The organism is Burkholderia sp. AW33-5, from assembly GCF_053427615.1.
The window spans coordinates 115,344-173,014 of record NZ_JBSAXA010000007.1 but is presented as its reverse complement, the minus strand read 5'-3'; the positions used below and the strand labels follow the sequence as shown (position 1 = coordinate 173,014).

The 57,671-nt window shown below is 63.1% G+C and carries 46 protein-coding genes, 1 tRNA gene and 1 riboswitch (1 of these 48 only partly in view); of the genes, 16 read left to right on the top strand and 31 right to left on the bottom strand.

What is annotated here, in order from left to right; genetic code table 11:
- Window positions 1–29 carry the 3' portion of a DUF3318 domain-containing protein gene (locus ACV22V_RS14790; protein WP_448014354.1) on the top strand. The gene continues 415 nt to the left of window position 1, outside the view, so 29 of the gene's 444 nt are visible here — the last part of the coding sequence; its start codon lies beyond the left edge, outside the window; it ends in the stop codon at window positions 27–29.
- Window positions 30–86: 57 nt separating this feature from the next.
- Here ACV22V_RS14790 and ACV22V_RS14785 read toward each other — a convergent pair whose 3' ends face one another.
- The 7 genes from ACV22V_RS14785 to glyA form a co-directional block, all read right to left on the bottom strand.
- Entirely contained in the window at window positions 87–539 is a 453-nt protein-coding gene (locus tag ACV22V_RS14785) for a type IV pilin protein (protein WP_448014352.1), read from the bottom strand.
- Window positions 536–1,084 (bottom strand): hypothetical protein, encoded by a 549-nt coding sequence (locus ACV22V_RS14780; RefSeq protein ID WP_448014351.1) that lies wholly within the window; start codon window positions 1,082–1,084, stop codon window positions 536–538. Before ACV22V_RS14780 ends, ACV22V_RS14785 begins: the two co-directional genes overlap by 4 nt.
- A gap of 111 nt (window positions 1,085–1,195) precedes the next feature.
- Entirely contained in the window at window positions 1,196–2,035 is an 840-nt protein-coding gene (locus ACV22V_RS14775) for a PilW family protein (RefSeq protein WP_448014349.1), read from the bottom strand.
- Window positions 2,019–2,441, bottom strand: a complete 423-nt coding sequence (locus tag ACV22V_RS14770; protein WP_059530577.1) for a PulJ/GspJ family protein — start codon at window positions 2,439–2,441, stop codon at window positions 2,019–2,021. The genes ACV22V_RS14775 and ACV22V_RS14770 overlap by 17 nt, the downstream gene beginning before the upstream one ends.
- A complete protein-coding gene (locus tag ACV22V_RS14765) occupies window positions 2,438–2,998 on the bottom strand; it encodes a GspH/FimT family pseudopilin (protein ID WP_448014347.1) in 561 nt (186 codons plus the stop codon). Before ACV22V_RS14765 ends, ACV22V_RS14770 begins: the two co-directional genes overlap by 4 nt.
- 153 nt (window positions 2,999–3,151) lie before the next feature.
- A complete protein-coding gene (gene nrdR, locus ACV22V_RS14760) occupies window positions 3,152–3,631 on the bottom strand; it encodes a transcriptional regulator NrdR (RefSeq protein WP_006760615.1) in 480 nt (159 codons plus the stop codon).
- Window positions 3,632–3,637: 6 nt separating this feature from the next.
- Window positions 3,638–4,885, bottom strand: coding sequence for a serine hydroxymethyltransferase (glyA, locus tag ACV22V_RS14755; protein WP_448014345.1), 1,248 nt, complete (start codon window positions 4,883–4,885; stop codon window positions 3,638–3,640).
- Between the two features lie 137 nt (window positions 4,886–5,022).
- Window positions 5,023–5,123: riboswitch (ZMP/ZTP riboswitch) on the bottom strand.
- A gap of 180 nt (window positions 5,124–5,303) precedes the next feature.
- On the opposite strand from glyA, the gene ACV22V_RS14750 reads away from it, so the two are divergent.
- The 9 genes from ACV22V_RS14750 (at window position 5,304) to ACV22V_RS14710 (ending at window position 11,810) form a co-directional block, all read left to right on the top strand.
- A complete protein-coding gene (locus tag ACV22V_RS14750) occupies window positions 5,304–6,050 on the top strand; it encodes an SDR family NAD(P)-dependent oxidoreductase (protein ID WP_059535494.1) in 747 nt (248 codons plus the stop codon).
- A gap of 108 nt (window positions 6,051–6,158) precedes the next feature.
- Window positions 6,159–6,644 carry a tol-pal system-associated acyl-CoA thioesterase gene (gene ybgC, locus ACV22V_RS14745; RefSeq protein WP_223963280.1) on the top strand — a complete coding sequence of 162 codons (486 nt, stop codon included), beginning with the start codon at window positions 6,159–6,161 and terminating at the stop codon, window positions 6,642–6,644.
- Window positions 6,645–6,788: 144 nt separating this feature from the next.
- On the top strand, window positions 6,789–7,466 hold the full coding sequence (gene tolQ / locus ACV22V_RS14740; protein WP_010091489.1) for a protein TolQ: 678 nt from the start codon (window positions 6,789–6,791) through the stop codon (window positions 7,464–7,466).
- Between the two features lie 10 nt (window positions 7,467–7,476).
- Window positions 7,477–7,926, top strand: a complete 450-nt coding sequence (gene tolR / locus ACV22V_RS14735; protein ID WP_059535490.1) for a protein TolR — start codon at window positions 7,477–7,479, stop codon at window positions 7,924–7,926.
- Window positions 7,923–8,975 (top strand): cell envelope integrity protein TolA, encoded by a 1,053-nt coding sequence (tolA, locus tag ACV22V_RS14730; protein ID WP_448014341.1) that lies wholly within the window; start codon window positions 7,923–7,925, stop codon window positions 8,973–8,975. Before tolR ends, tolA begins: the two co-directional genes overlap by 4 nt.
- A gap of 109 nt (window positions 8,976–9,084) precedes the next feature.
- Window positions 9,085–10,380, top strand: coding sequence for a Tol-Pal system beta propeller repeat protein TolB (gene tolB, locus ACV22V_RS14725; protein WP_448014340.1), 1,296 nt, complete (start codon window positions 9,085–9,087; stop codon window positions 10,378–10,380).
- A 17-nt stretch (window positions 10,381–10,397) separates the two neighbouring features.
- Window positions 10,398–10,907 carry a peptidoglycan-associated lipoprotein Pal gene (gene pal / locus ACV22V_RS14720; RefSeq protein WP_059535484.1) on the top strand — a complete coding sequence of 170 codons (510 nt, stop codon included), beginning with the start codon at window positions 10,398–10,400 and terminating at the stop codon, window positions 10,905–10,907.
- 19 nt (window positions 10,908–10,926) lie between these two features.
- Entirely contained in the window at window positions 10,927–11,676 is a 750-nt protein-coding gene (ybgF, locus tag ACV22V_RS14715; RefSeq protein WP_059535482.1) for a tol-pal system protein YbgF, read from the top strand.
- A gap of 58 nt (window positions 11,677–11,734) precedes the next feature.
- Window positions 11,735–11,810: transfer RNA gene (locus ACV22V_RS14710), tRNA-Lys, on the top strand.
- Window positions 11,811–11,964: 154 nt separating this feature from the next.
- On the opposite strand, the gene ACV22V_RS14705 is transcribed toward ACV22V_RS14710, so the two are convergent.
- Window positions 11,965–12,912, bottom strand: a complete 948-nt coding sequence (locus ACV22V_RS14705; protein ID WP_448014338.1) for a cupin domain-containing protein — start codon at window positions 12,910–12,912, stop codon at window positions 11,965–11,967.
- A gap of 130 nt (window positions 12,913–13,042) precedes the next feature.
- Here ACV22V_RS14705 and ACV22V_RS14700 point away from each other — a divergent pair, with 130 nt between their 5' ends.
- The 6 genes from ACV22V_RS14700 (at window position 13,043) to rfbD (ending at window position 18,377) form a co-directional block, all read left to right on the top strand.
- Window positions 13,043–13,372: a carboxymuconolactone decarboxylase family protein gene (locus tag ACV22V_RS14700; RefSeq protein WP_059474721.1), complete on the top strand. Its 330-nt coding sequence runs from the start codon at window positions 13,043–13,045 to the stop codon at window positions 13,370–13,372.
- Between the two features lie 160 nt (window positions 13,373–13,532).
- On the top strand, window positions 13,533–14,366 hold the full coding sequence (locus tag ACV22V_RS14695) for a class II glutamine amidotransferase (RefSeq protein WP_059689014.1): 834 nt from the start codon (window positions 13,533–13,535) through the stop codon (window positions 14,364–14,366).
- Between the two features lie 579 nt (window positions 14,367–14,945).
- Window positions 14,946–16,007 (top strand): dTDP-glucose 4,6-dehydratase, encoded by a 1,062-nt coding sequence (rfbB, locus tag ACV22V_RS14690; protein ID WP_059700648.1) that lies wholly within the window; start codon window positions 14,946–14,948, stop codon window positions 16,005–16,007.
- Window positions 16,008–16,018: 11 nt separating this feature from the next.
- Window positions 16,019–16,912, top strand: coding sequence for a glucose-1-phosphate thymidylyltransferase RfbA (rfbA, locus tag ACV22V_RS14685; protein ID WP_448014337.1), 894 nt, complete (start codon window positions 16,019–16,021; stop codon window positions 16,910–16,912).
- Window positions 16,897–17,448, top strand: coding sequence for a dTDP-4-dehydrorhamnose 3,5-epimerase (gene rfbC / locus ACV22V_RS14680; protein WP_059689017.1), 552 nt, complete (start codon window positions 16,897–16,899; stop codon window positions 17,446–17,448). The genes rfbA and rfbC overlap by 16 nt, the downstream gene beginning before the upstream one ends.
- 8 nt (window positions 17,449–17,456) lie before the next feature.
- The gene (rfbD, locus tag ACV22V_RS14675; RefSeq protein WP_448014426.1) at window positions 17,457–18,377 is read left to right on the top strand and encodes a dTDP-4-dehydrorhamnose reductase; all 921 of its coding nucleotides are present in this window, start codon (window positions 17,457–17,459) and stop codon (window positions 18,375–18,377) included.
- 9 nt (window positions 18,378–18,386) lie between these two features.
- Here rfbD and ACV22V_RS14670 read toward each other — a convergent pair whose 3' ends face one another.
- The 23 genes from ACV22V_RS14670 to ACV22V_RS14560 all read right to left on the bottom strand — a co-directional run bounded on the left by ACV22V_RS14670 (window position 18,387) and on the right by ACV22V_RS14560 (window position 57,478).
- Window positions 18,387–19,064, bottom strand: a complete 678-nt coding sequence (locus ACV22V_RS14670) for a GNAT family N-acetyltransferase (protein WP_448014425.1) — start codon at window positions 19,062–19,064, stop codon at window positions 18,387–18,389.
- The gene (locus ACV22V_RS14665; protein ID WP_223963294.1) at window positions 19,064–20,392 is read right to left on the bottom strand and encodes an aminotransferase class I/II-fold pyridoxal phosphate-dependent enzyme; all 1,329 of its coding nucleotides are present in this window, start codon (window positions 20,390–20,392) and stop codon (window positions 19,064–19,066) included. Before ACV22V_RS14665 ends, ACV22V_RS14670 begins: the two co-directional genes overlap by 1 nt.
- A 45-nt stretch (window positions 20,393–20,437) precedes the next feature.
- Window positions 20,438–21,352, bottom strand: a complete 915-nt coding sequence (locus ACV22V_RS14660) for a UDP-3-O-acyl N-acetylglycosamine deacetylase (protein ID WP_448014424.1) — start codon at window positions 21,350–21,352, stop codon at window positions 20,438–20,440.
- Window positions 21,349–28,968, bottom strand: a complete 7,620-nt coding sequence (locus ACV22V_RS14655; RefSeq protein ID WP_448014336.1) for an SDR family NAD(P)-dependent oxidoreductase — start codon at window positions 28,966–28,968, stop codon at window positions 21,349–21,351. The genes ACV22V_RS14660 and ACV22V_RS14655 overlap by 4 nt, the downstream gene beginning before the upstream one ends.
- A 2-nt stretch (window positions 28,969–28,970) precedes the next feature.
- Window positions 28,971–30,503, bottom strand: a complete 1,533-nt coding sequence (locus ACV22V_RS14650) for an LTA synthase family protein (RefSeq protein ID WP_448014334.1) — start codon at window positions 30,501–30,503, stop codon at window positions 28,971–28,973.
- 1 nt (window position 30,504) lies between these two features.
- Window positions 30,505–31,326, bottom strand: a complete 822-nt coding sequence (locus ACV22V_RS14645; protein WP_373558348.1) for an SDR family NAD(P)-dependent oxidoreductase — start codon at window positions 31,324–31,326, stop codon at window positions 30,505–30,507.
- Window positions 31,327–32,402: 1,076 nt separating this feature from the next.
- Window positions 32,403–33,878: a glycosyltransferase gene (locus ACV22V_RS14640; protein WP_448014422.1), complete on the bottom strand. Its 1,476-nt coding sequence runs from the start codon at window positions 33,876–33,878 to the stop codon at window positions 32,403–32,405.
- A 15-nt stretch (window positions 33,879–33,893) separates the two neighbouring features.
- On the bottom strand, window positions 33,894–34,946 hold the full coding sequence (locus ACV22V_RS14635; RefSeq protein ID WP_448014332.1) for a CgeB family protein: 1,053 nt from the start codon (window positions 34,944–34,946) through the stop codon (window positions 33,894–33,896).
- Window positions 34,947–34,979: 33 nt separating this feature from the next.
- Window positions 34,980–36,299, bottom strand: a complete 1,320-nt coding sequence (locus ACV22V_RS14630) for a glycosyltransferase (RefSeq protein WP_448014331.1) — start codon at window positions 36,297–36,299, stop codon at window positions 34,980–34,982.
- A complete protein-coding gene (locus ACV22V_RS14625) occupies window positions 36,296–37,270 on the bottom strand; it encodes a polysaccharide deacetylase (protein WP_448014329.1) in 975 nt (324 codons plus the stop codon). The genes ACV22V_RS14630 and ACV22V_RS14625 overlap by 4 nt, the downstream gene beginning before the upstream one ends.
- 2 nt (window positions 37,271–37,272) lie before the next feature.
- Window positions 37,273–37,779, bottom strand: a complete 507-nt coding sequence (locus ACV22V_RS14620; protein ID WP_059700658.1) for a hypothetical protein — start codon at window positions 37,777–37,779, stop codon at window positions 37,273–37,275.
- A gap of 41 nt (window positions 37,780–37,820) precedes the next feature.
- Complete coding sequence (locus ACV22V_RS14615) at window positions 37,821–38,933, bottom strand: glycosyltransferase (RefSeq protein WP_448014327.1); 1,113 nt, start codon at window positions 38,931–38,933, stop codon at window positions 37,821–37,823.
- On the bottom strand, window positions 38,930–40,099 hold the full coding sequence (locus tag ACV22V_RS14610; RefSeq protein ID WP_059689028.1) for a nucleotide sugar dehydrogenase: 1,170 nt from the start codon (window positions 40,097–40,099) through the stop codon (window positions 38,930–38,932). Before ACV22V_RS14610 ends, ACV22V_RS14615 begins: the two co-directional genes overlap by 4 nt.
- Window positions 40,100–40,256: 157 nt before the next feature.
- A complete protein-coding gene (locus tag ACV22V_RS14605) occupies window positions 40,257–41,645 on the bottom strand; it encodes a BNR repeat-containing protein (RefSeq protein WP_448014325.1) in 1,389 nt (462 codons plus the stop codon).
- 105 nt (window positions 41,646–41,750) lie between these two features.
- Complete coding sequence (locus ACV22V_RS14600; RefSeq protein WP_448014324.1) at window positions 41,751–47,156, bottom strand: glycoside hydrolase family 99-like domain-containing protein; 5,406 nt, start codon at window positions 47,154–47,156, stop codon at window positions 41,751–41,753.
- 17 nt (window positions 47,157–47,173) lie between these two features.
- Window positions 47,174–49,021 carry a BNR-4 repeat-containing protein gene (locus tag ACV22V_RS14595; RefSeq protein ID WP_448014322.1) on the bottom strand — a complete coding sequence of 616 codons (1,848 nt, stop codon included), beginning with the start codon at window positions 49,019–49,021 and terminating at the stop codon, window positions 47,174–47,176.
- A complete protein-coding gene (locus ACV22V_RS14590; RefSeq protein WP_448014321.1) occupies window positions 49,018–51,267 on the bottom strand; it encodes a hypothetical protein in 2,250 nt (749 codons plus the stop codon). Before ACV22V_RS14590 ends, ACV22V_RS14595 begins: the two co-directional genes overlap by 4 nt.
- The gene (wecC, locus tag ACV22V_RS14585; RefSeq protein ID WP_059689034.1) at window positions 51,264–52,532 is read right to left on the bottom strand and encodes a UDP-N-acetyl-D-mannosamine dehydrogenase; all 1,269 of its coding nucleotides are present in this window, start codon (window positions 52,530–52,532) and stop codon (window positions 51,264–51,266) included. Before wecC ends, ACV22V_RS14590 begins: the two co-directional genes overlap by 4 nt.
- The gene (gene wecB, locus ACV22V_RS14580; protein WP_448014319.1) at window positions 52,529–53,647 is read right to left on the bottom strand and encodes a non-hydrolyzing UDP-N-acetylglucosamine 2-epimerase; all 1,119 of its coding nucleotides are present in this window, start codon (window positions 53,645–53,647) and stop codon (window positions 52,529–52,531) included. The genes wecC and wecB overlap by 4 nt, the downstream gene beginning before the upstream one ends.
- A 14-nt stretch (window positions 53,648–53,661) precedes the next feature.
- The gene (locus ACV22V_RS14575) at window positions 53,662–54,834 is read right to left on the bottom strand and encodes a chain-length determining protein (RefSeq protein ID WP_223963331.1); all 1,173 of its coding nucleotides are present in this window, start codon (window positions 54,832–54,834) and stop codon (window positions 53,662–53,664) included.
- On the bottom strand, window positions 54,831–55,493 hold the full coding sequence (locus ACV22V_RS14570) for an ABC transporter ATP-binding protein (protein WP_059689036.1): 663 nt from the start codon (window positions 55,491–55,493) through the stop codon (window positions 54,831–54,833). The genes ACV22V_RS14575 and ACV22V_RS14570 overlap by 4 nt, the downstream gene beginning before the upstream one ends.
- Complete coding sequence (locus ACV22V_RS14565) at window positions 55,490–56,305, bottom strand: ABC transporter permease (protein WP_448014317.1); 816 nt, start codon at window positions 56,303–56,305, stop codon at window positions 55,490–55,492. The genes ACV22V_RS14570 and ACV22V_RS14565 overlap by 4 nt, the downstream gene beginning before the upstream one ends.
- A 6-nt stretch (window positions 56,306–56,311) precedes the next feature.
- Window positions 56,312–57,478: a polysaccharide biosynthesis/export family protein gene (locus ACV22V_RS14560; RefSeq protein ID WP_059689038.1), complete on the bottom strand. Its 1,167-nt coding sequence runs from the start codon at window positions 57,476–57,478 to the stop codon at window positions 56,312–56,314.
- Between the last annotated feature and the right edge of the window lie 193 nt (window positions 57,479–57,671).

The window sequence follows — 57,671 nt, the reverse complement described above, 5'->3', positions numbered from 1 at the left end:
AGCGCGAACCTGCCGCGAGCGACGACTGACACCCAGGCGCGCACGCACCCGGCGCCGTTGTGTGTTTTGCGTGCGCGATCGCATGATCAACGCACGCCCCAGCATGTCCGCTCCCGCGAGTCCGCCTCTGCGTCGTTCGATCCCGCGTTGCCTTTGGTCCCGTCCGCGCGCAGCATGAACGCACCGCATGCGTCGTCGCGCATCGGGCCCGCATCGAGCGGGCGCGCAACGAGTTCGTAGGCCACCGGCACATCGTCGCCCGCTGTTCGCCGCAGCGCCACTTCGTAGACCGCCCGCCCGTCCGGGGGCGCCTGCGAATATGCATCTGGCAGCGTTCGTGGCTGCGCGCCGTCGAGTGTTTCGAGATACTGAGCTGCGCGATAAAGCGCAGCGACCGCGGATGCGCGATGCACGCGCGCGACATGTTCGCGATATGACGGAATACCCCACCCGGCCAGCGCGGCAACGATCGCGAGCACGATCATCAGTTCGAGCAACGTGAACGCCGCCGATCGGTGCAGCAATCGAGGCTGTTTCATCGATGAACCGCCGCGACGCGCCGCCAGCGCTGTGTAACGATGCGTCCGTCTCGCAGCGCGATCTGGCTCTGCAGCCAGACCACGCTCGACGCATGGCCGCCGACACCACGCGCGGTGACGAGGTAAGCGCGACTCCCTTGCGGACCGACACCTCGCCAGGCTTCGATCAGGCATCGCGGCGGCTGGGCCGCCATCGGCCAGGAAGCGAATGGGGCAAACGCGTCGGCGACGCCCAGCGCGGGCGCACGCCGCCATGCGTCCGGCTCGACGGGTGACGCCGGTTCGTCGATGTATGGCGCCCCGCCTCGGAGCAATCGCGCTGTGCAGGCTGCCAGCGCTGCATCGGCTGCGTGAAATGCGATCAGACGGTCCGACAATGCACGCGTGCGGCGCGATTCCGTCAACGCGGATTCGAACCATGTGCCGGTCAGCGCGGCGACCGCCGCGCCGACCGCGATCACGGCCGGCAGTGCAAGGCCCGCGTCGCGACGCCAGCCGCCGCTGGTGGACGGAAAGCGTGTGCGTGATGTTGTTCCGCTCAGCATGGGGCCCTCATCGCGCCGCATGTCGCCTGTCGCGGCACGCCACCGCGCGCTGCGTTGCGCGACCTGCTGCGATTCGCATCGCGAGCTCGTCGACGAATCGGTTTGCGTAGATCATCGCAACACCCCATGATCCTGCGCCGCATCACCCACGGGATCGGCGGATGCGACCGCGGCATTGCGCAACGCGACGATTCGATGCAGCACCAGATGCGCGCGACCATCCGGCGAAACGGCCGTGCGGCCGTCGCAATCGACATGACGCGCAGGCCCGTGCATCGGTTCGCCACGTGCGCGCACGCACACATGCACGGCAACGACATCGCGCCAGTCGCCGCTACCCATCGCCCCTGCGTCGACGAACTGCGCGGCTTCGCGCCGAAGGTAACGCACGCGCAGTTGGTCGATGCCGGACACGACGGGTTGCGGCGTACCGGGGCGCCCGCTTCCCTCGCAGTACAACTCGGGCTCGCCCGTCGACGGACTGACATGCGCGTCGAAACGGTTTTCCACGAGCGGCCGTGCACCAGGAGCGCCAACGCCCTGCCCGAGACAATCCGACACCTGTGCCCCATTCGTCGGCCACGTCGACACGGCATCGCCGACATACCGAACCAGCAATGCGTCCGACGCTGCGCGCACGGTTTCGCAGCGCACCTGCGCTCCATTGCCTCGCACGCGCCCCGCGGAACAGCCGAACATCGGCGGCAACGATGGCGCCCCTTCGACATCGAGCGGGCGAAACCCGGTCATCTGGATCTGCTCGCCGATCAGCATCAGTGCGGTCGCGGCCGCATCGCGCATCCGGAAGCCGTCTTCCGCTCGCCGCTGCGCGACGCGTTGGGCGTGGTACAGCGCACCGGCAGCAGCAAGCACCAGCAGACCGACCGTCATCGCGATCAGCACTTCGAGCAGCGTATGCGCGCGGCTGCGGCGCTCACCGTTCATCGACATCGACCTCGGCCTCCCGAAACGGCATCCGCACGCACGATGGCGGCCCGACCGCTGCCCGCGCACTTTCGCAGCGCGCCGATGTCGGCGCGGAGGCCTGAGCGTCACGCCAGCCGACCGTCACGTAGCGGACACCCGCCGGCCCATCGTCGAGCGCCGTCGTGCCGCCGGGCAACGACGCGGACGCGAGCGCTGCGATGCCGTCGTCGGCACCCGCCACTGCGCGCCGGCTCTCAATGCGGGCATCGGCCAGCCATAGCGCGCGCTCACGCCAGATCGTCGCCCGCTGCGCGCGCGTCATCGCAAGCTGGCTGCCGGCCACCGCCAGCATCACCGTTGCAAGCAGCGCAACGGCCAGCACCGCTTCGAGCAGCGACGTGCCGTGCATGGACTTGCGCGCGCGCTTCATGCCGCTTCGCATCGACCGGCAACGACGCGCGCCCGGCCGCCTGCCGCGATCCGAATGCAGCGCGACACGCGTGTGTCGTCACCGGACAGCGTGCGCCATGGACGCAACTCGAAACGCCTGATTCCGCCAAGCACCTGGCCCGCCGGCGGAGCAAATGCCAGATCGTGCGCCGCCCCCGCGACGGCAATGTCGGCATCGCGCGGATAGCGCCGCAGCACGCGCGACCGTCCGTCGAACTGCCCGCGGACGATCCAGCCGCATGACCATCCCGCCAGGTCACACCGCTCGCCGGAATGCGCGCAATCGCCGTTGCGCCCGGCCCTGCACAGCGTGACGCGCACGCCGAGACGTGTCGCCTCGGTGCGCGCGAACGACAGCGCGCCGAGCAGCGCACGCGAGCGTGCATCCACACGTTCACGCGTGTGCCACTGATCGAATGCAGGTGCTGCGTATAGTCCGATCGCGGCTGCCAGCGCGATTGCGACCATCAGCTCGACGAGCGTAAAGCCGCCGCCGCATCGCATGCGTTGTTCGACGCCCTGTCGGTGCAGTCCCATCACCATCGCCCTCCGTCAACGTGATGCGACGACTGTAGCGACGCAAGCACACACGCGCCATTAGCCGAACGGCCGACTGGCGACATGCGATCGCGGCCGACACAATCGGCGCGAACTGAACCCACGGAGAAGACGATGAACGGACGCAGCGCGTCAGCGCTTACGCGGAGGTTTGGAGGGGGACGCGCGACGGAACTCTTCGATCACGTCGGCAAATTCGGAAACATCCTCGAACCGGCGGTATACCGATGCGAAACGGACATAGGCGATCGTATCGAGGCCGCGCAACTCGTTCATCACGAGTTCGCCAAGCTTCTCGCTACGCACTTCGCGCTCGCCGGTTGCGAGCAGTTGATATTCGATGCGGGCGACCGCCGCGTCGATCGCGTCAGCCGCAACCGGCCGCTTGCGCAGCGCGAGTTGCATGCTGGCGACGATCTTGCGACGGTCGAATTCCGTGCGGCTGCCGTCCTTCTTCACGACGGCCGGCAAGTTCAGCTCGACCCGCTCGTACGTCGTGAAGCGCTTGTCGCAAGCCGAACAACGACGGCGCCGACGAATCGCGGCGCCATCTTCGGACACACGCGAGTCGACGACCTGCGTGTCCTCATGCCGGCAGAACGGGCAGCGCATGCCGGATCAGCGATAAACCGGGAAACGCTTGGTCAGCTCGGCTACTTGCGCGCGCACACGCTCGATCGTCGCTGCGTCTTCCGGGTTCTCGAGCACGTCGGCGATCAGGTTACCGACCTGCTCGGCTTCCGCCGCGCCGAAGCCGCGCGTCGTCATCGCCGGCGAGCCCAGACGGATCCCGCTCGTCACGAACGGCTTTTCCGGATCGTTCGGAATCGCGTTCTTGTTCACCGTGATGTGTGCCGCGCCCAGCGCCGCTTCCGCTGCCTTGCCCGTGATGTTCTTCGCGCGCAGGTCCACCAGCATCACGTGGCTTTCCGTACGGCCCGACACGATCCGCAGCCCGCGCTTGACCAGCGTTTCAGCCAGCACGCGCGCGTTCTCGACCACCTTCTCCTGGTACGCCTTGAATTCCGGCGACAGCGCTTCCTTGAACGCCACCGCCTTCGCCGCGATCACGTGCATCAGCGGGCCGCCCTGGATGCCCGGGAAGATCGCCGAATTGATCTGCTTCTCGTATTCCGACTTCATCAGGATCACGCCGCCGCGCGGGCCGCGCAGGCTCTTGTGCGTCGTCGTCGTCACGAAGTCCGCGTGCGGCACCGGGTTCGGATACACGCCCGCCGCGATCAGGCCGGCGTAGTGCGCCATGTCGACCATCAGGTACGCGCCGACCGACTTCGCGATCTTCGCCAGACGCTCGAAGTCGATCTTCAGCGCGAATGCCGACGCGCCCGCGACGATCAGCTTCGGCTTGTGTTCGTTCGCCAGCTTCTCGGCGGCGTCGTAGTCGATGTCTTCGTTTTCGTTCAGGCCGTAGCTCACGACGTTGAACCACTTGCCCGACATGTTCACCGGCGAGCCGTGCGTCAGGTGACCGCCGTGCGCGAGGCTCATACCCATGATCGTGTCGCCCGGCTTGAGCATCGCGAAGAACACGCCCTGGTTCGCCTGCGAACCCGAGTTCGGCTGCACGTTCGCGGCTTCCGCGCCGAACAGCTGCTTCACGCGGTCGATCGCCAGCTGCTCGACCACGTCGACGTATTCACAGCCGCCGTAGTAACGCTTGCCCGGATACCCTTCCGCGTACTTGTTCGTGAGCTGCGAGCCCTGTGCGGCCATCACGGCCGGGCTCGTGTAGTTTTCCGACGCGATCAGCTCGATGTGCTCTTCCTGGCGGCGGTTTTCCTGCTCGATCGCAGCAAAGATTTCGGGATCGACGTTCGCGATGGTGCTTTGGGCTCTGTCAAACATACGGTTTCCGTTAAGTGTGTACAGGTTGACCGGAGTGGCCGAGTACATTGCGCTGCTGGCGGAACCAGCCCGACGTGGCGGAAGAATCCGTATGACGCGAGGCAGGACAGCCACCGGCGATGCACGCGACGGCGCACAACGGCTGCCCAGGCGAACGGCAAAAACGGCGCCCCGCGCTTCACGGTGGGATGCTCCACCTTGAACCCGAAGGGTTCTATCGCCAGTCACGCAGGGGTGATGAGCGCGTTAGTGTATTGGATGCGTCATGAATAGGCAACCGCGCGGCAGTCGCCCGGAAATAATAGGGGCCAGACTTTACGCGCCCGTGCCGACGCGCTTTGGCGCCTTGCCGCGGTGCCGCAATCTCAGTAGGCTTGCGGGATACCATCCGCTACTTTGTTACCGACCAGGAGCAGCAATGATCGTGTTCGTCACAGGCGCGTCCGCCGGCTTCGGCGCCGCCATCGCCCGTGCCTTCGTCAAGGGCGGCCACCGTGTCGTCGCAACCGCGCGCCGCAAGGATCGTCTCGATGCGCTCGCGGCCGAACTCGGCGACGCACTGCTGCCGTTCGAGCTCGACGTGCGCGACCGCGCCGCCGTCGAAGCCGTGCCGGCCGCCCTTCCCGCCGAATTCGCGGCGCTCGACGTGCTCGTCAACAACGCCGGTCTCGCGCTCGGCGTCGAGCCTGCGCACAAGGCCAGCCTCGACGAGTGGCAGACCATGATCGACACGAACTGCTCGGGCCTCGTGACCGTCACCCATGCGTTGCTGCCCGGCATGATCGAGCGCGGGCGCGGTCACATCTTCAACCTGGGTTCGGTGGCCGGCACCTATCCGTATCCGGGCGGGAACGTATACGGTGCGACCAAGGCTTTCGTCCGACAATTCAGCCTGAACCTGCGCGCCGACCTGATCGGCACGCCGTTGCGCGTCACCGATATCGAGCCGGGCCTGTGCGGCGGCACGGAATTCTCGAACGTCCGCTTCCGCGGCGACGATGCGAAAGCGGCGAACGTCTACCAGAACGTCCAGCCGCTCACGGCCGAGGACATCGCCGACACGATCTACTGGATCGCGACGCGCCCCGCGCACGTCAACATCAATACGATCGAAATGATGCCGGTCGCCCAAGCCCCGGCCGGCCTCGCGATCCATCGCGGCTGACACGGCGAGCGCAGCAGCGGGCCCGGTTCCGGCCGGCCCGCTGTGTGCTGCGACGTACTACATTCCGTTACGAATCGGTTACGAATCGGGCCTCGGCCTTCCGGTAAAATGCGCGCCATGACTCAGCCTACCCGCTCCCCGGACGCGCACTCCGGCTTCACCTGGCCGGTACGCGTGTACTACGAGGACACCGACGCAGGCGGCATCGTCTTCTATGCCAACTACCTGAAATTCTTCGAGCGCGCCCGCACCGAATGGCTGCGCGCGTGCGGCATCGACCAGCGTCGGCTCGCCGACGACACGGGCGCGATCTTCATCGTCCGCAGTACCTCGCTCGACTACCGCGCGCCGGCGCGACTCGACGACGCGCTGACGATCACGAGCCGGCCCGGACGCATCGGCCGCGCATCCGTGGAATTCACGCAGGAAGCCTGGCGTGGCGACACGCTGCTCGTCGCCGGACACATCCGCCTCGGCTGCGTCGACCGAACCGGCATCCGGCCCGCGGCAATCCCGCCGGTCGTGCTCGACGCGCTGCAACGCGGGCCCGTCATCGACACCGGGCAGACTGTATTGTCAACGAAGCTCGGATGAGCACCGTTTAGACAAAACCTATGAACTTGCCTTCCTGAATCGATACTAAGCAAGGTTCGGCGCCAGGCCAGGCCGGCGCGCCGCGCCACACGCATACCGTGCCCCCTCGCCGGACACCCCCGAAGGGACGTTACTCAAACCTCTATGAACACTTCTCAAGACCTGTCGATCATTTCCCTCGTCCTCAACGCGAGCGTGCTGGCCCAGGCCGTGATGGGGCTGCTGCTGCTTCTGTCGCTGATGTCGTGGACCTTCATCTTCCGCAAGTGGTTCGCGATCCGCCGCGCACGCGCGCAGACCGAACGCTTCGAAAGGGATTTCTGGTCGGGCGGTGACCTGCAGGCGCTGTATCAGAGCGCGGCCAACAATCGCCACACGATCGGCGCGCTCGAGCGGATTTTCGAATCGGGGATGCGTGAGTTTCTGAAGGCGAAGGAAAAGCGCATCAGCGACCCGGGCCTCGTGCTCGACGGCGCGCGCCGTGCGATGCGCGCGTCGTTCCAGCGTGAAATGGACGTGCTCGAAGCGAACCTCGCGTTCCTCGCGTCAGTCGGCTCGGTCAGTCCGTACATCGGTCTGTTCGGCACCGTCTGGGGGATCATGAACTCGTTCCGCGGCCTGGCGAACGTGCAGCAGGCGACGCTCGCGAACGTCGCACCGGGCATTGCCGAGGCGCTCGTCGCCACCGCGATCGGCCTGTTCGCCGCGATTCCGGCGGTGGTTGCGTACAACCGCTACGCGCACGACATCGACCGCCTCGCGATCCGCTTCGAGACCTTCATCGAAGAGTTCTCGAACATCCTGCAGCGTCAGGCCCAGTAAGGAGCGCGCCATGGCAGGAAGTCCCATTCGATCCAGCATGCGCGGCGGCCGCTCGCGCCGCGCGATGGCCGACATCAACGTCGTGCCGTACATCGACGTGATGCTGGTGCTGCTCGTGATCTTCATGGTCACGGCACCGCTCGTCGCCCCGTCGATCATCAATCTGCCGACCGTCGGCAATGCCGCACCCCAGGAACAGACGCCGCCGGTCGTCGTCAACATCAAGGCCGACCGCACGATGAGCGTCAAGTACAAGGGCGACTCCGGCGCGACGCAGGAAGACACGATGACCAAGGCCGAGCTCGACAGCTTCATCCTGGCCCGGCAGGCTGACCATCCCGACCAGCCCGTCGTGATCGCGGCCGACAAGACCGTGCAGTACGATGCCGTCATGACCGTGATGTCGGACCTGAAGGCGCGTGGCGTCAAGCGCGTCGGCCTCCTCGTCAAATCGCAATGAACCGGCAGCAATCCACGCGCGGCAACGCCTATCCGTCTCAGCCCCCTCGCGAACGCGGCACCTGGCGCGCGTTCGCGCTCGCTGCGCTGATGCACGTGCTGCTCGCGTTGTTCCTCTATCACGGCGTGCAGTGGCAGAACAGCACGCCGGCCGGCGCCGAAGCCGAACTGTGGACCGAGGTGCCCGACGTGCCCGCGCCGCGGCCCGTCGTCACGCCGACGCCGCCCGCGAAGCTCGCTCCGCCCCCTCCCCCGGTGCGGGACGAGCAGGCGGACATCGCGCTGCAGCAGAAGAAACGGCAACAGGAAGCGGCCGCGCGCGAAGCGCTGCTCGAGCAGCAGCGCCGAGCGCAGCAACTGAAGGCCCAGCAAGAAGAAGCGCGGCGCGAGCAGTTGGCGGCCCAGCAGGCTGCTGCCCTCGCGGCGCAGAAGGCCGCCGAGCGCGAAAAACAGAAGCAGGCGGACAAGCTCAAGCAACAACAGCTCGTGGAGCAGCAGAAGCTCGAACAGCAGAAACTGCAGCAACAGAAGCAGGCGCAGCTTGAAGCGCAGCAAGCGGCGAAGGCCAAGGCCGACGCGGCCGCGAAGGCGAAGGCGGAAGCCCAGGCCAAGGCGAAGGCCGAAGCGACGGCGCGCGCGAAGGCCGACGCGGCGGCGAAGGCGAAGCTCGACCGCGAGCGCAGCGCGCGTCTCGCGCAGATGCAAGGCATGTCCGGGGCCGGCGAAGGCGGCGGTGAAGGCCTCGCGAAAAGCGGTACCGGGACGGGCTCCGGCGGCAACGCCGCGTCGCCCGGCTATCCCGACAAGGTGCGTCGCCGTGTGAAGCCGAACATCGTCTGGGGCGGCGAGCGCGCGGGCCTGACGACGGTCGTCGCGATCCGCTGCACGCCGTCGGGCGACGTGCTGAGCGTTTCGATCCGCCGTTCGAGCGGAAATTCGGGGTGGGATCAAGCCGTGGTCAATGCGATTCAGGCGTCGGTCCCATTGCCGCCCGATTCCAACGGTCGTACCCCGTCCGACATTACGATTACCTTCAAGGCGGCAGAGTGATCGCAAATGCGCTTACACTCCGTGCGTCGCTGCCGGACGGGAACGAATCGGGTATTTTTACTGTCTCTGCGGTTGCGCAGCGATCCAAGTCACATGGGAAGCAAGAAGCATGAGTTTGATGACGAAACTAGGTTTCAGGGCACTCGTGGCCTCGTGTCTGATTGCGGCCGGCGGCGCCGCTAACGCGCAGGTCAACGTGCTGATCACCGGCGTCGGTTCGACCCAGTTCCCCATTGCCACCGCGAACTTCGCGAACGAGGCGGGCCTGCCGCAGCAGGTCACGTCGATCGTCCGCGCCGACCTCGCCCGCAGCGGCAAATTCACCAATATCGACGCGGGCAGCACGCCCGTGCCCGAGACCGCATCGGTCGATCTCGGCGCATGGAAGGCCAAGGGCGCGAACGCGTTCGTCGCCGGCAGCGTGAACCGCGAAGCCAACGGCCAGTACAAGGTGAACTTCATCCTGTACGACACCGTGAAGCAGCAAAGCCTCGGCGGCCTGTCGCTGACGGCGACGGACACCTCGCTGCGCACGGCCGGCCACAAGATCGCCGACTACATCTACCAGAAATTGCTCGGCGTGCGCGGCGTGTTCGCCACGCGTCTGTCGTACGTGATCAAGACGGGCAACCGGTATCAGCTGCAGATCTCGGACTCGGACGGCCAGAACGCACGCATCGCGCTGTCGAGCACCGAGCCGATCATCTCGCCGGCCTGGTCGCCAAACGGCACGAAGGTCGCGTACGTATCGTTCGAGCGCAAGAAGCCGATCGTCTACATCCACGACCTGCCGACCGGCCGCCGCTACATCGTCTCCGACCAGAAGGGCAACAACAGTGCGCCGGCGTGGTCGCCGGACAGCAACACGCTGGCCGTTGCGCTGTCGCTGACGGGCAATACGCAAATCTATACGGTCAATGCGAACGGCGGCGGTCTGCGCCGGCTCACGCAGAGCAGCTCGATCGATACCGAACCGTTCTACTCGCCGGACGGCCGCTGGATCTATTTCACGAGCGATCGCGGCGGCGCGCCGCAGATCTATCGGATGCCCGCGCAAGGCGAAAGCGCCGGCTCCGCGCAACGCGTGACCTTCACCGGCAGCTACAACACCAGCCCGCGCATCAGCCCGGACGGCAAGCTGCTCGCCTACATCTCCCGCACGGGTGGGGGGTTCAAGCTGTACGTTCAGGATCTGCAAACCGGCGCGGCGAACGCCATCACGAATACCAATCGCGACGAATCGCCGAGCTTCGCGGCAAACGGCCAGTACCTTCTTTACGCTACCCAGTCGGGTGGTCGCAACGTGCTGGCAGCAGTGCCCTCCGACGGCAGCGCGCCGCCGCAGATCCTGTCCGTCCAGGGCGGCTCCGTTCGTGAGCCGTCGTGGGGGCCCTTCATGCAATGACCACAAGGAGAGTAACCATGATGTCGAACAAAGCTCGTCTGGCCCTGGCCGTGATGATGATCAGCGCGCTCGCAGCGTGTAAGTCGGGCGTGAAGCTCGACGACAAGGCCAACGCGGGCGCGATGAGCACGCAACCGAGCGCCGACAACGTCGCACAAGTGAACGTCGATCCGCTGAACGACCCGAACAGCCCGCTCGCGAAGCGCAGCATCTACTTCGACTTCGACAGCTATTCGGTGAAGGACGAATACCAGCCGCTGCTGCAGCAACACACGCAGTACCTGAAGAGCCACCCGCAGCGCCACGTGCTGATCCAGGGCAACACCGACGAACGCGGCACGAGCGAGTACAACCTCGCGCTGGGCCAGAAGCGTGCGGAGGCTGTCCGCCGCGCGATGGCACTGCTCGGCGTGAACGACTCGCAGATGGAAGCCGTGAGCCTCGGCAAGGAAAAGCCGCAAGCATCGGGTCACGACGAAGCATCGTGGGCGCAGAACCGTCGCGCCGACCTCGTCTACCAACAGTAAGTAACGGAAGAGTTGCCGTATGACGCACCGTGTATCCTGGCTGCGGATCACCGCAGCAATCTGCGTCGTCGGCGCGGCGTGGTCGGCCGCGCCGGCGCACGCCGGCATGTTCGACGACAACGAGGCGCGCCGCGCCGTGCTCGATCTGCGCAGCAAGAGCGACAACCTGTCCAGCCAGTTGTCGGCCGCCCAGCGTACGATCCTCGATCAATCCGGCCGTATCGACCAGTTGAACCAACAGGTCGCGACGCTGCGCGGCGAGAACGAAGATCTGACGAACCGGCTGACGACGCTCGAGCGGCAGCAGAAGGAGTACTACCAGGATCTCGACACGCGGCTCAAGAAGTTCGAGCCGCAACAGGCGACGATCGATGGTGTCGAAGGCACCGTGCAGCCGGGTGAAACGGATGCGCTCAGCGCGGCGCAGCAGCAATTCCGCAACGGCAACTTCAAGGCTGCCGCCGCGTCGTTTCGCAGTTTCATCGCGAAGTATCCGCAAAGCCCGTACCAGCCGACCGCACAGTACTGGCTTGGCAACGCGCAATACGCGCTACGCGACTACCGCGGCTCGACCGCGACGTGGCAAGCGATCGTGAGCAAGTATCCGCAGCATCCGCGCGCGGCCGACGCGCTCGTCGCGATCGGTACGAACCAGCTCGAGCAAGGCCAGAAGGCGGCCGCGAAGAAGACGTTCGAGCAGGTCGTGTCGCAATACGCCGGATCGAACGCTGCGCAGACGGCACAGGGCAAGATCGAAAGCATCAAATAAATCATGGTGACGGGTTGTTGACAGACCAGCGATCCGCCGCTATAATTTTTTGCTCTTTGGGTCGTTAGCTCAGTTGGTAGAGCAGCGGACTTTTAATCCGTTGGTCGCGTGTTCGAGTCACGCACGGCCTACCAAGATGTCAAGAAGGGGCTTCCGGGAAACCGGAAGCCCCTTCTTCATTGTCGTTGCCTCGCGAGCGGGTGTGCGCCACCCCAGGCAGACACTTCTCCCCTCCTCGTTTTTTTCGCCAACGGTTCGTCGTCGAGCACGACGATCCCGCGGGCAACCTCACGTGCCGCGCTGCGCGCGCCGCCAGCGCCCCGGCGTCGTGCCGAGCACGGCGCGAAACGCCTTGCCGAACGCCGCCTCCGACTGATAACCGACCGCCTGCCCGATTTCCGCCTGGCCGCGCTGCGTATCCTGAAGCAGCGCGCATGCATGCATCATCCGGATCCGCGCGACGAATGCGCCGACGCTCATCCCCGCCTTCGCTCGGAAATGCCGCGCATAGGTCGCACGCGACATCGCGGATGCCGCACCGAGCGACTCGACCGTCCACGATTGCGCCGGCGCCTGCAGCACGGCCTGGACCGACGGGCCGAGCCGCGCGTCGGCGGCCAACGCGAGCCAGCCGGCCGGCACGCGCGCATCGCGGCCGTACGCGCGCAACGCGTAGGCGAGCAGCGCCTGTCCGAGCGCATTCACGATTGCACGCGCACCCGGCTGCGCGTTCGATGCCTCCGCGCGCAGCACGCTCGTCAGCAGTTGCAGCGACGCAGGCCCCGACGCCTCGCGCAGCCCGACATGCAGCACGCGCGGCAGCGTGCGCATCAACAAATCACCGGCACCACGCGCGTAGATGAAGCGCCCGCAAAGCAGGTCGACACTTGCATCGGCCAAGGCCGCGGGATCGCGATTCGACTTGACCGGCAGCACTGCACCGCCGGCCACGCCTGGTTCGCGCAGCGACGCGGCCGACCGCACACCGCCGCCCTCGACATCGGACAAGTCGTGCGCGTCCCCCGCCGGCAACAGCACGAAATCGCCGTCGGACAGCCGCAGCGTGCGCCCGTCGGCCATGCGCAGCTGGCACGTACCGGACAGCAGCAGGTGAAACGCCGCCTCGCCGGGCGGCAACGGATCGTGCGGCATCGCGAACGGGCCATCGAGCAGGCAGCGCACGTCGAGTTCGACATGACTGCGACCCAGCGACAACAATTGACTCAACGCGTCCATGAGACGTTTGCGCTAAAAATTGACACTCTAGCGTATCGAAACCCTCAGCATAGGCGATCAGAATAAGTGCTGCATCGCCCGAGATCGCGGCATCCGCCGCCCGATCCACTTCTTCTCGAAAGGACGCATCATGCTGAACTGGAACGAATACCGGAAGGAACTCACGACGCGCATCGGCGAAATCGCGAAGCTCTCGCCCGACACGCTGGCCGGCTACAAGGCGCTGTCCGGCGCCGGTGCCAAGACGGGCCACCTCGACGCGAAGACGCGCGAACTGATCGCGCTCGCGGTGGCCGTCACGACGCGCTGCGACGGCTGTATCGCCGTGCACACGGCGGAAGCCGCGAAGCATGGCGCGACCAAAGAGGAAGTGGCCGAAGCGCTCGGCGTCGCGATCGCGCTGAATGCGGGCGCGGCGCTCGTCTACTCCGCCCGCGTGATGGACGCGCTCGGCGACTGACGCGTGCACGAAGGATGCGGCACCCGCCGCATCCTTCATCGACGTTCATCGACGATCGCCCGGCGCAGTCCGCCAACCGGCGAGCGCGCGGCAGCCGCGTATAGCGGCGCCGCGAAGTCGGCTACCATGCGCGAGAGGATTCATCGCGAAGGAGCGCTCCATGTGCCGCTGGCTCGCCTATACGGGTAATCCGATCCATCTCGAGACCGTACTGTTTCGCGCGAAGCATTCGCTGATCGACCAGAGCTTGCATTCGGAACTGGGCGCCACGACCACCAACGGCGACGGATTCGGCATCGGCTGGTACGGCCGCCCCGATGAACTGCCGTTCCGCTACCGCTCCGTGCATCCCGCATGGAACGACCGCAACCTGCGCGAAGCCGCGCGCGCGATCCGCTCGCGGATGTTCATCGCGCACATCCGTGCCGCAACCGACACGCCCGTCCAGGAAACCAACTGTCACCCGTTCCGCCATGGCCGCTGGCTGTTCGCGCACAACGGGCTGATCCGCGATTTCCACAAGCTGCGCCGCGACCTGACGATGAAGGTCGACCCGGCGCTGTTCGCTACGCTCGAAGGGTCGACCGACTCCGAGGTGATGTTCCGTCTCGCGTTGACCTACGGCCTCGAGCAGATGCCGCTGCCGGCGCTCGAACGCATGGTCGGCGTGATCGAGGACACAGCCGCGCGCTACCGCGTCGCCGAGCCGCTCAACATGACGATCTGCGCGACGGACGGCGACCGGATCATCGCGGTGCGCTACTCGAGCGAACGGCAATCGCGCTCGCTGTTTCACAGCACGTCGTTCAAGCATCTGCACGAACTTTACCCACACAATCCGCGCATCGTCGAAGCGGGCGACGATGCGTTCATGGTCGTGTCGGAACCGCTCGTCGACCTGCGCGGCGCATGGGAGGAAGTGCCCGAAAGCACGGCGATCGTCGCGCATGGGGCGGATGTGCAGCAGCGGCCGTTCAATCCGCGGCACAAGTAGGTTGAAGCGCGTCTAAATTCCCCGCCGCAGCGGGGAAATGAGTCCGAATCGAACCGTATTTAACGAGTAATACGACAGGAACGTCAATGGCCGCGGCGCCCCACCATGACAGTAAAGCAAAATATTGCGACTCCAAATCCCGATATAAAACGACCGATTCGCACGGATCGAATCGCGCATGATATAGTTGCCATCGATTTTTAGTATCCAAAAGACCATCACTGCATTCGGTGCCGACTTCTGCGTGCACTCGTCTTGCCGCTGTTTTCCGCAAATGTTTGCGTGTGATAGACGTCTGATGAATCCCGCGCAAGCACACGGGAAACCGAGATATACCGCCCACGACCGTCACCATCTGAGTCCCGCGGTATAGAGAATTAATAGTCTTTCAAAGCAGACTGTCCGGTTGATACATGCGCCGCCTCGAAGGAATACCCTAGAATATGCGTGCAACCCAGCCCCAGATCTGTCCCGGCCGCATGATTTCTTGGCAATTCCTCGTCCAGCGTCAATCGAGGGCTACGCGCACGAACGAGAGCAAGGCAGGATTCACTGCCATTAACATAAAAAAGAGGCTACATGATATTGGTTACAGGTGGCGCCGGCTTTATCGGGGCCAATTTTGTGCTGGATTGGCTGCGTCAATCTGACGAATCGGTTCTGAACGTCGACAAATTGACCTATGCGGGCAATCTCGGAACATTAAAGGCGTTGCACGGAAACCCGAAGCACGTGTTCGCGCAGGCCGATATTTGCGACCGAGCGGCGCTCGATGCATTGTTCGCCGAATACAAGCCTCGCGCAGTCCTGCATTTCGCTGCGGAAAGCCATGTCGATCGCTCGATTCACGGGCCGGCGGATTTTGTTCAGACCAATGTCGTCGGAACATTTACGCTGCTCGAAGCAGCACGCCAATACTGGAATATGCTGCCAGAGACGGACAAGGCCGCATTTCGCTTTCTGCACGTTTCCACGGACGAAGTATTCGGTTCGCTGTCGCCTGCCGATCCGCAATTCTCCGAAACGACTCCGTACGCACCGAACAGCCCCTATTCGGCGACCAAGGCCGGTTCCGACCATCTCGTGCGCGCATATCAGCATACTTACGGCCTGCCCACGCTCACCACGAACTGCTCGAACAACTACGGCCCGTACCAGTTCCCCGAGAAACTCATTCCGCTGATGATCGCCAACGCGCTCGCCGGCAAGCCGTTGCCCGTGTACGGCGACGGCCAGAATGTTCGAGACTGGCTGTATGTGGGCGATCACTGCAGTGCGATCCGCGAGGTACTCGCGCGCGGCCAGACCGGCGAGACGTACAACGTCGGCGGCTGGAACGAGAAAACGAATCTCGAGGTCGTGCACACGCTGTGCGACCTGCTCGACGAACTGCGACCGAAATCGGCGGGTTCGTATCGCGACCAGATCACTTACGTGACCGACCGGCCGGGCCACGATCGCCGCTATGCGATCGACGCCCGCAAGCTCGAGCGCGAACTCGGCTGGAAGCCCGCCGAAACGTTCGAAACCGGTCTCGCGAAAACGGTGCGCTGGTATCTGGACCATCAGGAATGGGTCGACGAAGTCGCTTCGGGCGACTACCGGAAGTGGGTCGCAACGAACTACGCGCACCGCGCGTAAGAGGAACGGACATGGCGCGCAAGGGCATCATTCTCGCCGGCGGTTCCGGCACACGGCTCTATCCGATCACGCATGCGGTCTCGAAGCAACTGCTTCCGGTCTACGACAAGCCGATGATCTATTACCCGCTCTCGACGCTGATGGTCGCGGGCATTCGCGACGTCCTGATCATCTCGACACCGCAGGACACCCCACGCTTCGAAGCCATGCTCGGCGACGGCGGCCAGTGGGGGATGAACATCCGGTATGCGGTGCAGCCGTCGCCCGACGGCCTTGCACAGGCCTTCATCATCGGTCGCGAATTCGTGGGCAACGATCCGTCGGCGCTCATCCTTGGCGACAACATCTTCTATGGTCATGACCTCGCCAAACAGCTCGAGCACGCAGACGCGCAAGACGCGGGCGCGACGGTGTTCGCCTATCACGTGCATGATCCGGAACGTTACGGCGTCGTCGAATTCGATCAGGACTTCCGTGCCGTATCGATCGAAGAGAAGCCTGTCAAGCCGCGTTCGAACTACGCCGTGACCGGTCTCTACTTCTACGACAACCGCGTGTGCGACATCGCCGCCGACATCGAGCCGTCGCCGCGCGGCGAGCTCGAAATCACCGACGTCAATTCCCGCTATCTCGCGGACGGTGCGTTGAACGTCGAGATCATGGGGCGCGGTTATGCATGGCTCGACACCGGAACCCACGATTCGCTGATCGAGGCCGCGAGCTTCATCGCGACGCTGCAGAAGCGGCAAGGCCTGGTCGTCGCCTGCCCCGAGGAGATCGCGTACCGCCGGCACTGGATCGATGCCGAGCAGGTGCAGAAGCTCGCGCAGCCGCTGTCGAAAAACGGCTACGGCAAATATTTGCTGAACATTCTTACGGACCAGGTTGCATGGCCATCACGGTAACTGCTACGGCGCTCCCCGAAGTCAAGATCGTCGAGCCGAAGGTATTCGGCGATGCGCGCGGCTATTTCTACGAGAGCTTCAACGCGCGGGAATTCGCTGCGCTCGTCGAGGCTGACGTCGAGTTCGTCCAGGACAACCACTCGCGCTCCGTAAAAGGCGTGCTGCGCGGGCTCCACTACCAGATCGAGCACGCGCAAGGAAAACTCGTGCGCGTGGTCGAGGGCGAGGTGTTCGACGTCGCGGTCGACATCCGGCGCAGTTCGCCGAATTTCGGCAAATGGGCCGGCGTGACACTGTCGGCCGACAACCATCGCCAGCTCTGGGTGCCCCCCGGCTTCGCGCACGGCTTCGTGGTGCTGTCGGAGACGGCGCAATTCCTCTACAAGACCACCGACTACTGGTTCCCGGAGCACGAGCGCAGCTTGCTGTGGAACGACCCGGAGATCGGCATCGATTGGCCGCTCGACGGCGAGCCGGTGCTCGCGGCCAAGGATGCGGCTGGCAAGCGGCTCGCCGAAGCCGAGCACTACGAGTGAGCGGCGCCGTGGGACAGAAAAAATCGCCCGAGCAACGGACCATCCTGCTCACCGGCATCAATGGCCAGGTGGGATTCGAACTGGCGCGCAGCCTGCAGGGTCTCGGCAAGGTGGTCGCGCTCGATCGTGGGGAGCTCGAATTGTCGCGCCTTGATCAGGTGCGCGACGTCGTGCGCAACGTCGGGCCGGACATCATCGTCAACCCGGCCGCCTATACGGCCGTGGATCAGGCGCAGAACGACATCGCGTTGGCCACGCGCCTGAATGCGGAGGCACCGGCCGTGCTCGCAGAAGAAGCGAAGCGCATCGGCGCGGCGCTGATTCATTACTCGACGGACTACGTGTTTGCCGGGACGAAGAACGGCCCGTACATCGAGGACGATCCGGTCGATCCGCAAAACGTGTACGGCGCGACCAAACTCGCCGGCGAGCAGGCGATCGCGGCATCGGGATGCGCGCACCTGATTTTCCGTACGAGTTGGGTGTACGGCACGCGCGGCAAGAACTTTCTGTTGACCATGCTGCGCCTCGGCGCCGAGCGTGACGAACTGAAAATCGTCGCGGACCAGATCGGTGCGCCAACCTGGTCGAAGACGATCGCCGCGCTGAGCGCGAACGTCGCCGCGCAAGCGATTGGCGCCTCCATGAACGAACGGGACGGACAGCACGAATGGTGGAACACGCATTCGGGCGTCTATCACCTGTGTGCGGCCGGCTCAACTTCATGGCATGGATTCGCCGAGGCGATCTTCCGTCTTTCGAATCTGTCGAAAAAGCCGTCGTTGTCGCCCATTCCGGCCAGCGCTTATCCGACGCCCGCGTCGCGCCCGGCCAATTCCCGCATGTCGAATGCAAAACTGGCGGAGCACTTCGGCTTGTGCGCGCCGCACTGGGAAGCCGCGCTCGAACTGTGCATGAAAGAGATGTGATGCGCGCCGTCAGCCGCGACGCGTGAGCCGCATGCGTACCGAATCGAGCTCGGCCGGCAACTTTCGCGAGCGCTGACGCGACCGCGTCAGCGCGACGAAGCCGAGCCGCTCGTACAGCGCGCGGGCGCGCGCGTTGCGGGTCAGCACGTCGAGCACGATGTCACGGCTGTCGTCGTCCGGCAACGCACCGCTCTCGAGCGCGTCGCGCAGCAGTGCGGTGAAGATGCCCGCGCCGCGCCGCCGCTCGTCCGTCGCGCAATGCGCAATCAGGATCTGCTCGCGCTTGGGCGCCGGAATCTCCGTTTCGAGCACCAGCCCGCGCAGCAGCTGACCGATCGTGCGGCGCACGCCGAAAAAGCGCGTCAGGGCCCACACGACGTGAACGTCGTCGAACATCGTCCGACGCCCGTCATGGATGGCCATCACGGCATGCACGGTGCCGTCGGCGCCGACCGCGACCCGATGCCTGCGCCACGAGAACCGGCCGTGACGCGACCGGAACGCCTGTTGCAGGAACGCAATGCAGCGCGCGTCGCTTTCACCGAGGAAGAAACCGAATTCGCCGACGCCGGATGCAAACACGAGCGGCGCACATGCCGCCGCATCGTCCGCGCATGCGGCGCGAAACGGCGTCGACGCACCGGCTTGCGGCACGTCGAAGGACGGCGCGAGCGCCGCGGCAGACATCATGCCGCCCGCCCCGCCAGGCGGGCCAGCACATCGACCGTCCGGCTGATCTGCCCGGGCTCGTGCGTCGAGCAGATGAAGAACCGCAGGCGCGCGGCCTTCTCCTCGACGGCCGGATAGAAGATCGGCTGCACGTTGATCCCTTCGTCGAACATCGCGTTGGCCCACTGCGCGGCTTTCAGCGAACTTCCGGTGATGACCGGCACGACCGCATACCCCGCGCTCGTGCCGGTGTTCAGCCCCGCCGCGCGTGCCTCGGTCAGGAACTGCCGCCCACGCGCCTGCAGTTGCGCAACCCGCTCCGGTTCAGCCTGCAGGCGTTCGAGCGCGGCCAGCGACGCTTCGGCCAGCGTCGGCGCGAGTCCGACGCTATAGAGAAAGCCCGGCGCGAGATGGCGCAGCATGTCCACGAGCGGCTGACAGCCGGCGATGAAGCCGCCGCAACCGGCCAGCGTCTTGCTCATCGTGCCCATCCACATGTCGACCTGGTCGGGCGCGACCGCGCAATGTTCGCGGATGCCCTTGCCCGTCGCGCCGAGCACGCCGAGCGAATGCGCTTCGTCGACCAGCAGGAACGCACCGTGGCGCGTCTTCACGTCGACGAAACGCTGGAGGTCCGGGAAGTCGCCATCCATGCTGTACAGCCCCTCGATCGCGATCAGCACGTGCCGGTATTCGCGACGCACGCGCGACAGCAGTTCGTCGAGCGCCTGCCAGTCGTTGTGCGCGAAGCTCAGCCGTTTCGCACCGCTCAGCTGCGCACCCTGCACGATGCTGTTGTGCGCGAGCGCGTCGTGGACGATCAGGTCACCGGGGCCGAACAGCGCGCCGATCACGGTCACGTTGGTCGCGTGGCCGCTCACGAACGCGACGCAATCGTCGGTCTCGTAGAACGCGGCCAGCGCCCGCTCGAGGTCGCGCTGCACCGGACGCTCGCCCGCGACCATCCGGCTCGCGGACGCCGACGTGCCATAGCGGTCGATCGCGGCCTTCGCACGCTCGGATACGGTCGGATCGCCGGCGAGACCGAGGTAGTTGTAGTTCGCGAAGTTCACGTATTCGCGACCGCCGATCTGCGTGGTCGCGCCGGCAACGCCATCGTGCACGCGGAAGAACGGCGAGTCGACGCGCAGCTTCTCGCCCATCTCGCGCATGATCCTGACCTGCTGATATTGCGGCATCGATTCGAAACGGCTGCGCGCCGACGCGGCCTGCGCCGCCGGCGTACCGGGCACGCCGGGCGCCGCGGCGGCTTCCGTCGCGCGCTCGAGTTGCCGTTTCAGGGCTTTCGCCGCCAGTTGCTGGCGAAGGTGTTCTCCGAGTGCCATGTCTTGGGTTCCGGGCAGTCCGTCCGTTACGTCATTGCGTCCGCGTTACGCGGATACGTCGACCCATTCGTACGCGTCGGGCGTACCGAGCAACGCGCTGAGGAGTCGGTAATTCATTTCGTGGGTGGGGCGATGCGCGGTGACGCGCCCGAGCAGCGGCGAGCCCGAGAGCGCCAGATCGCCGACGAGATCGAGCACGCGGTGACGCACGAATTCGTCGGGCGCGCGCAGTCCACCGATCACGTGATTGCCGATGATCGACGCCGTGCACGACGGCCTCGCGCCGCGCAGGATCGGCGTGCCCGTCAGGTAGCCGACGGCGATCGCCGGCACGGCCCACTTGATCCGCCCGTACGAACGCGACGACGAAATCTCGCTGGCGAACGTCCCCGGCGTGAGCTCGCCGTCCCACTGCATGTCGCCGAACCCCTTGAGATCGTCGCGCACGCTGAATTCGTATCGCTCGGCGGGCTCGACGCGCAATTCGCGCCGTGACGCGCCCTCGCCATCGGCCACGCTCACCGGCTTCAGCACCCGGAGAAAGCGCTTCGAACGCCGCAGTTCGGCACGGCCGCCGGCCGCGATCGCGTCGATCCACGGCCGCGCGCTGCCGTCGAGAATCGGCACTTCTTCCGCATCGAGTTCGACGATCGCGTGATCGATCTCGCAGGTCAGCAGCGATGCAAGCAGGTGCTCGACCGTACGCACGCCCATGCCGTCGTCGGCACGCAGCATCGTGCAGAGCGGCTGCGCGCGACGCACCGCCGGGCCGGCGGCAAGCATCCCCAGTTGATGATCGCCGCGCATGCGGCGAAACACGATCCCGTGCCGTTCGTCCGACGGCGTCGCGGGCAGGATCCGCACCTGGACCCGGCGGCCGGTGTGCAGACCATGTCCGGTCATCGTCACCGGCCGGGCGACCGTGCCTTCGCTCGCCTGCCACCCCTGCGGTGCTTTCACCCGGCATGCACCGGCGTCGACTTGCATGTTGCTGCCCCCTGGTTTTTCTCGTGATCCTGATGACGTGCGAGCGTCGCCCGCGCCTCATCGCCCAATGCATGCCGCGCGACCAGCGCTTGCGCCAGCTCGTCCGATGCCGCGGCCTTTCCGTCGCCGTGCCGATCGTCGAGCAACTCGACGATGCGCTCGGCCAGCGTGTGCACCGTCGCGCCTTCCGCGATCGCCATGATCGACAGCTTGACGCCGAAGGCCTCCTCGACGGCCATGCCGAGCTCCATGCCCATCAGCGAATCCATCCCGAGATCGAGGACCGACCGGCCGGCATCGACGCGCTCCGGCGACATGTGCAGAATCCGCGCGATCTGGCCGCGCAGCGCCGTCTCGACGAGCGCGACCGCCTCGGCAGGCGGCAGCGCACGCAACTGTTCCAGCAACACGCGATCCTCGCTCGACGTCTCGGCCGCTCCCCCCGTCTGCAACGCCGTGTAACGGCGAGCGTGCGCGGCCGGCATGCCGCGCGAGATGGCGCCCCAATCGAGGCGCACGACGGCTTCGCCGGCGGTCCCTTGGGCAAGCGCGCGCTCGAGCGCGGCCATCGCTTCGTCCGACGTGATCGACGCACCGCCGATCCGCGACTGCAGCGCCTCGCGCGTGCCGGCGTTGCGTGCCAGGAAGCCGACGTCCTCGATCGGCCCCCATGCCATGAACAGGCCCGGCTGGCCGGCCGCGCGACGATGCGCGACCAGCGCTTCGAGAAAGCCGTTGGCGGCGACGTACGCACCCTGCCCCGGGTTGCCGAGACAGGTCGTCGCCGACGAATACACGACGAAGAAATCGAGCGTGCAACGCTGCGTCGCGCGATGCAGGTTCCATGCGCCCGCCACCTTCGGTTCGAGCACCGCTGCGAAGCGTGCGTCGTCGACGTTGCGCAGCAGCCCGTCGTCGATCTGCATCGCCGAATGCAGCACGCCCTTGAGCGGCGTTCCGCGACGCTCGATCTCGTCGACGAGGCGGTCGAGCGCCGCGGCGTCGGTCACGTCGCATCGCGCGACCGACACGTCGGCGCCGAGCGTGTCTCGCCAGCGGTCGACTTCGGCCTGCATTGCCGCGCCCAACGCGCCGCCGCGACTCGCGAGCGTCAGGTGCCGCGCGCCGCGCTCGATCATCCGGCGCGCGGTCGCGAAGCCCAGCCCGCCGGTGCCACCGACGATCAGGTATGCCGCCTGCGGGTCGAGCCGCAGCGTCGGCACCGCGACGCCACGCGTCGGCGCCGGCGTGCCCGACGGATAGGTGACCAGCACCTTGCCGATCTGGCGCGCCTGCTGCATGTAGCGGAATGCTTCCTCCGCACGTGCGGCCGGGAACGCGCGGTATGGCAACGGATGCAGCACGCCGGTGGAGAACAGGCTCATCACTTCCTCGAACAGTCGCGTCGTCAGCGACGGCAGCACGCCCATCAGTTGATCCGCGTCGATGCCGAAATAGCTGATGTTGTTGCGGAACGGCCGCAGGCCGATCTGGCTGTTCTCGTAGAAGTCGCGCTTGCCGAGTTCGAGGAAGCGGCCGAACGGACGCAGCGTATCGATGCTTCGCACCATCGCTTCGCCCGCGAGCGAATTGAGCACGACGTCGACGCCTTCGCCGTGCGTGCGCGCACGGATCTCGTCGGCGAACGCGAGGCTGCGCGAATCGAACACGCGGTCGACGCCGAGCAGGCGAATGAACTCGCGCTTCTCGTCGCTGCCCGCAGTGGCGAAGACTTCCGCGCCGAGATGCCGCGCGATCTGGATCGCCGCGATGCCGACCCCGCCCGCGCCGCCGTGCACGAGCACGCGCTCTCCGCGTCGCAGTCGCGCCAGTTCGCACAACGCGTAGTACGCGGTGAAGAACGTCGTCGGAACCGTGGCGGCCTCCTCGAACGACATCGTGTCGGGCTTGCGTGCGATCGCGGTCGCGCGCGTCACCACGCGCGTCGCGAACGATGCCGGCGCGAAACCCAGCACCGCGTCGCCCGGTGCAAACCCTTCGACGTCCGCGCCGACCCGCGCGACGCGTCCCGACATTTCCATGCCGATCGTCGCGCCCGCGAAGCCCGTCTCGACGGCTTCGTCGGACAGTAGCCCCATCGCGTACATCACGTCGCGGAAATTGAGCCCCGTCGCCATCGGCTCGATCTCGACCTCGCCGGCGGCGAGATCGCGTGCCGGCATCGCGAACCATGCGAGGTTGCGCAACGAACCCGGCGTGTCGAATGCGAGCCGCGCCCCCGCCCGATCCGATGCGCTCGACGGCGCGTCGTCGCGCTCGGCCGCCTGCGCGGCCGGCAGCATGCGCGGCACGTAGCGGCCCCGCGGCGCAAGCAGCACTTCTTCCTCGCCATCGTCGCCGAGCAGCGCCATCGCAAGCTGCGATGCCGGTTGTTCGACGGCGCGATCGACGTCGATCAACCGGAGCGGCAGCGTCGGATACTCGTTCGCGATCACGCGGCCGAGACCCCACAACGTTCCATGCTCGGGGTGTGGGTGTGACGACGTGCCTGCGGCGAACGGCGCGCCGCCACGCGTCACGACACACAGTCGCCCGCGCTCCGTCGCGCCGGCGGCATCGAGATCGCGCACGATCGATGCCAGCGCGAGCGCGCCACCGTGCTGCGCGCGCATCATGGCCGCACCGTCGGCGGTGTCGAGCGATGCAAGCGGCGCCACGAACACGACATGGGCCGGCTGCCCGGCCGACTGACGCGCCGACCATGCCGCAGCGTCACGCACCGCTGCCGACTCGACGCGGCAGCCCAGCCGCTCCAGTTCGCCCGCCAGGGCGATGCCGAACGCATCGTCATCGTCCTGCACGATCAGCCAGTGCGCGCCGTCACGCTGCACCATGCGCGCTCGATCCTCGTCCCGCGATGTGCCGGCCGCCTGCTCGCGGGCAGCCGGCTTGCGCGCGACGACGAACGTCGGCATGCCCTCGAGATCGAGGCCTTGTTCGGTATCGCGCACCGCGTCGACCAGTCCGGCGCGTTCGCACATCGACTCGATCGCGCCAGGCGCCAGCGTGCCGTACGCGCAGGCAGCGCCCGCGCCACCCGCCGTGCCGAACACGATGTCGGAGAAGCGGCTGCGGCGCGCATCGGCGATGACGACGAGCCCGCCCGGCGCGAGCCGTTCGGCGATCGCCGTCAGCGCGGCGAGCGGATCCGGATGATCGCCCAGCATCCGGTTGACGATCACCACGTCGAACGGCGTCGTTTCGCGGCATTGCGAGAACAGCGGCGCGTCGGTCGCGAACGCCAGCGTCCGTACGTGCGCATGCGCTTCCGCATCGAACCCGGCGAGCTGCTGCGCCGTACCCGCCAGCAGGTATTCGCAGCGACCGGCCGGCACATCCACGTCGAGCGGCTGCAACACGTCGCCGCTCGCGGCACCGAACTCCAGGACACGCAAGCGGCGTGCGTCCGGCCACGCCGCGACGGCCTGCGTCACGCAGGCGGCGAGCAGCGCGCGCGCATGCGCCCAGGTCGGCGATGCATCGAAGAACTGCTCGACCAGACTGCGCCCGGTCGACGACAGCAGCGCGCCCTCAGGCGACGTGTCGCGCAGCACGCGCGGCAGCGCCGCGCCGACGTGCGCCAGCAGCGTCAACTCGGCGACATGGGCCGGCGATGCGGCCAGCACGTCGCGCCACAGCGCGTCACGCGCGGGCATCGCCGCGCAGGCTTCGTCGTCGCGAACCAGGCGATCGCCTTCGAAGCGCGCCAGCCCGTCCTCGACGACGATTTCCGCCAGTCGCGCGACCTGTTGAGGATGCGTGTTCGTCAGCAGCGCCGGCTGGGCAAACACGCCGAGCGCATCCAGCGCGTCGAGCGCATGCAGACCGGCAAGCACGTCGAGCAGCGGCAACGTTTCGGTCAGATGCTGCGTGCGGCGCGCGAGGTCCTCACGCGCCATGACATGCGCGTTCGCACGCTCGACGAGCACGCCCGGCGGCGGCAACGCGTCGGCCGTGTAACCGGCCGGCAGCGGCCGTGCCTCGAGCACGTAGGCAAAGCGCGCGGGCGCGCCTTGACGGCGCCCGGCGAGATCGACGCGACGGAAGCGGCACGCGGAAAGGCGCGCGACGATCTTGCCGTTTGCATCGATGAATTCGAACGACGCGACGATCGAATGCGGGCTGCGGCGATGAATGCGTGCCAGCACGCGACGAATCGCTTCGCCGCTCAGGAAATCGACACGACCGATCTGCACGGGGACAAACGCCGAATGCGCATCGTCCGGCGTGGCACCGGCCTGCGCCAGCACCGCGAACAGCGGATGGAAGCCGCTGTCCATCAGCGCCGGATGCAACAGATAGTCCGATCGCGCATGCTCATCGGCAAGAACCGACGGCACATCGAGCTCGGCAAGCGCATCGTCGCCCGACACGCGCAGCGACCGCACCCACCGGAACGCGGGCCCGTAGCTGAGGCCGATCGCCGTCGTGCCCGCATACAGCGCGTCGCCGGAAAGCGCCGGACGCGACTGCAGACGGGTGACGACGGACGCATCCGGCATGCTGCACGCATCGAGCGTATTGCCGCTTTCGAGCAGGCGCCCCGTCACGTTCAGGTTCCACGGGCCGTCCGACATCCGGTCGCGTGTCTCGATCGTAAACGACGCGGTGCGCACGTCGATCGCGAACCGGAACAACTTCGCGTGCTGCGGCTGGAACACGACCGGCATGCGGATCTCGACGTTCTCGATGGCCGCATCCGGTGTGCCGAAGAACCTGCGCGCCGCCGCGAGCGCCATTTCGACATAACCGGCGCCCGGGAACGCGACGCCGCCGTCGACCACGTGATCGGCGAGCATCGGCACGCGCTGCGGATCGAGCTGGTTCTCCCACGCGAACGCATGCTCGTGCAGGCGATAGCCGAGCAGCGGATGATCGACGCGACGATTCACGAGCCCGTAGCCCTCGACGCTCGGCACGAGCCAGTAACGCTCGCGCTGCCACGGATAAGTCGGCAGCGCGGCGTGCGGGACATCGGGAACGAGGCGGTCGAGATCGACGCGCGCCCCCTGCGCGACCGCCGACAGGATCGCATGGGCGAGCATGTCCGCGCTGTCGTGCTGACGCTTGAGCGTCGGCACGACGACGCCCGGCGCGACACGTGCGGCAAGCGTCTGCTTCACGTAAGTGCGCAGGATCGAATGCGGCGCGATCTCGACGAACACGCGCACGCGGTCGTCGGCCAGGCGCGCAATGGCGTCGCCGAAACGAACCGGCTCGCGAATGTTGCGCCACCAGTAACCCGCGTCGAGCGCGGTACCCGGCAACGTGTCGCCGGTCACCGTCGACACGAATCGCGTGTGCGTATCGCGCGGCGCGAGATCGGCCAGGCCGTCGCGTACGACGGGCTCGATCGCATCCATGCGGCTGCTGTGGAACGCGTAATCGAGACCGAGCATCTGATAGAAATGACCGGCGTCCGCGAGCGCCGCGCCGATTGTTTCGAGCGCGGCTTGCGAACCTGCGAGCGTCACCGAGTCGGGGCTGTTGGTGCCCGCGATTTCAATGGCCGCGGCGAGATCGAGACGCGCGATCCAGTCGCGCGCCGCGGCTTCGCCGATGCCGGCCGCCGCCATCCTGCCCGCGCCGCGCGTCAGGCCCTGGGCACCGCTGCGAATCCGGATCACGCGCACCGCCTCGGCGAGCGTGAGCGCGCCCGACACCCAGGCCGCCGCGATCTCGCCGACACTGTGGCCGACCGCCGCGTCGAAGCGGATGCCGCGCGCGGTCAGCACACGCGTGATGCCGACCTGCATCGCGAACAGCAGCGGCTGCGCGTTCTCGGTCGCGGCGAGCCATTCAGCGTCGACACCTTCGCACATGACGTCGACGAGCGATGCGTTGCCGTCCGCGCGCCACAGCGCATCGACTTCGTCGAGCGCCGCGCGAAACACCGCATCCTCGGCATAGAGCCGCTTGCCCATCCCGGCCCATTGACAGCCGTTGCCCGCGTAGACGAACGCGACAGGCGCGTCGCCTTCGATGGCCTGCCCCTGCACGGCGCATGTCGGCAACCCGTGCTCCGACGGCTCCGCGAGTGCGGCGAGCGCCGCCAGGCCTTCAGCCTGATCCGCCGGCGCGACGACCGCGCGATGCTCGAGCCACTGGCGACGCCGTGCGGCGGCCGCCGCGAGTGCGGCCCAGTCGGCACCCGACTGCAGGCTCGCGAGATGGCGTGCGGCGACGGCTGCCAGCGCGGCCGGCGACCGCGCGGTAAGAACGAGCGGCGGCAACGGAGCATCGATCCGTGCCGCCGACTGCGCGACTGGCGCCGGCGCAGCCGCTTCGGTGACGACGACGTGCGCATTCGTGCCGCCAAAGCCGAACGAATTGATGCCGATGGTCAGCGGTGCATCGCCGCGCGCGAGCGGCGTGAACCGATCGACCACGCGCAAGCGGCCGCCTTCGAAATCGATGCCGGGGTTGGGCGTGTCGAAATGCAGCGAACGCGGCACCGCGCGGTGCTTCAGGCACAGCACTGCCTTCAGCAGACCGGCCATGCCCGATGCCGTTTCGAGGTGTCCGATATTGGTCTTGACCGAACCGATCAGCAGCGGATCGGATTCCGGCCGGCCGCCCGACACCGCGTCGATCAACGCGCGCGCCTCGATCGGATCGCCGACCGCAGTGCCCGTGCCGTGCGCCTCGAGATACGCGAGCGTGCGCGGATCGATGCCCGCGCGCCGATACACGGCGCGCAGCAGGTCCGCCTGCGTCGCGGCTGCCGGCACGTTGATGCCGCCGTGCGAATGGCCATCCGAATTCACGCCCGATCCGGCGATGACCGCGTGGATCGTATCGCCGTCGGCCAACGCCTGGTCGAGCGGCTTGAGCAGCACGAACGCCCCGCCTTCGGCGCGCACGTAGCCGTCGCCGGTCGCGTCGAACGCGCGGCAGCGGCCGCGCGGCGACAGCATCGACGCCTTCGAAAAACTGACGAATCCGAACGGATGCAGCAGCAGGTTGACCCCGCCGGCAAGCGCCATCGCCGTCTCGCCGGACTGCAACGCGCGGACCGCCTGATGCAGCGCGACGAGCGACGACGAGCAAGCGGTGTCGACCGACATGCTCGGGCCGCGCAGGTCGAACAGGTAAGACACGCGGTTCGACGCGATGCTGAGCGTGTTGCCGGTTGCCGAATACGGATCGATCGTGTTCATGTCGTCCATATTGCGGTTGCCGTAATCCATGCCCGCCACGCCGACGAACACGCCGCAGTCGCGTCCGCGCATCGCGGCCGGACGCACGCCTGCGTCTTCGAACGCCTCCCACGCGAGTTCGAGCAGCAACCGCTGCTGCGGATCCATTTGTGCCGCCTCGCGCGGCGAGATGCCGAAGAATTCGGCGTCGAAGCCCGCGACGTCGTCGACGACGCCCGCCGCGAACGTGTAGCTCTTTCCCGGCTCCCGTTTCGACGGGTGCCGATAGAACGCCGTGCCGAACCGGTCCGGCGGAATGGCGGTCACGGCATCGCGCTCGTCACGCAGCAGTTGCCAGAAGTCGTCGGGTCCCTCAACCCCACCGGGAAAGCGGCAAGCCATCCCAACGATTGCAATTTTCTTTTCCATCATCACGCCGGCGTCTGAAGCATCCCGGTCGGCGAAGCGGCGCGAGTGCAATCGACGTGCACCATCGCGCGCTGTATCGCGGCACCGAGACTCTCGACGCGAAGGTTTCGGTGCTCGCCGAAATCGTTCGCGAAGTTGCGCCAAATAAAGTAATCGCTATTGGTCGGTTCGGTTTCGAGCGCGTCGAACACCGAAGTCAGCGCGGGAACGTGATCGCCGTAAAAACACAGCACGGTCGGACGCTCCCGCTTGCGGAGATAATCAGTCAGCTTGCCGATCATGCCGTCGGCATTCTCGACGTGTCGAAGATAGGCGGTCAGGTCGCGCCAGCGCGCGTCGTCGCCGAGCGTATGCCGCGCGTCGGATTCGCCCGGCCCGACCGGTTCCAGATGCAGCGGGCCGTGGTTCTCCATCGTGATCGCAAACGCGAACACCGGCCCGTCGCCGTGCTCCTGGAGGGCCGCGATGATTGCATCGGCCACCGGGCCGTCTCCGATATAAGGCCCGACTCGCGCGGCACCGCCGAAATCCCGAATATCCAGAAAACGGTCGAAATGCATGAACCGGAATGCCCGGTTGCGCCCGAAGAAATCGGCGTGATACGGATGAATCGCGAGCGTGCGATATCCGCCTCGCTTGAACCAGCCGGCCAGCGACGCACATGCGCGGCGCACATACATGTACGGATAAAAGCGCGAATAGCCGAGCGCCGCCGACGGCAATCCCGTCAGCATCGCGAATTCGCTGCGCATCGTATTGGCGCCCCAGGCGGGAACGTCCAGGCTGCCCTGCGTGAATGCCTCGCGGCGGGCGCGATCGAAATTCGCGTACGGCTCCGCCGACACGCACGCGCCGAGGCGACGCGCGTCGAAATAGGATTCGCTCTGGATGACGATCACATCCGGCGTGCTGTGCGGACGGCCGCCGGCGAACGGCCCTGCGTCGACCGCGCGAAAGAACGCGTTGCGCTCCGCACGCCGCAGCCCGTTGACGAGGTAAGCGACGAATGCCGCGAAAAAACCCGTCCGACGCTGGTCCGCCATCGGGTCGAGCGTCAGCGGCATGCGACGCGACAGCGCGACACAGAACGGCGCGCAAGCGACCGCGATCACTGCGGCGGCGCCACGCGCCAGCATGCCGGCCGGTTGTTCGAGCAGAAACCCGACCGTCGCGACCGCCACGGCGGCAACGATGCCGAACACCTTGCCCGCACTCAGAAACGGCAGATAAAGACGCGGATGGGCGAAAACCTGGCTGAACAGGCTCAGGTCCGTAAAGACGAAGGGTTCACGCAGGGATTCGTATTTTGCGTTGCTGATGACGGCCAGCAACGCGATCAGCACGAGGGCGACGGATGCCGAGAAAAGCGGTCGTGCCGTCACGGCGAAAGTCGCGCCCGCCACGATCGCGAACGCGCAGACATGCAGAGCGATCGCCGCCGGCGAACGGACGAACGACGCGCGCGGATACGCGATGGCCTCTACGAGAAACGAGAGTGCGGCTGCCGCAGCCGCGAACGCGAATCCGGGCAGCACGTCACGCCTTCCCGCGCGGGAGATAGGACAGACGACCGAGAATGGCATCCGCCAGCGTCGCCGGCAGCAGGCGCAGCAACTTGATGCCGAAGGCAAGACTGAACGGAAAGGCAATTTCCACGCGGCGTCGCGCGAGGCGCTTCTTGATGTAACCGGCAGCCTTGTCCGCACTCCACATGAACGGCTTGCTGCCCGGGAAGACGTCGCTCATCGCCGTGCGGACAAAGCCCGGCATCACGACCGACAGGCCGATGCCCTCGCGTGCGAGGATCGGGCGCACGGAATCGCAGTAAGCGACCAGCGCCGCCTTGCTCGCGCAATAAGCGGGCGAGATGGCCATGCCCCGCAACGCGGCGAGCGAACTGACGACCGCGATCTGCCCGCACCGGCGCATGCGCATCCGGTCGATGGCCGGCAGCACCGCATGCAACGCGCCGTACAGGTTGGTATCGACGACATCGGCGGTGCGCGCCATGTGCTCCCAGTCGTCCGCGGACTGCAGCGTGCTGGCCACGCCTGCATTCGCAATCATCAATTCGATTGGATAGCGCGTATCGAAATCGATCATCCAGTCCTGGACGGTGGCCGAGTCGCGCACGTCCATGCAGCCGATCACGACGCGGGCGCCGCGCGCACGGCACTCCGCGGCGACGGATTCCAGCCGCGCCGAATTTCTGCCGATCAACCCCAGCGTGGTATCGGGCGCGGCATAACTCAATGCCAGCGCACGTCCAAGCCCGGCACTGCTGCCGGTTATCACGATTGCTCGTGGCCCGCTTGCGCTCACCTGCCCTCCCCGGTTGCGAATATTGCTGCTTTCCATCGTTTTAAACAGACTTTGTTTTTCAGCGGTGTCTGGTTATCGATCTTCAAGCGCGAAGCGCTGCCTGATATTTCGATCAAGCAGCAGACAACATTATCGATTTATTGCGTTCGATTATTTCGTATGATTTGACTACGTCCGCGACACATCACGCATTGGCACGGAACATCGATGTAGCGATGTGCGACCGCCCGAATCAGGGTTGCGAAAAAATGTGCGGGCCATGCAGCGAAACGACACCGCATGGAAATTTGCGCGACGCGAAAGGTTGTTGGCCACAAGCTTACAACGCGCCGACGCGATCATACATCAATATTAATATTCGAGTAATACCTTGCATGTTACGACCGCTTACGCCGCACATGCTCTCGCCGATCGGAACCATGCAAAACACGAAACTCGCATTGCTTGCAATCGTCAGGCACCGGTCGCACGCCGATCCGCGAAGTGCAAACATCGGAAAAAACTGCCGAATCATTTCACTTGACCGTCCGGTAGCGGTCCATTCGCACGACGTTTTAGTCGCGTCGAATGCCGATGATCGCGTCACCGTTCGGCCGGCTGCATGCGGCCATCCTGCAAGCCGTTGTTAAAGTTGGCTGGCCATTCGTCAGACATGAATCTCCGACTTGGCGGGTTCGATGAGAGACTGTCTGGTGGCATTCTGCCCCGTCCAATTGGGACGGACAGAATTCCTCGAATCTTCTTTGCAAATCTTGATGATCCTTCGACTCGCTTGATTCGCCGAGTCATGTATGCAAATCGTCAGGCGGCACCTCCAGATCGGCGCCGGACCGGAGACGGGAGCGAAGCCAGGCGGCCGCGCCATCGGTAAAAGTGAACGCATGCCCCGATTCGATCGAGCGAGCACCGCCGGCCAACGCATCGGCGGCCTGCGGCATTCGTCGTACAACATCGCTCGTGATCTTGTGCTCCCTCGTCGTGCAAATACCTGCGTTTCTTTCGATGCTGACAATCAGCTTTACGCGGATCATATGCGAGAAAGGCAGGCACCCTTAACAAATCGGCAATCCATGCCCGCCATTCGGGTCGATTGGACTGCGCTCACGCGGAAATCACGATTGCACGCGGGCACGATGCTCTTGCCACGACCAAAAGAGAACCATACCGAAGCCGACGCAAACCGTTACGTTGAGCGGAATCAAAACATAGTTTTTCTTCTGAATCGCCAGAAAAACCGTCATGAGTGAATAGGCGAACGTGGCGATTTCCCCGGCCAGCAGAACGGCATTGATGCGAGGCATCGTCGAGCGATAGGCTTCCCTGCCTTTTGGCGTGCGATGAAAGCCGCTATACACGCCGAAAACCGCACGGACGCCCCCCGCGAAGTAATACCAGGCCATCGGCAAAAACATCGCGATATAAAGGTAGGTATCCCATACCGTTTTCAGAGCACTCGGCTTGTCGTCGAATCTCGCGCCCTTGCGCGAACCGAACGCATTCGCAAGCGCCCAGATCGCCACCAGAACGAAAAAGACGAATGCGCCGAGATGAATCCCCTCGCCGTCGAAATGCACCAGGCAAGTCAACGGCATGCTGAGCAGTATCAGCACATAGATCGAAGCCAGCAGCACGGACGAGAACATCACCGAGATCGCGTGCATCCGCTTCATCAGCGGCATGCTTTGCGACAGCATCTGTCCGACATGCTTGAACCCGCTGTGGATCAGGCCGCGCCCCCAGCGTTCGCGCTGAATGCGAAACGCGCTGATGGTCTCCGGCAGCACCGACATGGAAACGACCTCTCGCAGATACGCATACTTCCATTCGCCGAACTGCGCGCGATAGCCCAGGTCCACGTCTTCGGTGACCGTCGACGCATTCCAGCCGCCCAGCGCATCGACGCACTCCTTGCGCCACACACACGAGCTGCCGCTCAGCGACGCCATGTCGCCGTCCTCGCTCAGCCCCACCGTCACGTATTGCTGGTGGCCCATTTCCATGGCCTGGAAGCGTGTCAGGAACGACGCGTCGCGATTCTCGTAGCCGATGCCGGTCTGAAGGAAGCCGAGCTTCGGATCGGTGAAACACGGAATGGTCTTCAGCAGGAAATCCGCAGGCGGCAAGAAGTCCGCATCGAAGATCGCAAAGAACTCGCCGGACGACTGCTGGATGCCGTTGACCAGATTGCCGGCCTTGTAGCCCGTTCGCGACTGACGCTTGATGAGCCGGATGTCGATTCCGTCGGCGGCGTAGCGATCGACCTTCGCCCGCGCGAGCTTCGTCGTCGCATCCGACGAGTCGTCGAGCACCAGGATCTCGATCTCGTTGGACGGATAGGTCAGGCGGCAGGCCGCATCGATCAGCCGCTCGACCATCTCGGACTCGTTGCAGATCGGCAGCAGCACGCTGACCCGAGGATGAAAGCCATCTTCGGAGATCCGGACGGGCTGCGCCAGGTCGGTCAGCTTGCGCCGTTCGACCTTGCGGGAAATCAGCAGCACGCGCAATTCGAGCAGCACGTACAGCGCAAAGTAGAGTACCACCAGCAGGAAGACCAATTGGGCAGCGTAGGAAAGCAGCGCGAGCATCGTGGCCACTTCCTCTCAGATCTTCACGACGGCGCAGACTTCTTCCAGCCGGTGCGCCCACGTATGGTTCTGCCGTACGTAGCGTGCGCCTGCCTCGGCCCGGTCCAGATCATCCTGCGACGGGCCGTGCCGAAGCCGCGAAAACAACTCCCGCGCCTCGTCATGCGTATCAATCACGTGGCAGAACTCGCGGAAATACCGGTCGACCGCGCAGCTCGCGTTGGTCACCGCGATGCCGCCGCACGCGAGAATCTCGAGCAGGCGTCGCGAGAACATCGTCTCGGAGCCCGTCACCGAATTCACGTTGATCGAGATCGCATGCGACTTGTACACCTGCGCGGTTTCCCGATGCGGCACCTTGCCGTGCACGCGCAGCCCGTTCCGCTTCGGATAGCGGAACTCGAAGAACCGCGACAGGCGATCGTGATTGCGATCGAATACGTTGAGCTGCAGATTGCTCTGCTCGCAGGTGTCGAACACCATGTCGAGAAAACGGCGGCGTTCGTTCAGGATGCGCCGGTAATAGCTGCCCGTGAAGCACGCTTCGTTGCGAACGAAATTGAAGCCCGAGAAATTGTGCGACGCCGGCTGATACGGCATCACCAGCGTGTTGACCGGCACGTGCGCGGGCACCTGCTGCCGATATCGGTCGAGACATGCCTCGTCGGTCGTGAACACGTAGTCGAATACCTTCGCCACGTCGATGAACGTGTCGAAGAACGCGCCGTCGTCCTTGTTCCAGAATACGGTCGGAACGCCCGCGCGCCTGGCAAAGTCGACCAGGCGAAAGATCGCCGTCGGCTTGCTCAGCCGCATCGGCGGCGACTGTCGCGCCAGCTCGTAGCGCCAGCTCCCGTCCACGCCGTGAAACGCCGATTCCACGAGCACGAGATCCGGTTTCCAGTTGCCGATCACGTCCGCGTAGTTGGCAGGCGTCATGGTGCGCACGCGACATTCCGCCGACAGGCAGTCCGCCGTGAAGTAATCGGTGACGAGCGCGATCTTCAGGCGCCCGAAGCGACCGGCCTGCTCCACATCCTCCGCAACCGTCGGATAGTCGTAGACCAACGAACCCAGTTTTCTAATGACCCTGCCGACCATTTACCCCCCACCCTGCGACATTGGCAGTGCGTTCATGACAAATTCACGCCAGCGGCGCTGTGTGGCCGCGTATTCTCTCGCCTGGCCACGGAGCGCCGCGAGCGTACCGCGATCGGACAACGCCGCATCGATCACCCGTGCCAGGTCGACCGCATCGCCGGCCTTGAAAAACCAGCCAGCCGGGCTCGGACCCATTTCGTCGCGAAACACCGGCAGATCCGGCACGATCACCGGCTTGCCCATCGCGAGCGCTTCCACGAGCTTGATCGGCGGCACGATCTCGCAAACCTTGAACGGCTTGCGCGGGATGCACACCAGTGCGCAACGACCGAGCGTCCTGCGCGCCTGCTCGGGCGAAGTCCGACCCAGAAAGCGAATCTGCTCCGACAATCCGAGGCGCCGGACCTGCGCCTCCAGCGCCGGCCGTGCCTCGCCTTCTCCGACGATCTCGACCCGCACCGCGCGCCCTTGCCCGCTCAACCTGCCGACCGCATCGATCAACGTGTCGAGTCCTTCATAGCCGATCAGCGAGCCTGCATATCCAATCGTGTCGGCTTCGATCTCCTCGGGCGCCGCGGGTGTAAACCGTTCGGGATCCACACAATTCGGCAGCAGATGCATCCGCTCGCCGGCAATCCCCCAGCGATCGCGCGCGAACCGGCCCAGTTGCGCCGAGATCACGAACAGCTTGTCCGCGTGCCGGGCCACCAGCCCCTCCAGCTGCAGCCCCTGCGTGAACCCCTGCCGCCTTTCGTATTCCGGCATGCGCGAGATGCGCGTCAACTCCCACAACCCGCGCATCTCGTACTGGAACGGAATGCCCAGTTGCCGCGCCGCCAGCAGGGCCGGCAACGCGTTCACGTGATTCGACGCCGCGTGGATCACCGACGCGCGATGCTGCACGGCCACGCGCGCGATGACGGGCGCCGCCTGCAACGCATACATCAGCACCGGCCGATTGTTGAACGGCGCGCTCGCATGCAGATACCGGACCTCGCTCACCTGCGTCTCGCTGCCGGCGGCGTCGGTCAGGCGATCCGCGCGATCGCCGGGATAGCCGGGCCGCGTCAGCGGATGCACGCGACCGCCCGCAGCCGCCAATGCGCGCACGACTTCGTGCGTGCGCGTCGTATAGCCGCTCGTGTGATACGGCAATGCGCTCGCCGCCACGTATAGCATGCTGTCCGGATCGCCGACGAACGGCACGCCGCGCGAACGCTGCTTCAACGTGCGCTCGAGCACATGCGCCGTCAGTCGACGGCTCATCGCGAGCAGCGGCTCGGTCAACGCCGTCTGCAACGAATCGAGCATCGTACTCATGCTTTCGCCGCCCTGGCCGCTTTCAGTTCGGCACGGGCGAGATCGGTCGTATGCGTGGTCCGGATCCTGCCGCGGGCCTGCAAGTCCAGGAATTCCGACGTCGTGATCACGTCGTAGTCCTTCGTCAGGCGCGACAGGAGTTTCCGGTAGCCTTCGACACGCTGGTCGTCCCGATAGGTCGCATGCCCGTTCTCGTCCCAATACAGCAGCGACCACGAATGAAGCAGGAATATCGAGAACGTCGGACTGCCGCTGAACGCGTCGAGCAGCAGCTTGCCCCACCACGGACGAAACCGGAAATACGGCGATTCAGGATAAGTCAGGCGTGCCCACCATTCTTCCTTGCCGACCTTCGGCAGGATCTTCTTTTCCGTCATCGGCACTTCGATCACGCCGTTCGACCACTGGAACGGCAGATTCGTGGGCTCGCTGTAGTTGCACTGCCCGGCATGGACCGCGCACAGGGAATTGTTGAACGACAGTTGTACGCCGGTGGACTTCAGCGCCCGGATCGTCGACGCGTTCCAGCGAAACGAACCGGCACGGTGCGCCAGCACCGGCTTGCCCGTTTCCGCCGAAATCAGCCCGCCGAAGTGACGAATCACGAACTCCGCGCGCGCATCGTCCGTGTATTGATTCATGTATTGCGGCCGCCGCGCAAGGCCGTGCTCGGCCCAGAACGAGTCCGGCAGGTATTCCGGATGCGTATGCAGTTGAACGTCCTGCCCCGCGGCATCCAGCCGGCGCACGACCTCCTTCGTTTCGTCGAGATACGCATACGCGCCGCACTGGTCCACGAAGAACACGTGCTTGACGCCGAACTCGTCGCCGATGGAAGCCATTTCGGCAACCCCTGCCCGCCCCTTCTCGTGCACACCCCACATCAGCCGTTTGACGTGATCCTCCGTGGCGCGCTTGGGCAGCGCCTCGGTATCCACCGTCAACATGGCATAGCGATTTCTATCCATCATGTTCAGTTCACTTCCACCAATGCCTTCCAGTCGGCGTCGCTGGCCTGCGCCGCGGCCGGCGGCACGATCCGCGCATCGCGATAGCGCCACGCGAGATACGCGCGCTTTCTTTCGCGATACGAACGATCGTCGCCGCTCAATTCCGGCAGGTATTCCACCAGCCAGCCCAGCCGCGAATAGAAGGCGAAATCGGCCACGTCGGTCACCAGTACCGGCGCCAGCGCATCGTTGCCTTTCAGGCGCGCGGAAAAGCCTTCGCACGCACGGCGCAGTGCATCGCGCTCCGTACCCGGCGCCCAGATCAGCAGCGTGTTCGCTTCGGCCGAAACCGGCGCGTGCTTCAGGGTCGGCAGCCACGGATAGTTCGTCACGTGAGGCGTAATCACACCCAACGTGGCCAGCACGCGCCTGATGCCGCGCCACGCGCGCTCCTTCAGCGTGGCAGGCGGCTTCCCGGCGAGCAGGTCATGGCGCGTCAGCAACGTCCAGTCGGGCTTCGCCGCCAGCATGCGCAATTCGTGCCTCAAGGCCCGGGTTTGGTCGATGATGCTCAATGCGTTCGCCTCTTGTCAGCAATCCTGGCCATGATCTCGTCCGCCGCGAGCGATGCGCCGTTCATCGGCACCGCGCACCGCGCGGGCGCCGCTTCGTGCAACATGCCCAGCAGCGCGTCGACAGCCGCCTTGCGCTCCTGTTCGGTCTCGCAAGCCGACACGACAGCCGGCATCGCGTCGGCGACCATCCGCGCGCGGCGAACCTGATCGTCCACCAGTTGCGCGTTGGGCACCAGCAGCGCGGGCACGCCCGACTGCACCAGTTCGCAGCAGGTGTTGTAGCCCGCGGCGCCGACAAAGGCATCGAACGCACGCAGATAGCGCGCCAACGGGTAGACCGAGATCGGCAGCACACCGGCCGGCAATTCGACGTCGCGCACCGAAATGGGCGCCCGCGCCCAGACTACCTGGAATCCGGCCGCCTCGAACGCGGCGATCAGTCCGTGCCCGATGCCGGCAACATCCTTCAGGTTGCCCGGGCCAAGAGAAAAGAGGACGAAGCGGCCGGCCTGCGGCAGGCCGAGTGCGTTTCTCGCCGCTGCGCGGTCGAGCAACTCGTCGTCCTCCAGCAGGCAGACCGGTGGCACCGACAGCCGCGTGCCGCCGTTCGTCAGCGACGCGCGTGCTTCGGTCGCGCCCAGTTCACCCGGCCGGATCACGAGATCGAACAGCGCTTCGTCCACCGGCACCGTCTTGGTATCGGCCTTGAGCAGCCCGCGATTGGACCACACGAGGACGGGCGATCCATACATTTCGCATGCCGTCAGCAAACCCTTGAAGGGCCACGTTCCGTCGAATACGACCGCATCCGGGCGAACCCGCTCCAGCATCAGGCCCAGCCGCACGGCCAGTTCGCTGTTCCAGCCGAACGTCGAGCTCGACGACCAGTAATGGGAAACGAAATAGTCCGCCTCGAATCCCATCTCCTCGATGATCTCGATCGCCGACGCCAGCGAAAAGAAGAACGGGCGCGCGCGGCCCCGCAGGCGACGCGCGTACGCGAGGCAACGGTTCAGATGGCCCATGCCCGAGCCGTTCACGTTGAAGAACAGGATGCGCGGCAACGCGCTCGCCGCGCGCGCCGGGTGACCGGACTCCTGGCCGATCATGCGTCCCCGCCGAACAGGTCGCGCGTGTAGACCTTGCCTGCGACGTCGGTCAGATCGTCGGTCAGGCGGTTGGCAACGATCACGTCGGCGGAGCGCTTGAATTCAGCCAGGTCGTGGACGACCGACGAGTTGAAGAACGTCGATTCGTGCAATGCCGGCTCGTAGACGATGACCTCGACGCCCTTGGCCTTGATGCGCTTCATGACGCCCTGGATGCTGGACGCGCGAAAATTGTCGGACCCGGCCTTCATCACGAGGCGGTAAATGCCGACGACCTTCGGCTTGCGCTTGAGAATGCTCTCGGCAATGAAATCCTTGCGCGTGCTGTTCGACTCGACGATCGCACGAATCAGGTTCTGCGGGACGTCGCGATAGTTGGCCAGCAACTGCTTCGTATCCTTGGGCAGACAGTAGCCGCCGTAGCCGAAGCTCGGGTTGTTGTAGTGCGCGCCGATGCGTGGATCGAGACATACGCCGTCGACGATCTGGTGCGTGTCGAGACCGTGCTGCGCGGCATAGGTGTCCAGTTCGTTGAAATAGGCCACGCGCATCGCCAGGTACGTATTCGCGAAGAGCTTGATCGCCTCGGCTTCCGTGCTGCCCGTGAACAGCGTCGGAATATCCTGCTTGATCGCCCCCTGCTTCAGCAGGCCGGCAAACGCTTCGGCTCGCTCGGAACGTTCGCCGATCACGATCCGCGAAGGGTGCAGGTTGTCGTACAGCGCCCGGCCTTCGCGAAGGAATTCGGGAGAGAAGATCAGGTTGTCGGTGCCGAGTGCCGCGCGCGTACGCTCGGTGTAGCCGACCGGAATGGTCGACTTGATCACCATCACCGCCCGCGGGTTGATCGCCATCACATCGCGGATGACGACCTCGATCGAGCGGGTGTTGAAGTAGTTCGTGTCCGGATCGTAGTCGGTCGGCGTGGCGATCACCACGTAGTCGGCGCCGGCGTACGCGTCTTCCTTGTCCAGCGTCGCGCGGAAGTTCAGGTTCTTGTGGCGCAGGTAGTCCTCGATCTCGGCATCCTCGATCGGCGACTCCTTGCGGTTGAGCATCGCCACCTTCTCGGGGACGATGTCGAGAGCCACGACTTCATTGTGCTGCGACAGCAGGACGGCGTTGGACAGGCCGACGTAGCCTGTGCCGGCGATAGCGATTTTCATGCGTGTTTCTCACAGGCAAACACAGGAACTTTCATCTCTTATATCTACCTTTAATTTCATTGGCTGCTTGATATGAGCAGCCGAAAATAACGAATCCCGAGCTCCGGATCGAGCGAGCATCGTGCCGATCCGACACCCACGACAGACCAAAACTCCATCAAGGCGACCTACGGTCCGTATGCAAGATCAGATCTGAAGTGAAATCGCACGGGACGGCGGCGTTATCACAATTTCGCGGCTTGTCCCTGTTATCGGCCGGCAAGCTGAACCACGTCACGACATGACTTTCCTTCGATTCATGTGCCGCCATATTCTCGAATCTCACCACCTGGACGTTGGGCACTGCGCCATTAGGTGCCTTCACCTTCCGGACAGCCGGAGACGGACTCCATACATTGGGAGAAAGCGCCTCCGCCACCTTCATCGATTTATCGTCGTAGACGAGTGTCTTGGCACCGATTTCCGGCTGGCTGACCTGTTCGATCAGGTGGCCATCACTCACCTTCACGCCCGAGAAGTTGATTTCACCCTTGATGGTGCCTCCGCCCCTTGGATCCCAACGGAAGGTCCATTGCGTTGCCGGCGCCGTTTTCCAGATTCCGTTTTCAAGGCGAGCGTGGAACAGTTGCGTCGCCCCCTTTGCATCGAACTTCAAGTATGAGATGACGGGCCGCCCGGCCTCATCGAACCCCAGCCGGATATTATTCAACAGGCCGCTTCTTTCAGGGATCTCGTCCACGACTTCCGCCGACCTGGGTGTAATCGGCAAAGGAATGACGTCGCCCGCACTGTTTTGCCACGTCTTGAGGTCACGACTCTTCGCGTAATTCACGTTGAAGTTCGTTTCGACGAAGTAATTTTCCCGCCAGACCCACGCAACGTGGAAGAAGCCATCCGGACCGCGAACGTAATTCGTATGGTACGCATTCACGGGCTTCTTTTCGGAAGTGGGGGCAAAAATCGGGCGATTAGTCCAACGCACCCAACCGGCGTTATCGAGCCGGTTGATAAATTCCTCGCCGTCTCCGCTGTGCCCGGAGCGGTACGAAAATCCCAATGCACCGTCCATGAACCGGAAAAAATAGGGATACGTCGCCTGCACCTCGTCTGATCCGATCATCGGCCGAACCGCTTCAAGGCCCGCCAACTTGTCCGGAGCGTCCATTCGTGCATATACGAGCGGTGAGGCGTGCATATTCCCGGAAACATGAAGGCGATTCGACTTGTCGAGCGCAAGGACGATCGAGTTGTGGGCATCCCACCCGCCAAAGCGCGATGCAACCCTCGTCTTCGCCACCTCCCCGGTGCACTTGTTGACCTGTGCAACCGACAACCATCGATCCGCGTCGTAGTACGAAACATAAATAAATTTCTTGTCTTCCAGCGCATCGAATTTGACACGCGAAGCGCCCCACACCCGATCTATCGTCAGATCCGGTGACATCCCCGCACACTTCGCATCAGTGGCCTCGGCCGCCCACGATGCCGAAGCTGCCGCGACACTCAGCAAGACCAGCAATCGAACGGCAAACTGCTTCGTTTCCAAGGCCACCTCCTCTCCGAATTACCCCAAGCCGCACCGTACAAAGAACCCATCTGAAGCGGCGCTCACCCCTAGCCACACGTTTCGTCGGCGGCCACCGCAGCTCACTCAGCGCCTCATCACAGCCCCGGCCGCTTCGCGCACGCGTCCCATTTCAACTCCGGCAAAGGCCGCCTTCACGAGCCCCGCGTATTCCGGATATCGTCGGGTGACCACATCCACGCCCGCTTTGACCAATGCCGTTTTTTCGCCCTTAAAGCTGGCCGTTCGAATGTGATAGACAAACGACCAGGGAGAAATCAGGTTGCGCCAGCCAGCCTTATAAGCACGCATGCAGAAGTCGTTCTCCTCGCCGTAGCCGCGCGGGAAGCCCTCCTCGTCAAACGCCCCGCATTCGTCAATGAGCGCTCGGCGAATATACATACAGAATCCCGACCCGGTCGGCACTTCCGGCGGAACACACGCCTGTGTTGCTTGTGTCACGAGGAGTGCGTATTCGTCATGGCTCAGATGCGGCGGACGCGGACAATATTCGTTGAACTTCGGGAATGAAAACGCCCCTGCGTTATCACTCATCGCGGTAACGGTCGCCACCTTCTCGCGACTATAGGCGGCGGCCCGCAACCCCTCGAGCCAGCGCGGCGTTACGACCGTATCCGAGTTCAGCAATACGACGTCGTTGTCGCCCGCCTCGCGAATCCCTCGATTTATCGTCTTGGTATAGCCGATATTCACGTTGTTCTTGAGAATAAGAACACCCGGCACGCCGTCGAACTCTTCCAGCATCGGCGTGATGCCCGGATCCGGACTCCCGTCGTCGATCACGATCAATCGGTCCCGAGTCAGATCGGTATGCTGGAGCACCGATCGCAGGCAGTCGCGAACGGCAGTGACCGCGTTATAGACCGGCACAATCACGGTCGTCGGCTTTGCATAGCCGATCGCGCGCGCCGCGACAGCGGCGGGTGCGTTACCCGTCGCGATCAATCCCTCCCGCTCGAAGATCTTTGCATAGCCATCGGAAAGCGCGGCCTTCAAATTGTCTTGAGTGAAATGCTGCTCGACAAACATGCGTCCGGCCTGCCCCATTTCGGAAACGAGCTTGTCGTTTTCGCAGAAACGCACCACCGCGTCCACGACTCCGTCGATATCGCGGTAAGGCACAAGAAAGCCCGTCTTCCCGTGCTGCACCAGCTCGCTCAGCGCACCCCAGTCATAGGCAATAACCGGGCGGCGGGCGGCCATTCCCTCGGCAACCGTACGGCCGAAACTCTCGGCAAAGTGCGAGAGATTGAGCAGCACGTTCAATTCCGACATCGCCTTGCGCGGATGTTCGGCATAGCCGGCAATGATCAGATTGTCGGGACGCGCACCGGACGCGACCTCTTCCTGCCACTTCTTGACCTGGGCATTCACCGGACCAACCACCACGAAGCGGGCTCGCGGTGTGCGTTCCGCGGCGCGCCGCGCCACCTCGACGAAATCCTCAACACCCTTCTTCGGAATATTCGAACTGACAATGCCGAACTTGATGGTGTTACCGAACTTGTTTCCCAGTTCGAAATCGCTCAGCGTCACCGCATTGGGTACGTAAAGCGTCTTTTCCGGACGCGAAAACAATTGACTCGTGGCGCGACTGTTCCCGATCACCCAATCCGAACGTTCGAATACGCGCCCGATGATTTCGCTGATCGACAAACCAAGTTGTTCACGCAAAGGGTCGTCCAGCGAAATCAGTTCGCGCGAGTGAACGACCCGCGTCCTGCCCATGCGCGTCGCGGCCTCCAACGGCTCAAGCAGCACGATTGTGTTCGCATGCACGACATCGACCGCGTGACGCGCGATGATGTCAGCAAAGGTCACCGTCAACCAGGCCTTGCTGGCACGGTTGTTCTTCCACTGCGGATAGGGAAAGCAATATACACCGAGGCTGCGCTCACATATTTCGCGAATATAGGCCTTGTTTCCGCCGGACGGCAGGGTCATCACGACGTTGACGGATTGTTCGGCGAACGCGCTCAGCACATCCAGGAGACTCCGCTCTCCGCCAAACAGATGATGGCCGGAGATGTGCGCACAGAGCATCACTGTCGGCCAGTCCGGGTTCGGCTGCCTCTGTCCTTCATGCCAGGCAACCGAAGGCAGCGGCTTTCCGTCCGTGATGGCATCTTTCGTATCCGCAAGCGAATTTTCCGGCAGCTTGAGTACGTCCGCTTCTTTCGAACTAGCGGCGATCCCCGCAGGCAATACTTGCGACGTAACTCCAGCGACAGATTCAGCGGCCGAAGCGAAGGCCTTCAGATACGACCGACCCCACCGCTGATCTGGCTCAAGATAGGTGCCCTCCGCCCACTCATTCCACGCGTTGATGAAGACGAGCGACTCGTTGCCTTGGTTGAAACGCTGCTCTTGCTCGAGGATGCGCTGCATCCAGCGACGGAAGCCATATGGCGTCGCTCCGTGGAACACTCGCGCATCCGTCAGGCGGCGAGCGGTATTGTCCCAACCCAGCATGGTTCCTCGGTGAACCGGCCACGAATAGCCATCCTCAAACTTCGCGATATCACCCTCGACCACTGCCGAGTAATCGAAGATCTGGCCGCCAAAATTCTTGTGCAGGTCGTGCACCTTGTCACGCAGATCCACGCGCTCCGCTTCGTGAGGCGGAAACAGGACATAACTATCGAGCCGGTAATCCTCCGGGGAACCTTGCAGCGTTTCCAGCCCGAACCGAACAGCGCACAGGTGAATCTCGCCCAGCCCCGCCTTCCGGCACTCCTCGCGCCACGCAGCGGCGGTTTCCAGCCAGTTCGGAATGATCGAAATTCGATATACCATCATCACCGGCTTGCCGTCGTACCGAATCCAGCGCGGGTCCTTCATCATCGGGATCAGTTCCCGAATCAACGCGACATTGCTCTCGAGCGTATAGGTCTGCTCCATCAGCACATGCCGGTTCTGCCCATCCCAGTTCCGTGACCAGTTCTCGTTGGCCCAGCAAACGCAGAAGCCCGTGTCGACGCTCTTGGATCGAGCCATCTGCTCGATCGGATGATTCAGCAGTTTCTTGCCGTCGAACCAGTAATAGTAGTAGCAGAACCCGTGAATCCCGAACTCGCTGGCCAGTTTGGCTTGCGCGACCTGTGTTTCCTCGAGACGCAGATCGTAGTATCCGAGCTCGGTCGGCACTCGCGGCTGATAATGGCCTCTGAACAACTGTCGAGCCCGCGTGACGTTGGTCCACTCCGTGAAACCTTTCCCCCACCACAAATCGTTTTCCGGGATCGGATGAAACTGCGGGAGATAGAACGCGATCGTCTTCAACGTCCGAGGACGAGCGGGCTGAATCGCTTGAGCGCCTTTTCTCGCTTCTGACTGAACAGACAGATTCCCGAGTTTTGCCAGTACGGACAACACACCCAGAACAGTGGGCCGTCCCGGAAACCCGTTGGCAGCATTCTTGTCACCGACAAGCTCGCTCGCCCAGAGCGCCGAAGCCAGCCCTCTCAACAGCAAAGGTTTGAGCCACACTTCGGCGCCGACCGGCACCGTGACGGTCTCGTCCGAAAGGCTCAGCCCCATGCGGGACAGCGCAATCTTCACGCCGTCGATCACACGATGATTGCCGCCCTCCTTGGAAAGCGAGACGAACCGCTTCGCGCGTATGCCCCAGTCAGAATCCGCCGTAAATTCGACTGCCCGGCTCGCCACGTCCGACAATTCGTCGTCACCCTCGCCGGGCGCAAGCCACAGTACGGCCTGATAGTCATCGAATACATTCGATCCGGCCAGTCGAAGAAAATTCTGAGCGTTCCCTTCGCCATCGCCGTCACCAACGATCGTCACGGATGCGGTCAAGTTGCCGAAATTGACGTGCTCGACATCGGAGAACCCAAGTACAAACAAATCGTGTCGGTGGCCCAGAACGGGAAGCGTCCTTCTCACACGCTCCCACGCTTCGTCGTTCATCACGTTTGCCACGATCGCGATCGAGGCCATCGGACGTAGTCCGCGCAACATGAACGCGTCCTTTCCCAACCTGAACATCGGTTGATCGGTCCGATGGCTGACGTTCGACTTCGCCACCACGTCGTTGGCCGCTCGGTCCACCCGAATCGTATCGACGGTTGCTTCGCGCTCGCGCCCGCGATTGATCAAATGACCAAAGAGTCGAACGATTTCCGAATCGTTCGAACAACGAAGGTCCGCCACCCAGTTTCGCAATTCCTCGGCGTTAGCCCCCACGGACAGGATGTCTTGAAACAGCGTGCTGCGCCTGTTGCCCTGCTGCGAGTTTCCGTCGACGGCATCCAACACGGCTCCGAGCGCAGGTGCAAGCTTGTCGATAGAAACCATCGAGACTTCGTCATACTTGAACAGATCCGCCATTGCCGGCGAGTCGCAAGCCAGTACCGGGACCCCCATCCCGACAGCATCGGTGAGCTTTGCCGGAACCTGAAACTGCGCAGCCGGCCCACCGTCGTGCAGGAAAACGCAGACGTCAGCCATCGAGACGACGGCCGGAATTTCGGCGAATGGTTTGTTGGCGATGAATGCCGTTTGGCAACCGCGAACCTGCTTGAGCGTCTCCTTCAGCGACTGATCAGGGAAGTCTCCTACGATTGCGAACAGGACGTCATCCCGCCCGAGCTCGGCGATTGCCTCGGCGGCCTCGACCAGCCCCTTGTGCGGCCGGGGGGTACCAAAAAACAGCACGATTTTCTTGTCCGCGGGCAGGCCGTATTTTTTCCTGCTCTTGCTCTTCAACTCCGGCGACGGAACAAAGGCATTTTCGTCGCGAGCGTGACGAATAATCAGGCCACCATATCGATTCTGCAGCGCTGGGTTCGAAACGGTGACACCATCGAACAAATTCACCAGGCCAACGGCAATGCGCGTCCAGTCCTGGCCGGCCAGGTTCACCCTGGGGAACTGATGGTGCTTGTCCAGATACTCCCCGATGCCGATCGGGGACTCTGCCTGGACAAACGCCAACTCCTCGTCGTCGATGTCCATCAATACCTTCGCATCCCAGATCAGCTTGTACAGCGCGCCGAACAAGACATTGGGGCCGCGCGGCTTCGAGAGATGCACGATATCGTAGGGATGCGCGACAACCAGTTCGATAGCCTGCTCGACAAATCGCGACTCGTCCTCTACCAGGATTGCGTGCTTCGCAATTTCGGTTTCCTGTATCGGCCCCCAGATCTCCCGCCCGAACTGTGGAAAGAGGCTGCCGATGATCTCCACGTCGGCAAATCGCTCATACACCATCGCCAGCGTATAGGCTCGCCCCGCCGAATTATGTGCGAGTTCCCAACTGCAGACGCCCACTCGCGGCCTGCCGGCCTCTTCGCGGCTCTTTCGATATCTTTGCTTCGCGAGAGCGAGGTTCGTCGACGCGATCCGGGCGAGCCCGGGCGTGGTGATCAACACCTCGGCATATTTCCGAATGGCGTCTTCGTACTTCCCCGAACGCATGTATTCGTTGCCAAGTGCGAGAGGCGTTTTCATATTCTTGTTCATCACATTTAGTTATTTGTGAATTTGATGTCCAACAACGTGACTGCAGAGCTCACAACCTGGCAGTCAAGGTCATGCGCCGGCTGCTCGTTACGCTGCAACAACAGGCTGAGAACACTCTCATTTTCCCAGCGAGTTCGATCGATGATTGGCTCGGCAAAGCCGAGATCCTCATCCAGAATGAATCGCGTGTTTTTCTCCGACCACATGTAATCGGGTGCCGCAAGCAAAGTCGCGGCCATTCGACCGCGGCTATGATCTCCGCGAGCGATGACATATACATTGTCGAATCGATCGATGACCACTTCCGGGCGACTTATCGGAATTTGCAGCGTCCCCTTCCCTCGCAATGCAAAAGGCTGAGTGCGCGCAGAAATGGTCTGATGCCGCCACTTCGCGCCATCGAAGTACAAATGCTGATACTGCGGAATGCCATCCGAATCGTCCGCATAGAAAACAATATGCGGACGGTTTCGGCTGTCCAATGCCATGCTGCACTGATTGATCAAATTACTTCCGGGCGAGATCGGGCAAATTATTTCAGCATTAACCTGGGTGATCGGAAGTTGATAGTCTCGCCCCTTTGACGTCTGCCAACTGGCACCATTATCGAATGAACATGCATATCCGATATTCACATTGTTGATGAGATCGTCGTCACCGAGCGTATGCGTGCGCCATACGAAGCTGAGATGCAAGCTTCCGTCGTTGCCGATGGCCGGATGGTTCCAGTAAGCGTTGCTCGTCCAGGGCTTCGACTCACTGCCGCTGAGAATCGGCAAGGGGCGATCCGTCCAGCGCTTGGTCTCTTCGTCGTACGCCTTGAGGCGAGCGTTTCCGCTATCGTGCACGCCGTCACGATAAAGCAGGACGAGCGGAAATCCATGATGCGGCTGAATGAAGGTCGGATAGGTCACCCGTTCTTCGGACGTGCCCGTCATCGGAAGCTCATCCGTCCACTCGTTAATGTCATTGGCCGTGATGCTTCGGCGATAACGCAATCGCGTAGCGTGATGCCCGTAGCACAGGTGGATATGACCATTCCGGTCAACGCCGAGGCTAATACTATTGTGCGCGTCGTTCAGATCGTACGAACCTTCTACGTCATGGCTCTCGATCGCATCCGTCTTCAGATTGCGCCGAACAATGCGCAGCGTCCGTGAATCGACATAGAACGCAGTAACCTGCCAGTCCAGATGGGTCAGTATCCCGTGATGCCTGAAAATAACGGTATTGATGGTGTTACCTGCCCACGCATCACCGAGATGGAGCTTTGACAGCGTGACAACGTCGAAAGCGGAACTCGAATGAGCCAGTCCGCGCAATGCCGCGCTTGCGTCGCTTTCGAGATGGGTCGACGTCATGCCAAGCTCCTGACATTGTTGACTGATTCGCGCTTTGGTCAACAACACCTTGTCCGACCCGGGCGCGCCGACCCTGATCGACGACTCGAAATGTTTCAATGCCCGGGGGAAGCTCCCTGCTACGACGGCGGCACGTCCCAGACTGTTGTGCACGCCGGCGACGAGAATCTGACAAAGATGACGCTCGCTGACGCCCCAGTCCCGAGCGAGACGCACATAGAGTTTGGCCTCGGCGAATCGTCCGAGCTGCAGACGCCCCGATGCCGCGAGCAAGGCCAGCTTTGCACGCTCGGGATGGTGTTGCAGGGTGGCGCGCTCCAGTCGGGCGAGGCTTTGCCAATCGCCAAACTGCCACTGGGTACGTGCTCGTTCGAGCAGATTTTCGTCGTAAGGCACGACGGTCTGCTCGGACCGAATCTCGACGATTTCGCTCGGCCGCACACGTTGACTTGCCAGTGCCCTGTAGCGCAAGTTCACCGACTTCTTTCTCATAGCTCTGGCTCTCGAAGCAGGATGTCCTTGATCAGCTCAAGCTGTGCTTCCGCGCGAATCATTTCTTCCTGCACCATCCTCTGACGCGCCTTCAACTCCGCATCGCTCTCCTGCTGATTTTCGAGCTGCTGTTGTAACGCGTTGATGTGCTCGATGTGCTCCGTCACCAGTCGGGAGGACTCGCCATGCTGACTCATCAAGGTCGACTTTTCACTTTCCAGCTGCTTTTTGGCTGCAACCAGAAGTTCGATCTCTCGTCTGCGTTCGCCCTCCTGTTTGACGGCATCCTCATACCGCGCCACCAACGTCTGCCGCTCACGCTCGGATACGGCATTGGCTTGCTTCAGCGCATCGAGCTCACGCGAGCGCTCGGCCGCATGCTCGCTGACACCTTCGAGTTGGGTGGTCAATGCCGAGTTTTGTTGTTCCAGTTCTGCTTTGACTTGCGTGAGCAGTTCGATTTCACGATCGCGATCGATCGCATGCCTGACGACGTCGTCGTATTGCGCGACCAGCGCCAGATTTTCGCGCTCGAGACGTGCCCGGTCCTCCGCAAGAACATCGACCTCGCGCGCGCGTTCGGCCACCTGCGTCGCAATCTCCGCTTGATGCCGCGTGGTCAGCCCCCTTACTTCGTGCTCCAGCCGCGCGACCATCCGCTCGAGATCCACGACGCGCCGCGCCTGCTCGGTCGACTGCCTGAGCGTCGCCTCATGCCGCCCCTCCAGTGCCACCTTTTCCTGTTTGAGGTGCATCACGACCCGCTCCAGCGCTCCGACCTGCCTTGTACGCTCGACCACCTGAGCGCTGATCTCGTCGTGTTGCGCCAACGCCGACAACTTCTCCTGTTCCAGTTGCGCCCACGCCTGCTTCATCGACTCGACTTCCAGGCTACAAGCGATCAACTGCTCGATCACCTCCTCGTGCATTGCGATCGAGGCAAGAAGTTCTTCTTCCAGTTGAGTTTTTGCCTCCGTCAGGTCGGTGACGTCCTGACAGAGTTCGCCGACATGCTCGACGTTTCTCTCGTGCTGCTCGACGAGTTCGGAGCGCTCTTGCCCCAGTCTCATTTCGGCCTGCTTCAGGGTTTCAACTTCCCGCGTACGCTCGGCGACCTGTCTGACAGCATTTTCGTGACGAGCCACAAGTTCGGATTTTTCTCGCTCGAGGTCAGATTTCGTTCGTTCGAGATCAGATTTTTCCCGCTCGAGGCGCGCGTTGGCCTGTTTAAGCGCATCGACTTCCTGATCTCGGGCGCCAGAATGCTTCAGCGCCGTTTCCTGATGCTTTACCAACGCGGACTTTTCCTGCATCAGTTGCGCATTGACCCGCGTCAGCGCCTCGACCTCGCGCGTGCGTTCGGCAAGCAACTGCGCGCTCTCGTCACGCGCTCGAGCCAGACTGGCCAGTTGCTTCTCGATCTCGTCCCGACGCTCGGAAAATCCGGCACCCTGCTTCGCTTCGCGTTGGCGAGCTTGCTTGGCTTCATGGCGCAACTGGCTGGCTTGGCGAGCCTCCGAATCGCTGAATTTGGTATCCGATGGCAGGATGTCCAGCAAGGCTTCCGCTTCGACGAGACTGCCCGCCTCATGAAGCCTGAAGGCGAGCCATTTCAGTCGAAAGGACTTCGGCTCCAACGCGTACGCTCGTCGCGCCGCCTCTGCCGCGCCGGCGCGATCGCTATTCATCAGATGACGCCCGAGCGTCGTATAGCCGTTCGCCCGAGTGACCGGAGAAATCGAGTCGCGAGCCATCAGCTTTTCCACCGCCTCGAAGCCTCCGGCACCATACGCGGCAATGACCTTCGTAAAGTCCTTCCCGCCGAGCACTTCGGGGGGCGACTGGCGACGATAGTTGCGCCAGATCCTCCCAAGTGCGCCAGGTACGGAGAACAGCGTCTTCGGCGAATCGACGCCTTGAATCAAAAGATTCCCGAGCTTGATATTCAGGGCGTTTTCCCTCTCAAGCCGATGGACCTTTCTCTGTGCGTTCACCAACGCACGCAAGCGCTGATTTTCGGCCAAGGCATTGTGCAACTCGTCATCGACCTTGCTCGCGCTCGATCCGCGATTTCCCAATGCCCCGCTCGACCACTCGTCTTCTGCAGCTCTCTCCTGCCGATAACGGTGTTCGAGTTCTTCCTGCACCTGATGAAGCTGCAATAGCAGAATCTCGTTCTCCTCTTTCATTGCCTCGAGACGAGATTCAACATTGACCCGGATGGTCGAATTTTCTTGTTCGATCATTGTTTTATGCCCTTCCAAATGCCACGTGTATCGATGAGTACCTTTCCATCGATCCGGTCAGGTTTCACACTTTTGAATTCAGTGTGATCAACCAGCAAAACCAATATGTCGGCTCGCGAAAGTGCCTCATCAAGCGTCACCAGATTCATTCCCGAAGTCGCCAAGTGTTCCGGCATTTCTTCGAGATTCGGCTCAACTATCATGATCTTGCCGGGATGGCTTTCGGCAAGAATCCCGGCGATTTGTAGCGCCGGACTTTCGCGCAAATCGTCGATATCCGCCTTGTATGTAACGCCCAGGCACGCGATGCGGATATCGCCACGCGTGGCGCCGGACGTCGTCATCTCGACAATGGCCTCGTTCACCCTGCGAATGACCCACTGCGGCTTGGCGTCGTTGACGTGACGAGCGGCCTGGATCAACGTCGATTCATCCGGCGCGCTGTCCACGATGAACCACGGATCGACGGCGATGCAGTGCCCGCCCACCCCACAACTGGGTTGCAGGATATTCACGCGAGGATGCCGATTTGCCAGCTTGATGAGTTCCCAGACATCGATTCCCTGCTTGTCGCAGATCATCGAAAGCTCGTTGGCAAAAGCAATGTTGACATCACGAAAGCTGTTCTCGGTCAGCTTGCACATTTCCGCGGTGCGCACGTCCGTGACAATGCAATCACCCTGCACAAATGACTTGTAGAGTGCGACGGCTGCGTCGGAACATCCACGCGTCATACCGCCGATCACACGATCGTTGACGACCAGCTCATGGACGATGCGCCCGGGGAGAACCCGTTCAGGACAGTAGGCAATTCGAATATCGGATTCGTCACCCACCTGCTGCGGAAAACTGAGATCGGGGCGCATCTCTGCCAGCCAGTTGGCCAGCATTTCCGTCGTGCCAACCGGCGACGTCGATTCGAGAATGACGAGGTTGCCTTTGGAAAGCACGGGAGCGATCGACTTCGCCGCCGACTCGATGCAGTTCAAATCGGGCCGGTGATCCGGTGTCAACGGCGTCGGTACGGCAATGACGAATGCATCCGCCGGCTCGGCGTGCGCAGCCGCTCTCAGATAGCCGGCGCCCACCGCTGCCTGAACCAGGATGTCCAGTTCAGGCTCGACGATGTGGATATCGCCACGGTTGATCGTATCGACGACGTACGGCGATACATCGACGCCAATCACCCGCAGTTTGCGTGAAGCGAATAGCGTTGCGGTCGGCAAGCCGATATAGCCGAGACCGATGATTGAAATGGTGTTCAACGTGTACTCACTAGAATATCGCGGATGCGTTGCGCAGCCTTGCCGTCCCCATACGGATTCGCCGCTCGCGCCATCGCGGCATAGCTCGCCGGGTCGTCGAGCAATCTGGTTGCTTCCGCAACTATCGTGGCTGAATCGGTCCCGACGATCTTTGCCGTACCGGCCGCAACGGCTTCGGGGCGTTCCGTCGTCTCGCGTGTCACAAGTACCGGCTTGCCCAAGGCCGGTGCTTCTTCCTGAATGCCACCGGAATCCGTAATGACCAGTGCTGCCCGGTTCATCAAGTAAACGAACGGCAGGTAATCCTGCGGTTCGATCAGGAACACGCCAGGAGCATTTGCAAGAAGTCGATGTACCGGCTGCTTGACCTTGGGATTGAGGTGCACCGGGAAAACGATTTCGACGTCGCCCCGCTGCGCAATTTCCAGCAGCGCGAGACAAACGGCCTCGTGCCCTTCGCCCAGATTTTCCCGGCGATGGCCAGTCACAAGAATCAAGCGCTTTTCCGGATTGAGGAAGGCGAATCGGGTATCCAGCGCTTTGCGCTGAGCGCCATCCTCGCGCATGCCGGCCACGGTTTCCAACAGGGCATCGACAACCGTATTGCCCGTGATGTGGATGCGATCTTCCGAAACACCCTCTCGCAAAAGATTGTCACGCGCAGACGATGTCGGAGCGAAGTGATACTTCGCCAGAACGCTCGTAAGACGTCGATTCGCCTCCTCCGGCCACGGAGCCGACAAATTCCCGGTGCGCAGTCCTGCCTCCACGTGACCCACGCAGATTTGCCGATAATGTGCCGATAGCGCGGCGGCGAGCGTCGTCGACGTGTCGCCCTGTACCAGTACGAGGTCCGGACGAGCATCGCTCAACACGGAATCAAGGCCTGCCAATGCCTTGCTCGTCATCCCCAGAAGGGATTGATCGGGTGCCATGACGTCCAGATCGTAGTCGGGACGAACACGAAAGAACCCGAGCATCGAGTCGAGCATCTGCCGATGCTGCGCAGTCACGCAGACTTTCGTTTCGATCTCCGGATCCTTCTTCAGCACGTTGACCAACGGCGCCATCTTTATCGCTTCCGGTCGCGTTCCGAGCACGATCAAGGTTCTCATCGCCGTCCCCGATCTCAATCCACGTGATCCATGATGATGCTTTCCAGCAGCTTCACCACTCCGGCCAGCGCGGCCGCAACCAGCAACGTGACAAAGGCGTTGTAGAGCCGCCCCGGCTCCGTCGGATAACCCGGCTTGGTCGGCGTCTGAATGATCGAAACCATTTTCAAGGTCCGCGCAGCATCCATTCGCCCCTTCTCCAATGCGGACAAGGCCGTCTTGTACAGATCCTGAGCGAATCCAACCTGCATTTGGAGGCGCTGGAACTCCTCGACGGTGTAGTTGAGCGTTTTCCTCGACGGAGAAGCAAGTTCGGCGCGCTTCTGCGCGATCTGCTGCTCAAGCGCATTGAGCGTATTCCTGAGCATCACGACCGTAGGCTGATTCGGACTCAGGGATGCCGGCAGTGCCGACAGCTGAGTCTGAACATCGGTCTTTTGCGCTTCGAGCTTGTCGATGATCGCGTTCAGACTCTCCACCGTTGCCTGCGGAGCGACCAGGCCTTTGCGGTTCTGAAAGTCGATTACGGTATGCGTTGCATCCAGAAGCCGGTCGTGCGCTGCGGTCACTTGCCTCGACAGGAAGTCGACTTGCGATTGCGCCAGTTGATGACCGATCTGATTCATGTGGGCCTCGCCCTCGCGAACCATCAGTTTGACGATCGCCTGCGACATATCGGGATCGTATGCCTGCGCTCGAATATGCAATACCCCGCTATAGTCATCGTACTGAACGTCGACGCGCGACAACCAATACTGATAGAACCATTCGGTCGGTGCATTCTTGAACCACATCCGTGAAATGGGATCCCGGCGCCAGTTGCTGAAATGCGAGCGCAAATCCAGAGAAGCATCAAGCTTCTTGAGCATATCGAGCGACAAGAGATACTCCCGCAGCAGCAACTGATCGGCACGATTCGGGCCACCGGCACCCGGGACGATTGCAGATACGTCCACGCCCGGATTACCGATTTGATCGGTTGTCTGAATGATGACGTTAGCCTCGGACACGTAACGATCAGACGCAATCAACAACCAGTACGGAATGGACAGCACGGCGTAAATAAAAATCAGCTTGATAACCAGCCTAAAAATCCTGACAGAGCACACGACATCCTTGGCCCTTCGGAAAATGGCCACTAGCCGAGCGACGCCGCCCTCTTCCCCAATGGATAGCTGCTTTTTCATGCAAAAATACTTTCCTTGTACGCTCGCAATGCCTCGTCGAGATCATCGAACCAGGAAGCGCGACCTTCGTTTATCCAAATTCCGGACTGACAGAACTGCCGAAGCGTGCTTTCATCATGAGAAACCATGATCACGCTCGCCTGACTTGTTTTTCCCTTGAATGCGTCAGCAGCTTTTTTTCGGAACTTCGCGTCCCCCGCAGCCGTGACCTCATCTGATATATATACGTCGAAGTCGAATGCGAGCGACAATGCAAATTGCAAGCGCGATCTCATCCCCGACGAATAGGTTTGAACCGGTCTGTCGAAAGCCTCGCCCAGCTCGGCGAAATCCTGAATAAAGGCGAGCCGATCCCGAAGTTCGTCCTGTCGACCGTGAATCCGGCAGACGAATTTTGCGTTCTGCCGTCCGGTCAGCGTTCCCTCCAGCCCGCCCGCTCCCATCGGCCAGGACACACGGCACAGCCGCTCGACGCGCCCCTTGGTGGGATGGTCGACGCCACCGATGATGCGCAACAACGTCGACTTCCCTGCTCCGTTCACGCCGATCAGTGCAACGCTTTGTTTTGGCGGGATCGTCATGTCAATCCCGCGCAGCACCCATTTCCCGACGCCGTGCTCGGTCATGTAACGCTTGTGGACGTCCTCGATGCAGATCATCGCGTCACCAACTTATTAGAAAAGCGACGGTAAAGCGCCAGTCCCAATAACATGGCGCCAAGAGCCCACCCATAGAGATAAGTCAGACTGATTCCGGGTGCCGTGTGATACGACGGCAAAAAACCGGTCCGCACCAGTTCCAGACCATGCACGACCGGGTTGATCAGCAGAATGTCCCGATATGGATTCGGTATCGACATGATCGGAAACAAAGCCCCGGAAATGTAATAAAGCGGCAAATAAAACAGCTTGAAAATGTGATCCACTTCAGGGACGAAATTCATCGCCACCGACGTTACCAGGCCGAGCCCCAAGCCAAACAACCACAACCCCAGAAGACTGGCGATAGCCAATAGCGGATCCGCCGGAAGCAAAATCGGATTGAGCAGGTCAGGTGTTATCACGCGCCCCGTAGCAAGCGCCGCCGCGATTATGATGATCGAGATCGGGACCATCAAAAAAAGCTCCAGCACCGCTCTCACGATCGCCGCGTCAAACGGCTTTACCTGCCGGTAAACAAAGAATGCGTAGTTGCAATCGATCCCGTGCAACACCTGAATCCACGTGCGCCGCCAGAGCAGGAAGCCAATGAATCCCGCGATGATCCACATCGTTATCGCAATTCCTCCGACTTCGTGGATCCGGAAAGTCGTATATCCGAAAGCGTGTATCGCGATATAGATCACGGGCTCCATCAGCAACCACAACCACGCCGCACGCGCCTCGAACAACCGATCCAGCGCCTCGCGCAGGAACATGGCTCTCCAGACGGAGACCGTGACCTCGAACGGAGTACGCACCTTTGCCGACATCGCGTCTTACTCCAGTTCCCGGTTAATGGTCGCCGTCGGGCTGGCCACCATCACGACGAGCGTCAGGAACTTCTTGAACTCGACCTCGGGCGAGTTCGAGACGTAAATCACGTCATGATTCTGAATCGGGAAATTCTGCGTCACGAAGAACGCGGCGGGATCCCGCAGGTTGATCTCGTAGACCACCGGCACCGTGCCATTGACAGCCCGCACCGTCTTGTCCTGCGCATCGACCAGCTTCGCGTCTTCGAACCGGAACACGAACACGCCACGCGCGTCGGCACGGTTGTCGTTGAGACCGCCCGAACGCGCGAGCGCCTGGGCCAGCGAAATGCCTTGCGCCTCGAACGGAATCTCGTCGTTCTTGCCCGTCGCGCCCAACACCGAGAAGCTTTGCGACTGGAAGAGCGCCGTCACGACATCGCCCGGCTTGAGCACGATGTTCTGGCGCGGATCGCGAATGACCGAATCGAGCGGCATCGTTGCAGTGACACTGCCTCGCGAAAGCTGCACGGCCATGCGGTTGACCGACTGCTTCACGCCGCCGGCGAATGCCAGCGCATCGAGCAGACGCTCGCCCTTCGGGGTCAACGGCATCAGTGCGCTCGTGTTGACCTCACCCACGACCGTGATGTTCGACGCATTGTTCTTGGTGACGCTGACGAGCACCTGCGGCAGATTCGCCTTGCCCTTGAGATGGCTGACGATGCTCGCCTCGATCTGCTCGGTCGTCCGCCCCTTGACGGCGATCCGCCCCGCGAACGGGATGGTGATCGTGCCGTCCGAGGCCACCATCTGGTTGGGCAACGTGACGCTATTGGCCGTGGCCGTCGTCATCGGCTGCGCGGGCGCCAGCGTGCTGAACAGCATCGCCGGCGGCGCCTCCCAGATCGTCACCTCGATGACGTCGCCCGGGCCGATCAAGTAGTTATTGGTAACCGCACTCGGAAAGATGGTCGCGAACTGGCCCAGCTTCTTGCTATCGGCAAGCTTCCTCGCCAACGTGTCGTTGACGTCCACCAGTTGAATACCTTCGATGCGCCCGCCGGTCTCGGGTGCCTGCTGCACCTTCTGGCGAGACGCACCGGAAGCGGGTATCCAATCCGGATAGGTCCCACACCCCGAAAGCGCCAAAGCGGCAAGGACGGAGATTGCCAATAAACTCTTTTTCATGGATCTTGAGGTCAAGACTTTTTACTATTGATTTGCCAGCGTCATTTCCCGGGCGTTCAATCAACGCATCCCCCCGAACACCCGGCCGCTTTTTCATCAGTCGATTGGCTCGATCAGGCCATCGACCTCTCAAAAATTCTTCACTTAAATTTGCATTCTTTCGGCCATTGGCGACCGAAAAAGCAACAAACCC

Excerpts from the sequence above, each read along its gene's own strand:
- ACV22V_RS14705 (WP_448014338.1), bottom strand. The coding sequence starts at position 12,912 with ATGGACGCGTTGAGTCAATTGTTGTCGCTGGGTCGCAGTCATGTCGAA.
- ACV22V_RS14560 (WP_059689038.1), bottom strand. The coding sequence starts at position 57,478 with ATGAAAAAGAGTTTATTGGCAATCTCCGTCCTTGCCGCTTTGGCGCTT.
- tolB (WP_448014340.1), top strand. The coding sequence starts at position 9,085 with ATGAGTTTGATGACGAAACTAGGTTTCAGGGCACTCGTGGCCTCGTGT.
- glyA (WP_448014345.1), bottom strand. The coding sequence starts at position 4,885 with ATGTTTGACAGAGCCCAAAGCACCATCGCGAACGTCGATCCCGAAATC.
- ACV22V_RS14695 (WP_059689014.1), top strand. The coding sequence starts at position 13,533 with ATGTGCCGCTGGCTCGCCTATACGGGTAATCCGATCCATCTCGAGACC.
- ACV22V_RS14785 (WP_448014352.1), bottom strand. The coding sequence starts at position 539 with ATGAAACAGCCTCGATTGCTGCACCGATCGGCGGCGTTCACGTTGCTC.
- ACV22V_RS14630 (WP_448014331.1), bottom strand. The coding sequence starts at position 36,299 with ATGAGTACGATGCTCGATTCGTTGCAGACGGCGTTGACCGAGCCGCTG.
- ACV22V_RS14615 (WP_448014327.1), bottom strand. The coding sequence starts at position 38,933 with ATGATCGGCCAGGAGTCCGGTCACCCGGCGCGCGCGGCGAGCGCGTTG.
- tolR (WP_059535490.1), top strand. The coding sequence starts at position 7,477 with ATGGCAGGAAGTCCCATTCGATCCAGCATGCGCGGCGGCCGCTCGCGC.
- ACV22V_RS14655 (WP_448014336.1), bottom strand. The coding sequence starts at position 28,968 with ATGGAAAAGAAAATTGCAATCGTTGGGATGGCTTGCCGCTTTCCCGGT.
- ACV22V_RS14590 (WP_448014321.1), bottom strand. The coding sequence starts at position 51,267 with ATGATCGAACAAGAAAATTCGACCATCCGGGTCAATGTTGAATCTCGT.
- pal (WP_059535484.1), top strand. The coding sequence starts at position 10,398 with ATGATGTCGAACAAAGCTCGTCTGGCCCTGGCCGTGATGATGATCAGC.
- ybgC (WP_223963280.1), top strand. The coding sequence starts at position 6,159 with ATGCGCGCCATGACTCAGCCTACCCGCTCCCCGGACGCGCACTCCGGC.
- ACV22V_RS14620 (WP_059700658.1), bottom strand. The coding sequence starts at position 37,779 with ATGCTGGCGGCGAAGCCCGACTGGACGTTGCTGACGCGCCATGACCTG.
- ACV22V_RS14565 (WP_448014317.1), bottom strand. The coding sequence starts at position 56,305 with ATGTCGGCAAAGGTGCGTACTCCGTTCGAGGTCACGGTCTCCGTCTGG.
- tolA (WP_448014341.1), top strand. The coding sequence starts at position 7,923 with ATGAACCGGCAGCAATCCACGCGCGGCAACGCCTATCCGTCTCAGCCC.
- ACV22V_RS14575 (WP_223963331.1), bottom strand. The coding sequence starts at position 54,834 with ATGAAAAAGCAGCTATCCATTGGGGAAGAGGGCGGCGTCGCTCGGCTA.
- rfbC (WP_059689017.1), top strand. The coding sequence starts at position 16,897 with ATGGCCATCACGGTAACTGCTACGGCGCTCCCCGAAGTCAAGATCGTC.
- ACV22V_RS14780 (WP_448014351.1), bottom strand. The coding sequence starts at position 1,084 with ATGCTGAGCGGAACAACATCACGCACACGCTTTCCGTCCACCAGCGGC.
- ACV22V_RS14700 (WP_059474721.1), top strand. The coding sequence starts at position 13,043 with ATGCTGAACTGGAACGAATACCGGAAGGAACTCACGACGCGCATCGGC.
- ACV22V_RS14570 (WP_059689036.1), bottom strand. The coding sequence starts at position 55,493 with ATGATCTGCATCGAGGACGTCCACAAGCGTTACATGACCGAGCACGGC.
- ACV22V_RS14640 (WP_448014422.1), bottom strand. The coding sequence starts at position 33,878 with ATGCTCGCGCTGCTTTCCTACGCTGCCCAATTGGTCTTCCTGCTGGTG.
- ACV22V_RS14670 (WP_448014425.1), bottom strand. The coding sequence starts at position 19,064 with ATGTCTGCCGCGGCGCTCGCGCCGTCCTTCGACGTGCCGCAAGCCGGT.
- ACV22V_RS14625 (WP_448014329.1), bottom strand. The coding sequence starts at position 37,270 with ATGATGGATAGAAATCGCTATGCCATGTTGACGGTGGATACCGAGGCG.
- ACV22V_RS14765 (WP_448014347.1), bottom strand. The coding sequence starts at position 2,998 with ATGGGACTGCACCGACAGGGCGTCGAACAACGCATGCGATGCGGCGGC.
- ACV22V_RS14610 (WP_059689028.1), bottom strand. The coding sequence starts at position 40,099 with ATGAAAATCGCTATCGCCGGCACAGGCTACGTCGGCCTGTCCAACGCC.
- ACV22V_RS14770 (WP_059530577.1), bottom strand. The coding sequence starts at position 2,441 with ATGAAGCGCGCGCGCAAGTCCATGCACGGCACGTCGCTGCTCGAAGCG.
- rfbA (WP_448014337.1), top strand. The coding sequence starts at position 16,019 with ATGGCGCGCAAGGGCATCATTCTCGCCGGCGGTTCCGGCACACGGCTC.
- ACV22V_RS14645 (WP_373558348.1), bottom strand. The coding sequence starts at position 31,326 with ATGGAAAGCAGCAATATTCGCAACCGGGGAGGGCAGGTGAGCGCAAGC.
- wecB (WP_448014319.1), bottom strand. The coding sequence starts at position 53,647 with ATGAGAACCTTGATCGTGCTCGGAACGCGACCGGAAGCGATAAAGATG.
- ACV22V_RS14775 (WP_448014349.1), bottom strand. The coding sequence starts at position 2,035 with ATGTCGATGAACGGTGAGCGCCGCAGCCGCGCGCATACGCTGCTCGAA.
- ACV22V_RS14600 (WP_448014324.1), bottom strand. The coding sequence starts at position 47,156 with ATGAAAACGCCTCTCGCACTTGGCAACGAATACATGCGTTCGGGGAAG.
- ACV22V_RS14750 (WP_059535494.1), top strand. The coding sequence starts at position 5,304 with ATGATCGTGTTCGTCACAGGCGCGTCCGCCGGCTTCGGCGCCGCCATC.
- tolQ (WP_010091489.1), top strand. The coding sequence starts at position 6,789 with ATGAACACTTCTCAAGACCTGTCGATCATTTCCCTCGTCCTCAACGCG.
- ACV22V_RS14595 (WP_448014322.1), bottom strand. The coding sequence starts at position 49,021 with ATGAGAAAGAAGTCGGTGAACTTGCGCTACAGGGCACTGGCAAGTCAA.
- nrdR (WP_006760615.1), bottom strand. The coding sequence starts at position 3,631 with ATGCGCTGCCCGTTCTGCCGGCATGAGGACACGCAGGTCGTCGACTCG.
- rfbB (WP_059700648.1), top strand. The coding sequence starts at position 14,946 with ATGATATTGGTTACAGGTGGCGCCGGCTTTATCGGGGCCAATTTTGTG.
- ACV22V_RS14665 (WP_223963294.1), bottom strand. The coding sequence starts at position 20,392 with ATGGCACTCGGAGAACACCTTCGCCAGCAACTGGCGGCGAAAGCCCTG.
- ybgF (WP_059535482.1), top strand. The coding sequence starts at position 10,927 with ATGACGCACCGTGTATCCTGGCTGCGGATCACCGCAGCAATCTGCGTC.